This window comes from Photobacterium kasasachensis (assembly GCF_050336885.1).
Taxonomy (GTDB): Bacteria; Pseudomonadota; Gammaproteobacteria; order Enterobacterales; family Vibrionaceae; genus Photobacterium; species Photobacterium kasasachensis.
In genome coordinates this window covers 288,357-346,027 of the sequence record NZ_JAKJSH010000005.1, presented here as the reverse complement: position 1 = coordinate 346,027, position 57,671 = coordinate 288,357, and the positions used below count along the sequence as shown (strand labels likewise).

Here is a 57,671-nt window from a genome sequence, read left to right as displayed (position 1 = left end):
ATGCTTCGCGACATTCGTGATAGCGGCCTGACTATCGCGGAAGCAAAGGAGTTGGGGTTAATTCACTAGCAAACAAAGTACTTAACCGAAGTCAGTTAAAGTGAAGTTAGCCAGTACTTTAACTTGATAGAAACAATCTATCGTATCAATCTATTATTCCGGCTTTTCTAATCTTGGGGTAGTCGTTACATTATTGCAAAAGACCCTTAATGGAACGCAATAATGACCACTATGACTACCCGTTGCCCACACTGCAAGGCACTCAACCGTTTCCCGACCGAACGCGTTAACGACATTGCCTCATGTGGCGCATGCAAAGATAAGTTACTGGACGGTAAGCCCGTTGAAGGCACAACCGACAACTTCCTGTCCCTGATCCAAGGCGAAAAAGCAGTGGTAGTCGATTTTTGGGCACCGTGGTGTAACCCTTGTGTAGGCTTTGCACCCATCTTTGAAGATGTTGCCGCTGAGCGCGATGGGGATATTCGCTTCGTTAAAATTGATACCGAAGCTCAGCAAACACTTGCCGCTCAATACCGGATTCGTTCTATTCCAACGATTATGGTGTTTAAAAACGGCCAGGTTATCGACACAATTAACGGTGCGCTACCTAAAGGCCAATTCGACCAGTGGCTGAACCAGGCGCTGACCAAAGCTTAAGTGAACTAGCTCGGCAATTAAAAAGATGGATACGGCAGTGCGTATCCATCTGGGCTCATCAACCAAGCACTGACGACTTACAGCATCTTTCCCGATACCGGAATCAAGGCTCCCGATAAATTAGTTTTAGATGGCTGTGTAAGGTCTAGCATGATCTCAGCCAATTGAATCGGATCAACCCAAGTCATCGGGTCAACGTCCGGCATGGCCTGTCGATTCACATCGGTATCCACGATAGTCGGCAGCACGGCATTAACTTTAATCCCGTATTGCGCACCTTCAGCCGCAAGGCTTTCAACCAACCCGTTCAGAGCAAGCTTCGATGCCATATACGGCCCGAAACCCGCGGGGATATTGCGAATCGTATCTCTTGCCGATACAAACATAATCGCTCCTTCTCCCCTTAGCTTCATTGCCGAAAAGACCTCTCTGCCAAGCATCCAAGCCGTTGTAAAATTGGCACTGAACAGGCGGTCGACTTCAGCGGGCTCCACATCTTCCCAGCGACTCCAGGAATACACGCCAGTACAGTGATAGTGGACATCTATTGCTCCACCCAAGATAACCTGCGACTGAGAGACGAGTTGACGGCAATCGTCTTCGTCGGTTAAATCCCCCAAGAAAACCGTTAGTTTCCCATCATATTTTCTTTCTAGCTCGGCAGCGCGCTGCTCGTCTCCTTTACGCCCGAAGCCAACAACCTGAGTCCCCGACTCAATCAGCTTCTGGATGAGCTCCTGAGCGGTAACGGAAAAACAGGCGGCGATGGTGGCAGTATTTATCTTCTTGGTTTTCATTATTAATTCCTGTCGAAAAGCTGACATTTTGTTACTTGAGAGAATATTGGCGAGACAACTAATGAACAATCCACCTGTACGCAATTGTGTTTTGCACTTAGAGCAAACAGGTGCAGCACAACGATAAGCGCTAAAGGAGAGAGGATGAAAAATAGACCACCATGCTTGATAGAACCAAGGTGATCATCGCCGGGATCCCATCTTTCCATGTATCAAACCGCAGGTGACAGACAATGGCCCCCATCGATGTTCCGACCAGTGCCAATGCGCCTAGCACTCCCCAAAAACTCCCCTGAAACCAGATAGCAATACCGCCAAATAACTCCGCTAACCCGACCAGAAACATGAACTGGCGGTTAAAACCGTAAGAATGAAAGAAGGCAAGCTGCTTCTCAAAGATCATCTTCTGCCAACCAAGTAGCTTGATAGAACTTGCAAAGATAAAGAAAACCGAAAGCAACCCGGTGGCTGCTGAAGTAAAAAAAGTCATAATGCTCTTATCCTTTTGAAGGGTTGAAAAGAGCTTACACTCGCACCATTATTAGCAGCAGTGATTACGCTTGATAACAATTATGAATAGAAATCATATTTTAAAAGTTGATCTTAACCTCTTGAAGTCATTGCACGCCTTGCTCGAAGAAAAGCATGTCGGACGGGCAGCGGCAAAAATGAATGTAAGCCAGTCTGCCATGAGTCACACATTAACCAGGCTACGAACAACCTTCAGCGATCCGCTTTTCATTCGTAATGCCAAAGGGCTAGAGCCAACCAGTTACGCTCTTGAACTCTCAGGCAAGCTACGGTTCATATTGGATGAAATAGATACCCTCTTAACGCCAAAATCCTTGGATCTTGCAACGGTGCGATGCCAGTTCAGGATCCAAACCCATGACTTTCTCATCGCCACTTACCTTGCAAGCGCCTTCAAAGCCATCAAAGATGAAGCGCCAAACATTGTCTTTGATATACAGATTTTAACAGCCGACAGCGACCAGAAGCTGGATAAAGGTGAGCTGGAGATGATCATTGGTGCCGGCCTGCAAGCCAATCCCCGCTTTATGCAAAAACGCCTTGCTGACGAGGAGCTCGTTTGCTTGCTGGATAAACACCACCCGGTACTGGCGAACTGGAATGGCAACGCTATATTCCACTATCCCCATATCCAGTCCAGTCTTCTCGATAACAAAGATGATCCCGTCACGCGGTATGGGAAAGAAACAGGACTGCCTGAACGACAAATTGGCCTCTATACCGAGACACTCAATTCACAGTTAGCTTTGCTACCAAACTCAAACCTAATTGCTTTCCTGCCGATGTCACTCGCCAGACAAGGTCAGCAATTTTACGGGCTCGAGCTAATGTCATGTCCCTTCCCTCTTCCTGTCGTAACCATCCGCGGAATTTGGCATGAGCGACACCAAAATGACCCTGTTCACCAGTGGATCCGAGATAAAATTGATAATGCATTCAAGCAACTCGAAGGAAATAAGTAAATATATTATACCCAAGCACTTTAACCGTAGAGGGCTTTTTCAGATATCTGATTACATTGGCAATATAAATCTCATGACATTTTATTTAGATACAAATCTCAACCTTTGAGTAATTGTTTTTAATCTTTTTACAAAAAAACATGTAGAAACTCTGAGATTTAAAGTTACAGTATTTAATCCTTATAAGGCATATTACCATCTCGTTTTGAGATATAATTATAAGGCAAACCTAATTTTAAACATCACCACAGTTCTTACAACTAATACAACCTTGCCAAAACCCAACAAGAACAAACCCATAAGTGGTTGATATAAAACAGTAAAAACAATCAACCATGATAAGTGAGAGGTTTAATTAAATAGACAAATGTAAATAAAGTTATAGTGAATATTTGTCATACTATTATTTCATTCCTCAATAAAAATATACTTGAACAAAAATACAGCTAAATTTAATCTCCCGCCGCATTGTTATTTTTCATATTGAGATATCAATCAAAGTTAAGAAGCAACAAAAGTTAATTTTGTTTTTAGTTCAACTTAAAACTAAAAACACGTGTAAGGAATGACTTTTTTGAATTTGTTTTATTCAAAATAATGTAGCGTTTAAATCATTAAGGATATGGAATGCACAAGCCTATATTGATGAGTGTTTCACTCATTGCAATGTTGACTGGTTGTGGCGGTTCAGATTCAGACAATAAAACTGAACTTGAAAAAAAAGCACCACAAAATACGATTACATTCAGCGGTACGGTATATGATGGTCCAATGGCCGATACCACGGTATCTATTTATGCCGGTAACAACCTGCTCGCATCAGGAAAAACAAACAGTAATGGCCAATACTCTGTCAACGCCTCGATCCCTGTTGCTGAGTTCAACAAAATTAAAACACAACCAATCACTTACCATGCTCAGCGTAATGATATTATCCTTTATCAGTTCGCGGGAAAAAGTTTAGCCGAAGCGTTTGAGAGCCAAAAGAATCAAAGCCTCATTACTAACTTTTCTACCGTTGAATATGTACTAGCCGACGTGAACAAAAACAACTTTGTCACCGAGGCAGAATGGAATGCGCTGCAAAAAATCGACCGTAATATCACGGAAAAAATGGTAGTTCGCTACGGCGTAGGCTTAAAGTCAATCATTGATTACTCGGCCACCCTGGCAGGCTTCGACAATAGTACAATTTGGCTGCGAGCCCTGCTAGACGATACATCCTGGGAAGAATGGTACCGACTCAATATCGTGCCTTACGGCGAAGCATGGACTGCATTATTTGCCGATACCTGGTTTTTAGATCAAGAAGCCGGCCGTTTCGTTGATCTCGCGGCCTGGGAATTGAAATACGACAACGTTGTCATCCCGGCCCCGACAGAACCCGTTGAGCCAGTCGTTAACTATCTCCTTATGGAAGGCTTACCGCTAAAGGTTAGTGTCGGTGATACGATCAACCCTTCTGTCAATGCATTGTGGTCTAATGCCCACTCGACCAATGTGACTGCGCTTGCCAACTACGTCGTCACCCCTGAAGGTGCGTTGGTACAAAACGGCACTCAGTGGGAAGTGAAACAAGCTGGGACTATCACGCTCTCGGCTGAATACCAAGGCGCTTCCACAGAAACAACCATTGAGGCCGGCGAGCCGATCGCTGAAGTTGAGCACATCGTCATCAGTGGTGTTGACCAACAGGTCACCGTCGGTGATATTTTACGCCCGCAAGTGTCCGCAATATGGTCAGATGAGCACACAACAGAAGTAACAGGAAATACTGCCTGGGTAGTAAGCCCTGCTGATGCCGTTGTATTCACAAACGGTAACATGCAAGTCGTCAAGCCAGGAAATATTCTCCTGCAAGCACAATATCAAGGTAAAACAGCCACAATCGGTGTTAATGCGGACAATGCTGTCTTGGTTTCATTACGCTTAGATGCCGATAAACGCCAGCAGTACCTGGAAGATGAGTGGCAAGTCTCCGCTCACGGTGTTCACCAGAATGGCTACATTGTGGATTTCAGCCAGGAAGCCGAATGGTTATCAAGCAATCCAGCGATATTGGAGTCATTGGGTAACGGTCGTTTCCTTGGCAAGGCGGTGGGCACCGCAACAGTAACTGCCAAATTTGGCGAGTACAGCGCCACACAGGAATTTGATGTGGAAGCGAAGATGGTTCGCGTTAGCCTGAACTTGCCCAACGGCACCATTTCACGCGCCGAGACCTTGCAATTATCGCTCAATGGCGAATTTAATGACGGTAGCGTCAGTGTGGTCACCGATGGTGTTGTGTGGAGCAGCAGCAACCCAGAGTTCCTGACTATCGATGAAAATGGTGTCGCCACCGGTATCGCAGAAGGCCAGTCAGTCGTTAGCGCAACCTATCAAGACTTTACCCTGGAAGAAACCGTCACTGTCATCCAGCCGAAGATCATTTCCTCTACCCCAGCGTTTGTTGACGGGGTGATGACCTTACATGAAGGCGAAACTCTCGAGTACGGCTTTAAATTTGTCCGCTCAAATGGCGTTGAACATGTCTTTACCGCAGCCGAGAACGGGCTGGATTTTGAATCCTACGGATTTACCGGACAAGTTGATACATCTGGAATCAAAGTAGGAGTCATCGATAAAGATGCCGACCGTATTCGTGCAATTCGTTCAGGCGAAGATAAATTACGAATTGAAAATGTTCCGGTGGAACTACAGCAAATTTTTGTAGAACTGGGCGCCACGACTTCAGCAAATGACTATCCAAGCAGAGTGACTTTAAACGCCAAGATACTGGATAACCAAGATGTATACCAGTGGAACGCGCTGACAGGAAAAGCTCCCGTTGGTGAGACCGTAACCTTAGTGCAAGCAATACAAAGTAACAATTCGTTATATCGTTTCTGGCAAGTACAAGGCGCTGAACAAGACGGCATTTATGCTACTCAACTAACATCGGAAGGCGAGTCTGAAGCCATATTGGTACTTGCTGATTCAGAACTTGTATCAAATCAGATCATTAGCGATAACTATGACTATGTATTATTGGTAACCACTGACGCCACAGGAGCTGAAGTAAACTACCGTTACCAGTTGAGCAACGGGGCACTAACTCAAATTGTCATGGCTGATTTCCCTAATGGGAAGTTTAACTTCACTTATGACAGCTTTGCCTTCACATCAAACGGAGATTTAGTAGTAACCCATAGCGATAATGGTGTTACACCATATGTTTATCTATTTGAAACAGCGGTATGGGAGCAAAAAGCACAAATTCCTGGCGTTCGTATTCAAACTCCGGCCAACACAAAACAGATAGCTGTCTTAGATACAGAACAGATGAACTACAGTCCATTTAGAGCGCCTGTGCTCAGTGTCTTAGACTTAGAAACGCTAGAGGTAACAAGCCAAGAAATTACTTACCCAGGTGATGCTGAGTACTTCTGCCGTAGCAACGAAACATTAAGCTTTGCTGTTTCGGCAACACTTAAGAACTCTGGAGCAGGTTGTCTCGTTTCTAAAACTGGAAGTTATGATGGCGTTGGCTACTGGCTATGGGATTCTATTGCAGAGCTACCTAAGCTACACCTCTTTGCCGATGGTAAAGTTACTGCAACGGTCGAAAGCTATGCAGTAGCCTCTCGCAAACTCGATGGCCACATCGTGTTTAATGCCGGCCGACTCAAAGATGCAGCCAGAAATGAACATGTTGAGGTCGCTGAAATTGCTGATGTCGAGGTTGAAGGCGTCATTGAGCAGCACATACGTCATCAGCGCCTTGGTAAATTTGGCGAAAAAATGAAAGGGCAATACAGCTCTAATGCTCGCTTACAGGATGGAATGCAATTTACTCTCGACAACGTTGATGTGCCCAACGAACTAATTGCTGTATTTAACTATGGTACCGCAGTCCGGAATGAAAGCGGAAACTGGTCAAGCGATCCGCTTATGTATCAGCTACCGGTTGCGATAGACAATCAATGGAAACTATACAACCTCGGTAACACATTAATTCTTAGCAACGAAGAAAGTACGGATCCGAAATACTGGCAGCTTCAGATGCGTAAGCCGGCAGTTGTTGAACAACCAGAAGAGCCTGTCACGCCGGAAGAACCGGTTGTTCCAGAGGAACCTGTACCACCGGTAGAACCTGAGCAGCCTGTAGATCCTGCACAGTAAATACTGTTGATATTCACCAACCATACCGATTAGGGCTACGCGTTTAGCCCTTTTTTATTGGCTCGGCAACTGATCCCAGCGAAACGTCGGCCCATCAGTACAGGCATATTGGCTATCCATATAGCAATGGCCGCAGGTTCCTACTGCACAGTGCATTCGCCGCTCTATCGACAAGTAGATAGCTTGAGCCGAAACACCGTAGGCAACCAGATACTCCGCTATCGAATACATCATCGCCTCTGGCCCAGCCAGCAATACCACTTCGGGCAATTCGCCAAACGTATCCAGTACCGAAGGCAGAATATCACTCGGCGTGCCCGGATATTCATTATCACTGCCGTTTGTTAACCCGTCTTCTATGGTGTTGTACACCGGTATAATATGTTGCCAACGTTCCCGTTCCGGATTCAGCATCTGTGCCTGCCGGGTACGGGCACCATAAACCAATGTCAATTGGGTATAGTTCTGCTGCTCAATAAGCAGATCGACAGCACTGACCAAAGGCGCCAGGCCACAGCCGCCTCCGATAGCCAGTATCCGTTTATTGCTAATTTCATCCATAGGCCAGCCGATACCAAACGGGCCCCGAACGCCCAATACTTGACCAACTTCCAGCTCAAACAACGCAGAGGTCACCGCCCCCATACGGCGGATCAAAGCGCGAAAGTGACCATTCTCGTCGGGTACCTCTGTAAAGCTAAACGGTGCTTCTCCCAAGGACGGTACGGTGAGCATAAAAAACTGTCCGGTCTGAGTTTGCTGCCAGTGAGACAGGTGTTCACGGCTCGTTCCCAAGGGCTCTTCCAACAAGCGAAAGTGAAAATGCCGCGTGTGCTCGCCGTCATCATAGAAATCAACTAATTCAGCAGGCAAAGGCGTTAAGCTATGCATCGTTGACTATCCTCTTCATGATCGAGTGAACACCGATAACACCCGGACACGTTCGCTCGCATCGACCACAACCAACGCAACCATAACGGCCAAACTCGGGAAGAAAATCATCACTAAACTTGTGATACCAAAAACGCTTTACCCGCTCGCCAGCCTGTTCAGCCGGGTTATGAAAACTGGCTTCACGCTGGAAACCTTCGTATAAGCAAGAATCCCAAAACCTTACCTGCTGAGTCACTGAGGTACCTTGTCCAGTCTGGTTATCAGGAACAGGCTGACTACTTTGGACTGAGGCCTCTGATGCCTGAGTAATTTGCCTGCTTTGTGTTCCATAACAAGAGCAGGTCGGGCATAAGGTCGTACAGCCGGAACACCCAAGACACTGCACACCAACGTCCTGCCAGAATGAAGCCGACATATCATCGGCATTAAGCTTGTTAATCCCTGTGCTGATATACGAATGATCTTCAAACTGCTGTTCGCAATGACTCAAATCATCCCAGCGGAGACTTATATCATGAGGGGTGGCCTGAACAAGCGGTAAACCCTTAAGCGATTCTTTCCCCACTGCAGTTATGGCCACCAGCAGCCAGTTGCCATCTGACAGCGGGTGCAAAATCAAATCTGCCGTTTCATCCCGAACACCCGGCCCGGCATTGACCAAGTAGCAAAACCCTTCCTGACAAGGGTGAACACAGTCTATTCCCACCAACAGTGCGCGCTGTCGACGAGCCTGATAATAAGGGTCCTGCTCAAAGAAAATATCCTGATAGTGAATCGCCATCAAATCACAGCTCAATACCCCAAAAAGAACAAAAGGCTCTGGCTCAGGTAATGTTTCGCGAAAAAACTGACCATCGAAAACATACAGCGGCTCTTGCTCGGCAAAGAAGAACTGCTTGGCCGAACTCAATGGCATGTTATGGGTAATTGGATAACACTCACCCTGCTCAACGTGCTGCCAATGCGGATCCCCGTCATCGTTAACTACCTGAAAAAACTGACGGGAGCGGGACAAATGAAGTTGCAGTTCACGAAGCGACTCTAGTAAATACTGCTGCATCCTACTTTTCCTCCCACAATTGCTGAACAGTTTTGGGGACTTGGTTAGGTGGAAGCGGAAATACGGACACGGCACAGGCTTTCAGCTCGGGCATTTTGGTAATAGGATCCTGAGCCGTATTTGTTAACTGATTCGAAGGGGCTTCCTTGAAGTGGTAAGGCATGCTGACTAAGCCCGGTGGCACATCATCCGTTATCATGGCACGTGTCTCCAGATACCCGCGACGGGAGCGAACACCTATTGGAGAATAGCGCTGGAGTCGAAGCGCTTTCGCATCATGCGGGTTAATAAACAACACACCCACAGGCGTTTCTCTCTCCAGCAATGGCGACTTACGTGTCATCGATCCGCAGCCATAATGAAAATGCAGACGGTTGGTGGTCAGCACAAGTGGAAACTGCTCATCGGCAGGCTCGTCAATGTCAATATAGTGAACAGGCAATAACTTGGCCTTTCCAATGGGAAAGCTGTCGCGATGCAGTATCTCCGTCCCCATCGGCGCGTCCTGATTACAAGGCCACTGTAATCCCTGATGCCGATCCAGCCCTGCGTATGTCATCCCCTGATAGGCTGGCGTCAACGTTGCCATCTCATCAAATACCTGCTCGCTTGTCTCCCAGCTCAATTGCTGGCTACCCAGCTGTTCAGCCAGGGCTTTTAACCACTGCCAGTCGCTCTTCGCTGTACCGGGAGGAGTCAGTACTTGCGATATTCGCTGCACACGTCGCTCGCAGTTGGTGAAAGTACCCGCTTTCTCGGCAAACGAGGCCGCAGGCAAAACAAAATCAGCCAGCTTGGCGGTTTCGGTCATGGTCAACTCGGCAACAACCAGCAGGTCCAGTGCCTTTAGCGCCGCTTTAACATGATTCTGATCCGGGTCGGTCACAACCGGATCTTCTCCAAACAACACCAATCCACGAAAATCACCAGACAGCGTCGCCTTAGTCATACCCAGCGAGGTTAGACCCGGCGCTGTTGCAACCTCCTCGCCCCAACTCTTGGCAAACTTACTCTGAATTTCAGCGGCACTGGCATCCTGATAACCGGGATACACATTAGGCAAGCAACCCATATCGCAGGCACCCTGCACATTATTCTGGCCGCGCAACGGATTAATGCCAGTGCCGGGGCGGCCCACCTGCCCACACACCAAGGCCAAATCAGCAAGAGCAATCACGTTTTGGGTTCCACTGACAAACTGGGTGATGCCCATCCCGTACATGATCATCGCATTGTTGGCCTGACTATATGCTTTGGCAACCTGACGGACTAGCTCGGCACCAACACCAGTAACCGATTCAGCAGATTCCGGTGTCGCATGTTCTACATTACTTGCCAAGGACTCGAAACCATCACAGCGTTCATCAATAAAAGGCTGGTTTTGCCATTGCTGCGCAATGATGGTGTGCAGCATGGCATTGATAAGTGCGATATTACTGCCTGGTTTGATCTGCACATGGATATCAGCGACTTTTGCCAACCGCGTTACCCTGGGATCAATGACAATTAGCTGCGCCCCTTTCTGCTGGACATCGATAATGTGACCGCCGAGAATACTATGGTTTTCCGTCGGATCGGCACCGATCACCACGATCAAATCCGCTTTATAAATATCACTTGCACTATTGGTCATTGCCCCGGAGCCCAGTGTCTGTTTCAAACCGGCAACCGTCGGGCTATGGCAGATCCTTGCGCAGTGATCGATATTGTTGGTTTTCAGCACTGCGCGCGCAAACTTTTGCGCTGCATAGTTATCTTCATTGGTTGCGCGGGCACTGGAAATTACCCCGACCGCTTCGGGCCCGGCTTCCCCTAAAATGGCTTTAAGGGAGTCACCTATCGACAACAAAGCTTCATCCCAGCTAATTGGCTGAAATCTATCTTTGATACGCTTCAGAGGCTGAGTAATTCGATTCTCGGGATCAATAGCGTAAGCGGTACTCCAACCTTTATCACACAATTTACCGCGGCTTATTGGATGGCTGATCTGTGGTTCAACACCGATCAGATTTTGTTGTTCATCGACTTTAAGGCATATACCACAGCCCACTCCGCAGAACGGACAAATGGTTTTTACAATCGAGGCAGTCATAGTCATTACACAGTGCATGTCCGGTACTGGTCTGAGTATAGCAACCGCTTACCAATGCGAACTTTTATTACTTATCTTCTGGTTTAGGCAACGACTGCCCTCGCAAGTAGACAATGTGATAGACAAGGCCAACCAATACGCTGCCGCCAACCAGATTACCAAGGATCACAGGGATCAGATTGCCAATAAATCCCAGCAAGGTAACCGAGTCGGCCACAGAAGCTCCCCCTGTATCACCAAAAGCCTTGATTAGCATAGCCAACGGGATGAAATACATATTGGCAATGCTGTGTTCAAACCCCGCAGCAACAAAAGCCGATATTGGAAAAACAATCGCCACCGCCTTGTCTATCACGCTACGCCCGGCAAGTGCCATCCAAACTGCCATGCAAACCAGTACATTGCACAATACGCCACGAAAGAATGCCGTCCAGAATGGCAAGCTGCATTTCGCCTCTGCAATTTTCAGGTATTGCTCGGCAATGGCCCCCTGATTCAGCTCGATATGGCCCGACAAAAAAACCAGCACTGCGAGGCCCGTTGCCCCAATAAAGTTTGCCGCGCAAACAACCCCCCAGTTATTGAGCAGCTCAGCGGTAGTTATTTTTTTATCCGCCCAGGCCATTGCCAGTAAATTATTCCCGGTAAACAACTCCGCGCCAGCCACAACAACCAGCAACAGGCCCAGCGAAAATGACACCCCGCCCAGCACTTGCCCAGTGGCAAAGCCAAAACCGGGCTCAGATTTAACCAAAGTAAAATACAATGCGCCCAGACCAATATAGGCACCAGCGAGAATTCCGAGCATTACCATCGACAGCAATGGTAACCGTGCTTTAGCCACTCCAATATTGTCGACTTTCTCGGCAATCTGCTTCGGGGAAAAAGCATCAAAACCGTATATATCTGCCATGCTGGCTCCTAAGCATCCAAAATGCGTCCACGCACAAATACCCATGCTACCTGTAAGGTAGCTTTATCCAGTTTAGCGGCTATCTGCCTTCACTCATTGCTTAATACTGAGAGACATCCATCGCGGATTTTTGCTTGCAACTTTGGTTCGCGCTATATACTTAACTTTATTCGGCATAGTGGTTACAGGTATCGTTGTATATGCATGTCCGCCAATTTCAGTCCAGTATCCTCAGTCTTATCACAGCTCTTTTTGTTGTTGGCTGTAGTTCAACATCAGAGTCATTTTTCAGCTCCAGTGAATACCGCTTTCATGACTCAACCCAGAGCTTCATCGCGCTTAACGATACTCGCAAAAATGGTGCGGTTGTGGATAAGGGGCTGTTTTACCCCAAGAGTGCGTTCTCATTTACTTATCGGTACTGCGCCAACAGCCCGCAGGAAGCTAACAACGATATCCAGGAATTCCACCAACTGGCCAAGCGTGTTTGTGATGCCAACGTCGGCCAGCTCATCCATCAGGATACTGGAACCTGGTGCGTCTATAATCCCAACACTGTCGATGAGCGTCCAATTTTCTACTCTAAGATATCGAGCACCGCGCTGTGGGCAGATCTATGCCTCGACGGGCCATTTGTAACCTTGAAGGTCATTGAAAATACTGAGGCAAGCCCGGATGAGTGGTATGACGCCGCCAAGATCCTTGGCTACCAACCCTACTCCTCGTACCGAAAACTGATCACCCCGCCTGAAGTCGGGCAAATCCCTCAGCCAATGAAAGAGCCTGTTGCAACTGAGCTTTGGAACGAAGAGAGCGAGTATATCTATACCAACATAGGTTCGGTCGTCTGTCTCTACAACCGGCCTAAAGATTCCGCCATGGGATACACTTACCTGGGTACAGTACATAGCGTCGAGAATGGCTTGGTTAAAGTTGCCGCAACGGCAAAGCTGAAAGGTGACATCAGAACGGCACCGACATTGGAGCAATTGGAGTGGCACCGGATGGCTTATATTACCGCAGCAGCAAACTCATGGTTTGTATGTGGATAGGTTAATTAATATTTCGTTATCTGCAATAAGTATGGCTAAGTCAGCTACGAGCCACGTTAATTCACATACTTAATAGAGAATAAATAATCGTTTAATATAAATAAACAAGTAAAACCTTGATGATATAACCTTGGGATACTTTCTAAGAATTATCTCTTCAAGCCTTCCCTCAAGATCCAACCACTCTACTATTTGATAATAAAAAACAACCTCCAGAAAGTATACCTGAAGGTTGCTTTAGTCATCTTTACTAATAGTAATTACACTTATGATTAGTAATAAGTAATTCCTTCGCCCTGGGTGACTAATGTCCCAGCTTCGTTAGTAATAATCTTATCTAAATCAAAAAGCGAACCAATAGCGGCATTACCAAGTCCGGTTTCGACAAATTTACAAACCGCCTCAATTTTCGGTCCCATAGAACCTGCAGGAAAGTTGAATTCAGCCAATCCAGCAGGCGTTGCCTGTTTCATTTCGGCCTGATCTTCTTTGCCATAATTACGATAAATTGAACCGTCGGTCAGAATAATAAATAAATCCGCCTCAAGTTTCTCAGCCAATAGTTCAGCGGTCAGATCTTTATCGATAACACATTCGACACCGGCACTTTGCCCTTGTTCAAAGCAAACCGGTACCCCGCCACCACCACAAGCCACAACCAAGTTGTCCGCTTTTAGCAAGGTCTCAACTTGCTTGAGCTCTACAATGTCTTTTGGCATCGGAGATGGAACAACACGGCGGAAGTACTCCCCATCGGCTTTAAACACCAAGTCAGAGTCAGCCATCATTTCTTTTGCGCGTTCTTCTGTATAGACAGGGCCAACAAACTTTGTCGGATTAGCAAATGCAGGATCATCTTTGCTAACTTCTGTCTGTGTGATTAACGTTGCGATATCAAGCGAGGAGTCGATATTACGCAACTCCTGCTGCAACATATAACCCACCATTCCGCAAGTTTGCGAGCCTAATACGTCCATAGGGTATGGCGTAGTTTCTGGTGAGTATTCCTGGTAAGCCGCATTCTGCTCCATTAATAAACCCACTTGCGGCCCATTGCCGTGAACAACAACTATTTCATGTTCTTTTGCAATAGCCGCAATACTGGCTGCAGACTTTTTAATATTAATTCTTTGGTTTTCAGCAGTTAATGCCTGACCTCGAGCAAGTAATGCGTTACCACCTAATGCTAATACTATACGCATATGATCGTACCTCCTATGTTATGGAGTGATTATTATTTTTTAATTTTAATAAAGTTAAGTAATTTTTATATATGTATCAAATAATACTTTCAATGAAGACGTGAAAGTGTCGATATAGTATGTGAAAATTTATACGGGTTATGTGATAAGTATCAAAATACTATTTCACTAGATATGGTTTGCTAACTGTTCATTTATTCATTATTCGATTAAATATCCGTACTTTTTCTAATAATCTGCCTGTTAAAGTCATTTTCTTGCGAATGATTCGTCAATAGTGAATATTCTCTCAACAAATAAAACACGCCATAGGCTAGCTTTTATTCAATAATGATAGGCTGATCACAATAAATTCTGTTGAAATAACATTATGCACTGGATGAACACCTAGAGACCTAATCGCCTCAATTTATAGCTAAACACATGAATAAATTAAATAACTGTTGCTAATGCTATAGCTTTTTTATATAAACAAGGGCGTATGAATTAATAAAACTATCAATACATTGGAACCTAACCTCAGTACAACAGAACTCTTCTATGACTTGCTGGATCTCACTGAAGAGGAACAGCAACACTATCTCAGTGAACTCAAGCGCGAAGATCCCGAACTATACCATAAGATTCAGCCTCTGCTCGAAGCTGACTCGCAGGAGAGCGGACAACTTACCGAGCTATTTGGCTTTCATGCCCAGCAAGCCGTCTCAGAGGATGTCTGCTTCTCGCAACTGCTCATTGATAAATACAAGATCCAAGATGAGATAGGCCGTGGTGGAATGGGCATTGTCTATGCCGCTGCGCGCTGCGATGATACCTTCGACCAACAACTGGCCGTCAAGTTTATCCAGCCATCCTTAACCCGGATTCTCGGTAAAGCCTTCTTGTTTCAAGAGGCACAGCTACTCGCGAGGCTGAATCATCCCTATGTAGCTAAAGTGTTTGATGGCGGTGAGCATCAGGGCTATGTCTATATTGTCATGGAAAAGGTCGAGGGCCGGACTTTACGAGAAGTTATTGGATCGCAAACTCTAAGCTATCGTCAATCGCTGCTGCTATTTGTCAAAATATGCCAGGCGATTGCCCATGCCCATCAAAACCAGATCCTGCATGCCGATATCAAGCCTGAAAATGTACTGATTGATGACGAAATAACTCCTAAGGTACTCGACTTCAATATTACCCAGAAACAGCATCTATCAACGTCAGACTCCACGCCTTTCCTGGCTTTCAGCGATGAGTTCGCCAGCCCGGAGCAGAAGAATGGAGACTACCTGACCCATCAGAGTGATATTTTCTCTCTCGGCAAACTACTGCATTTTATGGTTGGCCAGCAACCAGCCCAGACTGACTTGCGGCTTGTGATGGATAAGGCAACTCAGCACCATGCCAACCAACGGTATACCTCAGTCATCGAGCTCATGGCAGATATCGAATGTATTCTCACCAAACGACCGATAAGCCAGAAAACACATATTCCGCTCTATGTTGCCAGAAAACTTATCCAACGGCGGCCACTTTCCTCTGCTCTCAGCTTTAGCCTGCTAGTTTGTGCAATCTCTTTTTCAGCAGCCCTGATCCAGAAAAACCACCAGCTAGAGCAAGAAAAGGCAATCGCAGAGAACATGATGTTCGAAGTCACCAGCCTGCTATTCCACAGCAAAGGAGACGTCAACAAATATATGTCAGTCCAGAACATGCTGGAGCTGACCCGCAGACGAATTTTATCTAATCCCGATTTACCTAAGCATATAAAACAAAAAATGCTGCTAGCAATGATGACCCCGGTTCCGGATAAAACCCGGGTCGCCGAGGACTGCCACCCTAACTGCCCGCAGATAACAACAGAAGGTAAGGTACAGTGATTAAACGGACTTTGATGATAACGGGCCTGGCGATCGCCAATAACGCAGCACTCGCAGCCTCTGAACTCCAGACAGGGTATTTTATTGATGCCCCTGTCACCGGTCTCTACTATAAAACCAGCTCCAACTACCAGGGCTTCACCGAAAAAGGGGCATTCAAGTACAACACTGGTGATGTGATCACTTTCTTTCTCGGTAATGACGACACATCCTTTCCGCTTGCGACCCTGTCGGGCCAGGAGGTGATTACACCGACACTGGCTGCGACGACTCCAAGCCGCAGTGTGAACATGACAAGATTATTGTTATCTCTGGACAGCACCCCCGAAAACCGCGAAGAGATCCATCTAATCAGCAAAGCCCTCTCCGATCCAGACTTTCAGGAGCGGCTCAAACAAGTTAACTTACAGGCCTTAGACACCTCCTATGAGGTGCTTGGGCTGGAGCTGGTCTCCGTCAAAGAAGCCGCTCAACATTTAAATGAAAGCCAGTCCTACATCGAAGAAAACTTCACATCAAAGGATGTGATCCTGCAGCCAATGAACGTGAAATATAAGAATATCATTATTAAAAGGCGCGATTGGCAGGGTAACCTATGCTTCTATGACGTTGCCAGAAAGGCCGCTCCCGGCTATTTCGGCCCTATTGGCAGTATGACCTATATGATCACTCCCAAAGGGATATACGAATACCCGGACGTAGGAGATTACTTTGGCAGTACCGATAATTCAGTGCCAAGCTGCGAGCTCAACTATAGCCGCCGTTACAAAGAGATTATGTTCGAGCCGATCTCGGTATTTGAAGGATGGGACGGGCTGATTGGCTGTGCTGCCAATGGCTGCACTCGCTCAGATCTCAACGGTTTCTCGATTGATGACTATAACGATGAAGGCGACTGGAAATACCGTACTGTCGCGATTAACTATGACCCCCATACCCGGCTGCTGATGCAGAAAAATCAGGGATTGGGCCCGAAAGATACTGTGCCACACACCAACCTGGCCGAGTACATATGGTTCACCTATGATAATAAAAGTAACCAATCTATTGACTTCGAAGGCATCTGGCTGGAAACCCAGTACAGTAATAGCAGTGATGTCTCGAATCAATGCCTTTGGATAACGTCCGACAGGATCCTGTCGACGGACGCCGATGATGCAGAGTGTCCAACAAACCTGAGCGCTTATCGTGACAACGTAACTAAAAAGCATGCCGATATGTGGTGGCTGGCACCGGACAATACTGAGGCAAGCCTTGCCCAACTCAATGCGCCGGTAAAATGGTATGATGAGACATCAAAGGCCCGCTATACCAGTTGGGAGTATCTGCCAAGCGGCCCTAACTGGGATCAGGGAGTGCTTTACCGATTGCAGCAACATATAGTGATCGACAAAGAGGGCAAGCAACAGGCGCAAACCCACCAAATCACCGAGCTGAAAAAATACCACCATCAAGAGTCATAGTTCATGAGTCAACAAATCACTCAAATCATCCAGCAGTGGCATTTAGGTGACAAACAAGCAGAAGCCGAGCTGTACCAATTTGCCTATTTGCAGCTTCGGGCAATAGCCCAACAGGAGCGCGCACGAAGCGCCAAAAAACATGGTGATAGCAATCAGGTACTTAGCGACTGTATCAATAATACCACCGCCCTGATTCATGATGCCTACCTCAAACTGGAAGGTACAGACTTATCACTGATAGAAAACCGCCGCCAGTTTTATCTTATGGCGGCAAAAGTCATGCGCCAAATCCTGATCGATCATGCCCGCACGCTAGCTGCAAAGAAAAGGCAGCAAGTCACCATTGTTCAACAACCGCACGACGACAAATTCGAGCAACTGCTGAGTGTTAACAAAATGCTAGATACCTTCAGTCTGCACTACCCGAGGCAGTCGGAAGCATTGAAGCTAAAATATTTACTGGGATTGAGAAACCAGGAAATCAGCGAGCTTCTCCAATGCAGCAGTAGTTTGATTGAAAAAGACCTCAAATTTTCTCGCAGCTGGCTGCAGGCTAAAATGGTTTAGCGCCCCTACCAACTTTTATTTAAACTTTTTTGGCAAAAAATTGCGGTTTTTTGCCTTTTTTCCGTCCCTTGATAGCCCTTCGCAACAACAGTACTTTTCTCGCATCACAAAATATCACTAGCTATCCGCTATCCGGTGCGGATCCAACAGGGAATAACGTAATGAAGAGAATTGGTTTACTTGCAGCGTCTGTAGCTTTGGCCCTCACAGGTTGCGGTGGCAGCGACAGTAATTCAGGAAACGCTAACACAGCACCTGGTGCAGCTACTGAAGCTGTTATCAAGGCAATCGACGGCTACCTTGTCGACGCTGAAGTATATATCGACCGTAACAAAAATGGCGTCGCTGAGTCGGAAGAAAAGATCTCTGCCCTTACCAATGAAAAAGGTGAAGTCACCATCAGCGCTGCAGATACCCAGTTCCCTGTAATTGTAAGAGCCATCGCCGGTAAAACATACGATACTGACAAGGGCGGACGCCTGACGCAGACTGTCGAAATGACAGCAGCAGCCGGTTCAAATGTTGTGACACCATTCACGACACTGGCAGCAATTGAAAATCTGTCTCTTCCTGAACTAGCTGCCAAATTAAACTTGCCGGAAGCTGTCATTGCCGGTGACTATGTAGCGAGCAAATCAGACACAGATGTAGCCCAAGAAGCCCAAAAAGCCCACGCCGTTGCCCGTTCCCTGACATTGGAGCTGGGCAATACCATTTCAGAGTCTCAAAACGACTCTGAGCTACTAACAAAGTCTAACAAAATCATCACGGTCGTTGATACCGCAGTTAATAACGGTGATGAACTGGATGAAGTTCTAATTAGCTTCGACGACAGTGGTGCAGCAAACAAGATCCCAATGCCACCAACAGTCCAGGAACATTTTTCCGGTAACACCTTCTACTCTATCAGTACCAACGAAGACTATTTTAAGCATGAAGGGCTAAACATCGCGAAGTTCACCGACACTGAAATTCACGACATAGATTTCAACGGAGAGGTTATTGGTAAGTTTCCAATCACCTACACCACAAACGGCTTCAAAGGTGGCGATGGACTAGACGAAGTTATCTATATGAGTGACGCCTTCTCCTTGGCAGTCACTGCTGATAATGACATGATTTTCCACACCCAGACCAATATCGATAACGGCTATACCGCTCAGGCCGCTACCGAAGTCATGTTCAAGGGTAAAACACTCTATCACCTATGGGATGACTCAACGACCAAAAAAGCCAGACCGACGTTCGTTACCCTGGCGTTTGATTCAGAGAAGAAAGTTGTTGATATCATCGAAGACGGTGAGACAACACAGCATGAGTGGTCGATTTCCAGCAAAGGCCAAATGATCGTTCAAGGCGTAATGGAAGGTGATGACTGGGTGATCCAGCCAACTAATCTTGGCAACGATGACTTAACCGTATTCTATGAAGGTGCAGATAATGAGAGCATCCCGTACTTCTTTACTGCCAACAAAGATCTGGCGGTCAGCCTGTACGATGAGTGGTACTCTCTAGCACAATAATAGCGCGTTAAAAAGATACCAACACTATGATAAGCCCTTGATGATACCGCAAGGTTTCAGCAGGGGCTTTTTAGCAAGAACGTTAGCCCATCACCAACCAGACACTGACTCCCATCATCATACTTCCCGCTATCCGGTTCATTAGCATGACATTTCCACGTTGCTGTAACAGCCCCCGCAAAGTACGTCCTCCCGCGGCGTATAACAACATGCAAATCAGCTCAAAGCACAGGATCACACTGATCAGCACAGCAGCCTGCGGTTGCAGCGGCAAACTCGCATCAATAAACGGTGGCAACAGGGAGATCATAAATGCCCATGCTTTCGGATTGGCAATAGCCGTAACGAAGCCCTGAGTGGCCAGGGAAAGCGGCTTGACGCTTACCTGAGTATCCAAATCGGACGGGATAGCCATTTTCCCTCGAGAGCGCCACATCTGGATCCCCAGATAGAGTAAATATGCGCCACCCAGATACTTTAGTGCCAGAAAAAGGTTAGGTCGAGCCAGCAATACTGTTGCTACCCCCACCAAAGCAGACAAAGAAACTAGCCCCACACCCACAAGCTCACCGACCATCATCCACAGGCTTCGACGAACACCGATGGTCATACCCAATGTCATTGCAAGCGTCATACAAAGCCCCGGGGTCGCTGACACTGCAAAAAAGGTGGGGATAAATATTAATAAGACAGAAGGATCCATGAGGCTCGTTACAAAAATGGAAAAAAAACAGTCTACACATTCATCAGACAAATGCCAAAGCAATAATTGGCTACTGGCTAATTAATAGCCCTTGCATATTGATAGCGGAAAAGGCATTTTGAACGAGCATTCAAAAAAATATCTGCTTTAGGGAAAATAAGATGTCATATGAACTGTTAGTCGGCCTTAATGTTATTGATGACCGCCGATATCAAGAATACAGAATCGCAATGAAACCGATCCTGTCACAATTTGGCGGTCGCTTCGGCTATGACTTCAAAGTTTCAGAAGTCCTGCAATCCGAAGTCGAGAACAACGACATCAATCGCGTCTTTACAATCAACTTCCCTAATCAAATGGACATGGAAGCTTTCTTTTCTGATGCAGAGTACCTTAACGTCAAATCCCGTTACTTTAAAAGCTCGGTGAAAAGTACAACAATAATTTCGAGCTATGAAAGGTAAGCTCGAAAAATATTAACGGTAATCCCCCCGCTTGTCGTATCCGTCGGCGGGTTAGCTTAGCACTCTAAATCAATCAGCGTTGAAACCGTTGGAATACACTTCGACGCTGCCTCTTTGTCACCACCGACAAACGCAGAAACTATCGCCCCTTCTTTTAGCAGGCAAATCGTATCAACCAGCAGCATCTCTTTGGCAGGCTCGAGAGTCAGTGCCCTCACCTTCAGCCTTATCAGCTCTCGAAGTTTTTCCTTGTGTTGCAGACAGTATGCTCTGACAGGCGAAGCCGGATCGCTGAATTCAGCTGCTGTGTTAATGAAAAAGCAACCTTTGAATTCATCAAGCTCAGTGACCCGATCATTAAACCAGTCATCCAGCCCAGAGAACAAAGCAATGACGGACTGCTTAGCGGACACCTCACTGTCTAAACACGATTTAACCCAGTGGTAAAAAATATCGTCCCGATATTGCAGCGTTGCCATTACCAACTCTTCTTTGCTGGCAAAGTGATTATAGAGGGTTTTCTTCGCCACTCCCGACTCTTTTAAGACTTCGTTGATACCCACCGAATTAACCCCTGCTGAATAAAAAAGGCGCAGAGCCGTTTTAACCAGCAACAATTTCTTTTCATTCATTTCGCAACTCCTGTTTAGAAACAGATTGACACAGGGAGACAGAGTTGTCTACCCTAGCAAGGAGACAGATCTGTCTCCCAATCAGATTGAGGAACTAACATGAACAAGGTTCAATTTCCGATCGCAGCAGGTATCGCCGCCACACTGGCTATCGGAATCCTATCCTATCTCGATAGCCTGACACATACCGGGCTATGGTTAATGGCACCATTTGGAGCAACCGCCGTATTGGTATTCGGCCTACCCGATAGTCCCCTTGCCAAGGCTAAAAATGTTATTGCTGGTCACTTTCTAACAGCCCTTATCGGTGTATTTTTTGTTGAGTTTATTGGCGTGTATCCGTGGTCACTAGCGTTAGCAACAGGGCTTGCCATCACCACAATGCTGCTAACAAAGACCACTCACCCGCCAGCGGGCGCAAACCCTATGCTTATCATGTTAACCGGGCAAAGCTGGCCTTTTTTGATAACGCCGGTATTAATCGGTGCCAGCTCAATTGTATGCCTAGGGGTGGTTCTGAATAAGATAAGAGTGTTGTATCTAAAAACCATATAGAGCAACATTTAACCCTATTAATCAATACGATAAATGACTCTAACTAATACTAAGCGCCTAAATATTGGTACAATGCAGGGTTAGAGTGAATAGAACGTATACCCAAGCTACCTCAAGAGGCTCACTCCCGAAGGACGAGCTTCTTGAGGTAGTTTGGGTATATAAAGTAGGCGAAAAGCATTATGTTTCAAAATTCAGAACAACATCTTATTCAATTTTGTCTTAACGACCTAGACAGCCTTCGCCACGCATTAGCACAATATCGTGTTCTACTTGACGCCAACGATGTCATGGGGAAAAACACCTTTAACATTGAGTTTGTTGAAGCATCGGTTGAACCGTCACGCCGCTTACAGGTAGCTGACGCTCAACATAACATTGAACTACTAAAATCCTCACTCGATTTGGGACAAGAAGGTGGCCCGCACTATTATCCCGATCATATCGACGACGATGACAAATCCCCGATATCTGAGCCGATATTTTTCGCCATTGCCTTGCAGTACCCCGAATTGAGAACGGAGGTAGTCGAAGCAGTACAGGCAATCGTTCGCTACGCTCGCCGCCATAACAACACCAATAATATGTGGCTAGACAACATGCGCTTGTTTGGTGCCGAAGCGATTTATATGCTGGCACGCAGCGACATACGTTACGCCTACCTGATGGCGCAATTCTACATCCCCTACTGGGACAATGAGCACGCCACCGGATACGAAGGTTATTTCTGCGATTTACTAGCCCGGCACGGTTGGGGCGAAGCTATGATCAAAGCCTTTATTTGGTGCGATAACCCTGCATTTCGCCATGCAATGAATACCTGCCACATAGACCCTAACAAGGTCCACCCTGCACTGGGCGAGCATCTTCTTCTCTACCCTGAAGCGTATGAACATTTTGTTCAAATGTTACAACAACGCTTTACACAGCAGCCTGTTATGCTGGCAACATCAAACGACAAATTAGATAGTCAGAATCCCGTTGTAGATATCTATCTCAGTGCGTTTGCAGAGTGGGAGCCGTACTCAGATATCGAACAAACCGAGTTATTGCAACGCCAGGCCTGGGGCAGCACATTGAAAGAAGTTGCCTACGACATGCAGCATCGTATAGAAGAGCAGCTCAATGTTTCTTTGGTCTGTTACGCAGAATCAACGCTAACTCACATGGCACGCTACGAAGCCTATTGCGAACGCATCGACAACCCGATCTCGGCCATTTCCCTTTTAGATGAGATGGCAAGTCTGATCAAGCATTTGCCCAACGGCACCGCACTATGGCATTACGTAAATTCCGGAGAAGGTTTCCAGCACCTCAAGACCTTTGACCCCCTTGATCTTGAAACCACCTCTGTGTGGCCTATCGCTCAGGCTTTCGCACCCACCTTCTACCTTCATATGTTGGATGAATGTGACGACGAAGAATGTGACTACGAACTACACTACCAGCTCTTGAACGTACTGAAGCCGATATTAGATATTTGGATAACGAACAATAAAGACAAAGACACCTCATCCCGTCTTGAAGGACGAGACCGCTTCATTCGTTTGTTAGATGTGTGGTACCACATCTTAGGCCAGCGAGACCTGACTCAACGCCATTTTCTAGCGGTTGCCGCAACAAACAATCCCCCGAGTATTACACCGAAAGAATTCTATGCGCGATACACTCAAGAAACGTCACACACCGATGAGTCAACCCTGCCACCACGGCTGAAAAAACAAGTTTCGACACTGTTCTCGCAATTTGATGAACCCTCGTCTACGCTCTATCGAGATTCGCTGAGAGCGGTATCGCTTATCATGAGCGAACAGCGCGCCACGCACGATCCAGCCGGTTGGAAACCCACCCTGGCCTGCTGCACCCTCGCTGCACATTTGTGGTATCAGGATCACTTAGAAAAGCGTCAAGATGCGTACACCGAAAATCTCTTTGATTTTATTGATGAACATTTCTTCACCGCCGTTATCAAGCGACTGATTGGAAACGGCACCAAAGCATTACAAAACCATCGAGACAGCCTTACCCAGTTTGTTCATCAAACGAATTCTCAAATAGATTTCGACACCATTGTCAATCTGCTACGTACGCACTTACGTACTGTTAAAGGCACTTGCCAAACCGACGGAGAACATTGCATCAACGATCAACAACCAACGCTCGAGCTGTTCGAAAAAAAGGGCAGCATGCAAAACGTTAGCTTAACCTGTGCGTGGCTTGCCAGTTACGACAACCCGCTGCAAGAACGTGCTCGCCAGCTTTTACTCCTGCTACAAGCCCTCGCACCACAACGAGTAATGGCACACCTAGCCTATTCACGCTCTTGTTCTCGTGTCCGAATTGCCTTTGAAGCCCCCCAATTGGAGCACTATGCGTTTAATTGGCTACACGAAGTTGGCATTGCCAAATGCCATATCGACGCATTCAAAATGGCGCAAGCGTGACAGTATAATCGCGAACAATATCCAGAATGACTGGCATATTTATCAACAATACAAACGGGGGGATGAGTACTTGGAAAATATCGTTAATTCGAGACGTCAAGCGCCAGCGCTTTCTGGACGAGTTAACATAAAAAACACCGTTAAATTAATTGTCAAAATTCACCCCCCATTTACCCGCTGTAGCTGAAGGTATAGGTGTTATTACGCATGGAAGAGGAACATCATGAAACACCTATATTTATTGCCACTGGGTATTGCGTTAAGTGGTACGGTATTTGCCGAATTGGATAAACCGGGACTCAGCGGTGAAGTCAGCCTTTTAGCTGGCTACAGCGGTGGAAAAAGTAACTTCAACATGGACAACGAAACCAAAACAGGAGACCTCAATAGCGCAGGAGAATCAAAGTCCGGGGCAATGTTCGCTCCGCTGGGACAACTTCGCTATACCTTTGGAGAGAATAATGACCACCAGCTGTATTTCGGTACGGCACGCGGAGACATTATCGAAGGCATTTTTGCCATAGAGCTCGGCTATGCCATGGAGCTCGGCAACGAATCTGTTCTTTCATTTGCCTACTTACCTACAATCGCCAATGGTGAAGTTTGGGAAGATCCCTACCTAACAAATACAGCGAGAAAAAAGACCGATATTTCAGGAAATACTTATCGAGTTCAATATGAAAACATTCTAGATACTGGACTATCGGGCGACTTTGCATTCTATGACCAAGATGTTGATAACGAAAAATCTGGAAGCCAACTGACCGGTAACCAGGAGTTACTCAACCGTGATGCCAAAGGCTACTACGCGGGCCTTTCTATGGGGCTTCCTGTCAGCGCAACATCATTTTTGGAGCCATCAATCTCTTATCAGGATCATTCTGCTGATGGTAAAGCCATGTCCTTCAAACGATATGGCATATCACTAACTTATATGCATATGGTCGGTAAACACGCTTTTTCGGTAAATGGTGATTACTCAAATACCCAATATGACGCAAAAAATCCGGTATTCAACGACACTCAGAAAGATAACAGCTACGGCGTTAATCTCGCCTATGAGTACAGCGAGTTTATGGGGTGGGAAAACTGGGGCTTCAATGCACTGCTTGGCTACTCAAACACAGCTTCAAACATCAACTTTTATGATAGTAACGACTACTTCACAGGCGTTGGCTTAACATACAAGTTCTAAATTGAATGGGTTGGCTCTATTTCAAGCCAACCCAAACTAAAACAAATCAACTTACGGGTAATTGCAACGCAGCTTTTACTCCACCGTCACTATAGTTGATGTCCAAATTCCAATTAAGCCTGCTGCACACTTTTTGCGTAAGCTCCAACCCCAGACCAAAACTGACGACCTCTCGGTCATTCACCAAGTCCATATCATAATTTTCAACTATGATAGTGCCACTCTGATAAGTCACTTTTATCCAGCCTTTGTGAGTGTACTGAAAGGCATTACGAATCAAATTATTCAATACGATCATCAACGGTGTGGCCGGTAATATTTCATCAGGAGCAGCCTCGTAATCATGGATAACCTCTACACTCTCTCCCTGAATAAGGTAAGTATGATCATCGATTAGCTGTTTAAGTAAATGCGGAAGATTCACTTGATATTCAGCAGGGGCAGTATCGTTTTTTCTTCCGAGCCACAACAGTGTTTCAGTTATTAGCTGCATATTGGTATTGGCTCGCTCAACACGACTGAGTGAGCCTAGTGCAACCTCGGGTATATCCATTCTTTCCAGAATTTCCATGTTGGCGCGAATAATTGCAATCGGCGTTCTGAGCTCGTGGCTGGCATGAGACAAGAACTTCTTCTCCCTTTCCATCAGCGCAGCATTTCGCTTCAAAGATTGTTCTAAGCAAGTAGCAACACGATTATATTCATTAAAATGAAAATCAGGTCGCTCTGAACTCAGGTTGTCTGTCGATATCTGTTCAGCCCAGTCAACAAGCGCTGCAGATTTTTTTCCTACCCGATAGCTATAAAACCAAAGCGCCATCAATATCAGGACGAGATACCCAACACCGATATAGAGTATGAACAGAAAGTCCTCATCCCACCGTTCAGTTTCGTGCTCAGCCAACAGGTTAAAGTCATATTTTGCAATAGCGTATAAAGATCGCCCGTCATACAGCTTGGTATGATAAAGCGTCAGGACAAAATCACCGCTTGGCAGTTCAGGATCTGCGACAACGTCTTCACTCATGATGAATAAGAAATCACCGGCATTGACACTCACACCTTTCAGTATGTCTGACTGTTGTATGATCACCTCAGGCAGTTCATCAAAATAAAACTTCATCATATACGAGGAAGGAAGCGGGGCGGTTTGGTCTCGCTCATAGGCATTGGCAAACGAGCGGGTCTCAGTCATCAACCGTAATTCCGCTGAACTTTCAATACCATTTTCAAAGTATTGGACGAGAAGCTCGGTATAAACGAGCACTGTAAGTAAGGCGATACCGAAAAAATAGGATGTCAGCCTGCTACTGACAGAAAACCTTCTTAGCAACATCATTTTGAACCAATTATCCTGAACCCGTGACCCGAAACTGTTTCTATTAGCTTGGTTGCAAAGGGCTTGTCGATCTTCTGCCTCAACTGGTATATCTGCACTTTTAGGTTATCGCTATCCGGGGTATCTTCCGGCCACAGGGTCTCTTCGATTTCTCTTTTACTGACGACTGACGGGCTTTTCCGCATCAGTATTTCCAGCAGCAGCAAACCGGTAGGCGTCAATTTAACCTCTTGCCCTGCGCGGCTTACCGTTCGAGCTTCATATTCAAAAACAAGATCGCCAACACAGAGCTTTTTCACTTGCCCACTTTTTCGCTTGGCCAAGGCTTTCACTCTCATCGCAAGCTCTTTCATAGCAAACGGCTTGACCAGATAGTCGTCAGTGCCAGCCTCAAAGCCCACCGCTTTATCATCAAGCGTATCCTTGGCCGTCAGCATTAATATTGGCGTGTCATTACCCTCATCCCTTAGCCTTTGGCAGACCGTTACGCCATCAATTCTCGGCAACATGAGATCCAGTAAAATGACATCGAAGTTATTTTTTGCAGCCAGGTTATACCCGTTATGACCATTAAAAGCATGATCACACCGAATGCCCTCAAAACGTAAATATTCAGCAATAGAGAGAGCCAGATCCCTGTCATCTTCTATCAATAGAACGTCAATAATGTGCTCTTTCATTATGCTATATCCATCGTATGGTCTGCTTTCGTCCCCAAGTGGCTTCTACCTGTCAGGCTGATCAAATCTTCACTGAGCATCACAATAGCAGGGATCAAAACCAATGTAATTACGGTGGCAAACAAGATGCCATAACCCATAGATATTGCCGCCGGAATCAAAAACTGAGCCTGTGGTGAAGTTTCGGCCAACAGTGGTGCCAGTCCCGCATAAGTAGTGGTTGAGGTCAGCAGAATCGCCCGCACTCTTCCGGTTCCCGATGCCAATAGCGCGTTGGATACACTTAACCCTGCCGCCCGTTCTCGGTTGTATCGCGAGATAAGTAATAAGCTGTCATTTACCACGACCCCAGATAACGCCAAGATACCAAACAGAGAAAGCAAACTGATTGGGATACCGTGCAACCAATGCCCCAGCAAGGCACCTACAATGCCAAATGGAATGGCACACATAATGACAAACGGTTGTACATAGGACTTAAGCGGAATGGCCAGCAGCGCATAAATGGCTATCGCCGCTACCATAAAGGCACCTTTAAATGATTGGGTAACTTCTTCCTCTTCCTGTTGCTGCCCGGAAATCACGATCTCAAGTCCCTGATGATTAGCCTTTAGCTGATTAAACAACCCACTTTCTAAACGGCCAATGACTTCTGAGGGCGAAATAACGGATTTGTTTACATCCGCGGTGATCACATTCACCCTGCTTTGATTCATCCGTTCAATCGTTGTCGCCACGTACCGGGTCGATATCTCGGCAACGGTACTGAGGGGTACCACTTTTCCATTGGCAAGGCGGATTCTGGCGTACTGAAGATCATCCAGGCTCTGACGCTTCTGAATTGGGTACTGAAGCTTAACTTTTACCTCATTCTCCCCTTTTTGCAGTCGTTGAATCTCATACCCCTGATAGGCCATTCTGATCTGTTCAAGCAACCCTGAGGTTGTCAGCCCCATAGCCATCCCGGCCGGCTTCAGCGCTAAATCGACCTGAACCTGAGCCGCCTTTAAACCGCTTTTAATACCGAACACGCCGTTATATTGCTCGAGCTCTTTTATCAGTGCCTTTCCAGCGCTATCAATAACATGGTTGTCTTTGCTTCTTAGTTCGATACTGATCGCTTTATCCGTGATCATATCTGCGACAAAGTTTACCCGATCAACCCCTTCCAGTGGCGGCACCATAGATTGCCATCGTTCGGCCAGTTCACTGGCAGTGAAAGGCCTCTGGTTATTGGCAGACAGCCCGGCGGTGATCGTGACTGAACTGTCAGACGTAACAACCAGCAGGTGCTGAATAGGTGCCTTTGCCAATGCATATTCTTCGGTCATCTGCTGGTTCAATTCGCCTGATAACTTCTCAACGGTTAACGCCTCCCGCTGCACCAACCCATAGCCCGCATCATCTTCAAACACGATCTCAACGGTAACGAAATCAGCAGAAATTTCTGGGAAAAAGACCGACTTGATCTTGCCTGATAACAGCAGGCCTACAACAAAAATAAACACCGAAACGAAGATCGCCAATACCGCATAACGGTACTTAAGCACGACGGACAAAAAAGGCTTATACACCTTGAATGTAAAGCGATTCAGACCGGAGGTAACGCTACTCTGAATTCGATTCCACAGTGAGGCCTGATCACCCTCCCCCATGGCAGGCGACATTTTCATATGCGCAAGGTGAGATGGCAGGATCAGCTTCGACTCGATCAATGAAAACAGCAAACAAAACGCAGCAGCATAAGCAAACTGAGCAAATATCTTACCCAAGTCTCCCTCTATCAGGGCCATCGCCAAAAAAGCCACCATGGTTGTCAGAACACCAAATGTCGTCGGCGTCGCTACCTTATTGGCGCCCGATATGGTCGCCTGCAATGTGGCTCCGTGTTTTTCACGCTCATCATAAATACTCTCACCGATAACAACAGCATCATCAACCACAATACCCAAGGCAATGATAAATCCGAACGTTGTCAGCTCATTTAACGTCAACCCAAACAGCGAGTCTCCCATCAGGGTCACGGCGCCAGCAAAAATGACGGGCAGTCCGAGGCCAACCCAGAAAGCCACACGTACATTGAGGAACAGAGCCAGTAAGGCGATAACCATCGCAATCCCCTGGACACTGTTATTAAGCAGCAACGACAGCCTATCCTTGATTGGCTCACTCCTATCATTCCATAACTCAAGATTAACCCCGGCCGGCAATGTTCTCTGGTAATCGCTCACAGTACGCTTAACGGCTTCGGCGACACGTGTAATATTCGACTTGCCATACATCTTGATATCAAGGCCGACAGAGCTTTGGCCGTTATACCGGGTTAGATCATTCTTATTGCTAAAATCATCTTTGATCGTGGCAATATCTGCCAGACGTATCCGCTGTCCGTCGCGGGTTTGCCTGATCAGAATGCTAGAGAACTCCTTGGCACTGTATCTCTGTTGCTCCGTTTTGAGGATCAGCTTTCCGTCCGGTCCCAATAGCTCTCCCCCGGTATCAGTGACAGAGGCAGCATTGATCTTGTTGGCAATTTCGGCCATCGACAGGCCGAGTGCCTGTAGTTGGGCCTCATCCACTTCAATCGTGATCTCCGGCGTTTTTCTTCCTATATAATCAACCCGCTGAATTTCAGCACTCTTTAATAGTTTCCCTCTTAAATCTTCGGCATATTCCTGCAAAACCCCACCGGTAACATCGCCAAAAAGGTTGATTGTCATCACGCCTTCCAGCTCTATTTCTCTGCTGATAACAGGCCGCTCAGCGCGTTTGGGCAGTGTACTAATCGCATCAACCTTTGCCTTGATATCCCGATAGAGGATATCCAAATCATATCCGCTGGACTTAGTAACAGTAACCGTAACACCGTCGCCATTAGAGGTGCTTTGTATTGTTTTTATCCCTTCAACACCTTGAAGAGACTCTTCAATTTTGACAGCAATACCTTCTTCGGCAGATTTAGCCGATCCACTGGAATAATCAACACTAATCGTGACATTGTTTGGCGGTATTTGCGGAAAACCCTCAACCCGGATGTTCCACAAGGTACTGATCCCTGCAACAAGGATAAGGATCATCAACAAGTTCGCAGCCACTGAATTATGGGCAAACCAGGCAATAATGCCTCGTGAGGTATTATTCTGCATACAGGTCCTCCACCATCACGGCGGCAACCTTCATTCCTTCGACATAACTCGAAAGCGGCTTTCGCACCAGGTTCACAAGATCAGGTAAATTATCCCTTGCCACGCCTACATACGTGTTGCTGTTAAACAAGGCTGACACTTTGTGCTTAACCAGTTTCTGATCCTGTTCGAGCCAGATGAAACCGTCTGCCGTGACAGATGAAGCAGGAATATTAAACGTATCTTTTTGCTCTTTACCCAGCAGCTGAACCTTTACAAAACTCCCCAACAACAGTGGTGTTTCTTGCTCTAATGGCTTGGCAACCTTAATCGTCAGGTTGCGCGTCCGGTTGTTTTCGTCAATAACCAAGGCAAGGCTGTCAATCTTTCCGCTCCACTGCTGCTGAGGATTATAAGTCGACCGTATAGACACGTTTGTATTGTGCAAACTGTCAGGCAATTGCTGCCACTCCCTTTCTGACAAGGCAACCTTAATTTCTGCCGTGTCGATAGATTTCATCTGGGCAACATTGCTTCCCGGAGACAAATAAGTCCCGAGAGTTGCTGTTCGAGCAGTGATCACGGCATCAAACGGCGCATAGATAAGGGTATTGGAAAGGTTGCTCTGTGCGTAGGCAACTTGCTCTTTTGCTGCTTTATATTGGGTTTGTGCAATCTCCAGCTGTGGCCTTCTCAAGGCAAGATCACTTGGCTGCTCGCCTATTTCGGATCGCTTCCAGTCTTTTTGGGCGCGTTTATGCTTTCTTTGCTCCTGCTGCAAGGTAAGGTTGGCATCCGCCAGTGCTTTCTTCGCATTTGCCAACGCGACCCGGTAATTTGAATCTTCGAGACGAAGAAGCAAGTCCCCTTTTCTTACCTTGCTCCCCACGACAAATTGTTCGGATTTCCACACTACCTGACCGGATGCCTGACTCAGCAAAGTCAGATCTTCCGTCGCTTTAACTTCACCAAAAGCCTCTATCAATCCGGAATAATTACCGACACTGACTTGCTGAACCGTCACTCTTGGCAACGGTAGCTGCTCTTTGCGCGTCACAACCTCCGGCTGGTTGCTTATTGCGTAGTCGGTATAAAACAGTGTGAGCGGAATAGATAAAACCGCCAGCAGGCTTACGGTGACTAGGTTTAAGTTTGGCTTTTTCACTGGTGTTATACCCCCATTCCCAACGCAAGGCCCAACGTGATTCGGTTAGAAAGCCGTGCTTGTTCTGTCTCTAGCAATTGAATGTGTGCCTGAAAGGCAGCCTGTTTGGCGGCAAGTAGAGATAGGATCCCGCTTACGCCATCCTGATAGCGAACCTGGTAGTTTCGCATGCTGGACTGAGAGAAGTCGTACGCTTGCTGCAGGTATTCTTGCTGTCTGAGCAAAGAGGCTTCATTGTCCATGGCGTTTTCAACTTCGGTTATCGCAGTAAGCAAGCTGTTTTGATAGGCAAGGTAGCTACTTTCGGCTTTTAGCTCGGCAATTTCTGCATTGCTTTTTAATCTCCCCCTGTCGAACAGCGGCGCGGTGATCCCGCCAATCAAGTTCCAGACCGAAGAGTTTTCCAGCAACTGATTCATGCTCGTACCGGAGCGACTTATCGATGCCGTAAGGGTAAATTTCGGCAGCAGTTCTTTATAAGCTACTGCAGCATTCTTATCTGCAGCAACAATTCTCTGATAGGCGGCAATCAAGTCTGGTCGCGAACCAATGAGATCGCCTGAAAGCTGTTTCGGAGGTGACGATATCTGTGGCAAGTCTGCCGGAACTCCCTCTACCTCGGTACCAGTTTGGCTGCGTAGCACATTCAGGTTTCGCAACGCCTGGCTCTGGCTGTGGATCCGTGCCTCTTGTGTAGCCCTGACTCTGGCGGTCGCCGCCCGCGCCGCATCAAGATCGGCCAACTCCTTGGTACCATCAACAACCTGCTCCTTGATGATTTCCTCGGTGCTGACCAGATTGGCAATCCACTGTTTTTCAACCTCAATGATCTTTGCCCGGTAACTGATATCGAGCCAGGCCTGGATAACTCTTGCAGCCAGTGAGTTTCTCGCATATTGATAGTCAAGCTCGCTGGCTTGCGTATTGGCCATAGCCGCATCACTGACATCCGCTAACCTTCCCCACACATCCAGCTCCCAGCTCATATCCAGTGTGAGCGTCTGCTGCGAGGTGGTTTGCCCCTGCTTGGAACGCTGACCTTCAAACTTGGCGTTCACCGTGGGACGATCATTAATATCAGCCTGATATTGCAGCAACCGGGCTTCTTCAAGACGAATGGCGGTACGTCGCAAGTCATAGTTTACAGCCAACGTCTGCTCGACGAGTCGCACCACGGATTCTTGCTCGATCAGGGCCAGCAACTGGCTCGGGAATTCAGCATTTACATACTCATCAGCAGCCTGCCAGTTGGCCGGAATATCTACCTCAGCTTCTCGCTCAGAAAACGGTTGATTTGAATTGATAGTGCTACAACCGCCTAATAGCACCACAAGAGACAAAGACATCACTGCCTTCGTAAGATTAAACCCTTTCATCATGATCCCTGAAGCTAACGATAGAGGGTTTATATAGGGTTAAGAGTAAATGATGGGTGAATACAGATGTCTGTGCACAGGTCTAGATGGGTAATGAAGAATAACCGAACAGGGAGGCTCGACCTTCTCCCTGCTCTATTCAGTATCAGTGTGCAGTTGTAAGAAGGGAGATCAGTTCCTGCCTGCCATCACCCCACCGTCAACATCCCAGATAGCACCAGTCACCCACAGCGCTTGCTCAGACAGTAAAAAAGCGATGGTTTGGGCAACCTCATCGGCTTTACCAACCCGGCCAATAGGATGAAAATCGTTAAAGCCTTCCAATGCCTCGTCAACGTCTGCCGGGTCAATAAACGCCTCATAAATAGGTGTTTTAACGACTGCCGGCGACACTGCATTCACCCTGATACCGACATCGGCCAGCTCCATGGCCATATGCTGTGTTAAGGCATGCAGGCCAGCCTTGGCCATAGAGTAAGCGGAAGATGGCGTGGCCTTGATCGCCTGCTGTGCCCACATCGAACCAATATTGACGATATTACCGCCACCATGACGTGACATATTCGTTGCCACGGCCTGTGAGATAACAAACATCGCTTTGTTCAATCCCATGTAGGTCTCATAGTCATCCTCACTGTGCTCAATAAAAGGCTTAGGGCTGAAATACCCGGCTGCATTGACCAAATAGCCGACCTTGGTCTCTGGCTTGTTAATGTACGCAAGTAGCTTTTTCAGGCTTTCTTTATCATAAAGGTTCACCTGAATGGCTGAAGCCTGTCCGATAGCCTTAAGTTCTTCAAGCGCCTGCTCTAATTTGGCTTCATTATTACCAATAATCACTACCTCTACACTATGCTTTGCCAATACTTTTGCGGTCTCGAAGCCCATTCCGCTTGACCCGCCAACAATTAACGCAACACCTGTCTTATTAAAATCCATAGCCTTTTCTCCGCTCTTGATTCACTTTGTCTCGATTAGATGGTTTAATCTTATGCCTGCCCATAGCTTGCTGAAAAGTGGGCACAAATTGGTTAGGTAGGCACTTTTTGGTACATCTTTATGAATACAAATGAAAAAAAATTCTCGAGAAAATCATCCCCGGCGAAGTCGGCCCGGATGGTCGAGACTATTTACGGTTGCAAGTGGTCGCTTACCGTTTACCAACTTCTAGCTAACGGTATTAACCGCCCGGGAGAAATGGTACGCAGTGCGGAAGGACTCAGTACGAAAGTACTCAATGACTGCCTGAAGAGAAATGTGGAGTTTGGCATTCTCGAACGTATTGCCTATAACGAACTTCCGCCAAGGGTAGAATACAAGGTGACCCCATTTGGTATGAAGTTCATCCGAATACTGGATGAGTTAGAAAAGCTGCAAGATGAGATCGATGCAAACAGCCAGCCTTAAATACCCTTCGAGCCTTCGAAAGGATGAACCAGCGCTCTTCAACTAGAAAATATCCCATACCTAGTTGTAATGAGCGTTTCTAGTGATGCCATTCTGAAATCGTTACTATAAAAGAAATACAGAGTTTCATCTATCAACAACAATTTTCAGCTTGTACTATATTTTCTCAGTAATACTTCATAGAAGTTTTATGATTAACTGCTATTAGATAACCTTTAATCCATCACAACATAAATGGTTTTATTACAGGCAAAAAAAAGCTGGGCATCCGGCCCAGCAAAGAAAGAAATAACAATAACAATTAGCAGTGGCTCCTATGAAGCCTTGAAAATAAATATAGCATCGTAATATTGAATCTTAGCTGAACATAAACATGCTTATTGCAACATCCATCAACAATAACAACAGAAAATAAGATCCCTTTAAATTTAACAACTTAAAAACAAAGGCACTTAATGATAGATATTTTTAGTATAAAAAACATCCATCATCGAACAGATATCAAACAAGCATTCAAATACGATATTAAACAAATTTTATAGATGGATTTTGGGTGGTTCAACTACTACCTGAACCTGAGGAATATCTCTTGCAAAATATGTTTCCAAATACCCTGACAAACAAAAGCCAATAATAGAAGGTACTATGACAACAAAAGCAAAGACTATAACGCGAAATGCAATGGGCATAATTACTTGCTTCATTTTTTCTTCCTAGTTAATAAAGAGGGGAGTTACCCCTCTTATTAATTACTGAACGGAAGCCATTTCCAAATTTTCATCAATCGATGGCTGCTGATTTGGTATATGGAAGATCATTGCGTAACTTACTGGAAGTACCACCAATGTCAGTATGGTTGCAAAACCCAACCCGAACACAATGGTTACTGCCATTGCGGTAAAGAACGGGTCAAAAAACAATGGAATCATCCCTAGCATTGTCGTACTTGCTGCCATACAAACAGGACGAACACGACTTACCGATGAATCAAAAACAGCCTCATACATACTCTTGCCTTCGGCAAGCTCAACATTGATCTGATCAACCAATACAATACCGTTTTTGATAATCATCCCGCTCAAGCTCAACATACCTAAAATTGCCATAAAGCTAAGCGGAGCGTTAAACAGTAACAAGCCGGATGTAATACCAATCATTGCCAGCGGTACATTGAACCAAATCACCAATGGCTTTCTCACTGAGTTAAACAGCACCACGGTGATCAAGAACATGGCTAGATATCCCATAGGTAACGAACTGAAAATACTCGCCTGAGCATCTCGGGAGGTTTCATATTCTCCCCCCCACTCCAACTCGTAACCTTCTGGCAAAGCAATCGCCTCTACCTTATCGCGAATTTTACGCAGCGATGAGTCAGACGTCTCGCCACTGTCCAACCCTGGATCAGCCAGCACCGATATCATTCGCTTACGATCACGGCGCATGATCAGCGGGTTTTCCCATTCAGTCTCGAAATCACTGACTACCTGAGTCACTGGGACAAAAGCAGTGTTTTCTGTACTCCATACCTGAAGTTTCAACAAACTATCAGCGTCCAAACGCTCCTGTTCGGGCGCACGAGCAACAATCGGCATCAGATGACTCTGCTCACGATATGTGCCGACCGATTTACCACTGAAGTTAATCAATAACGCATTGTCGAGATCTTGCTTGCTGATCCCCACTTCCCTTGCCTGAGCAGGGTTTAATTGTGGTCGAACAACGGATACCTGATTGCGCCAGTCATGACGAATATTGGTAATAGATGGCTCATCCCTCATGATTTTTTCTGCCTGCGCAGCTAACTGGCGAAGCACAATCGGATCTTCTCCGTAAAAACGGGCTTCGATTTTCGCCGCAGGTGTCGGACCGTTTTCCAACATCTTGACCCGGAAATGGGCTTTAGGGTAATTATCATTCAGATACGCCGTCAATCCAGGCATTGCAGCCACCTGTGATTCCCGGTCATTCATTTCAATAATTAACTGCGCATAAGCCGCATACCCTTTTTCAGGCGTATAAGGTAATACGAATCGCTGCGAGCCCTGGCCTATCACAGAGGTCAGATTCTTCAATCCCATATGATGCTGCTGATCATATGCCATCAACTCTTTTTCTAATTCACTGACAAACGCTTCTGTACCGCGAGTATCTGTTCCTTCCTGCATCCAGACATCCACAAAGAAAATCGGGGTATTGGACGGTGGGAAGAACACATTTTTGACATATCCCATCCCGAACAAGGCAGCAACCAGCATCGCAATCACAGTCGAGATAGTCAGTACGCGAAAACGCATGGCAAAGGTCAAAATTCCGCGGTAGGCATTAAAGAACCAGCCTTTATACAGCTCCTGAGGCTCATCGCCGCTGGTGTTGCCATCCTTAAACAGCAAATAGCAGAAGAACGGCGTAATCGTAATCGCAGTGATCCAGCTGATAAATAGCGAAATCAACAGTACTTTGAACAATGATGCACAAAACTCACCGGTTGCATCTTGAGACAAGCCTATCGGTGCAAACGCCAGGATGGCAATTACGGTCGCGCCAAGCAATGGCCACTGGGTTTGCTTTACCACATCACCTGCGGCTTCCAATCGTGTCTGGCCCCGCTGTATGCCAATCAGAATACCTTCGGTTACCACGATGGCATTATCAACCAGCATCCCGAGCGCAATGATCAATGCCCCCAGAGAGATAATTTGAAGCTGTATCCCCAGTACATTCATCACGATGAAGGTACCAAAGATGGTCAACAACAATACCGCTCCCATTAGCAGCCCGGAACGGAGCCCCATAAACACCAGCAGAATAACAATAACAATAGCAACTGACTGGCCAAGGTTCACCAAAAATCCAGTGACCGAGACATCCACCACGGCCCCTTGGTCATAGACAGTATTCAATACCATCCCCATTGGCAGACGGCTCTCAAGCTGCTCGATTTTATCGGCTATCGCCTTGGAGACATCAACGACATTTACTCCGGTGCTGAACGAAATGCCCAGCGACAGTGCACGCTCTCCCATGTTGCGGTACAACAAGTCTGGCGTTTCTGTCACCGTTTTATAGACTTTGGCAATATCACCCAGATAAACCAGATCGCCTTTACCCGGAGGGCTGACCAACAGGCGCTCCATCTCTTCCACGCCTGAAAACTCACCCGTAGGATGAATCCGGATCCGGCCGTCACCAATTCGAATCTTACCGGCGTTAGAAACGACATTCTGTGTCTGGATCAAGCTGTATATATAATTCTGATCCAGCCCCATTGCGGCAAGCTTCTGCTGGCTGATTTCAACAACAACCTGCTCCTGCGGTCCGCCAACCACAGAGACTTTCTTTACGCCATCGATCAATACCAGCTCACGGCGCAGGAAATCGGCATAGTTCTCAAGCTCGCGATAGGTATACCCTTCACCTTTGATGTTCATCAGAATACCAAATACATCGGAGTAATCATCAATGACCATAGGCGGTACGACACCCGGCGGCAGTTTTACAACAGCATCATTCACCTTGCGGCGTAACTCATCCCAAATCTGCGGCAGCATGGTCACGTCATAACGCTCCTGCATTTCCACTTCAATCTGGGACAGCCCGGCACTGTTTATCGATGTGATGTGTTTTACCTGCTGCATCTGCTGAATGGCATCTTCCAGCGGCAGCGTCACTTCTTCTTCTACCTGTTCCGGCGAGGCGCCGGGGTACGGCGTAACAACCAGCGCACTTTTAAGGGTAAACTCCGGAAATTCCAGCTGGCCAAGCCCCGTAAATGAAACAGCCCCGCCAATTAACATCAGCAAGACAAACATCCAGCTGATCACTTTGTTCTTAATACTGTAATGAGCAACATTCATGGATTAAACGCCCCGCTCCCAACGAAGTGGTTTCACATCCATATCCTGCTTTAACACACTGGCCCCGACAGCGACGATCTGATCGCCTTTATTGATGCCAGACAGTACTTCAATTCCCTTCGCACGTACCTGTCCGAGTGTTACTTCTACTGATTCCAGCTTCTGGTTTTCCGCATTGTAGCGCCATACGCTAGTTTTCTGTTTTTCGTCACTTCGAAATATGGCGCTCTGGGGCAACACGGCTATAACTGAGCTCGTCTCCTGGTTCATTACCGCCATATCAAGTAACAGCTCGGCACTCATGCCCGGTAAGACATTGAGGCTTTCCGGACGAACAAGGTTAAATACCACCTCGTAAGTCTGGGTACCTGGGCTAACCTTGCTGGCATGTTCTTTATAGTTAACCGGGTAAAGGCTGTTCTGTGATCCGAAACGAACCAGAGGCTGATACTCTTCGCTAAGACCGTTGTCGTTCAGCGTCAGTAACAAGGATTCCGGCACCTGAATTTGCACATCTAACTGCTTGTCTCCCTGAAGTGAGACAACCACCTGCGTCGGCTGGATCATCTGATGGTTATCCAGAGCGACCTTCGCGACAATACCGGAAAATGGTGCGGTCAGGCGTGTATAGTCAAGCTGGTCACGAGCCGCTGCCAATGCCGCCTTTGCTGACTTTAGTGTGGCTTTGGCTGTATCGTATTCCGCCTTGGAGATCAGCTTGCGTTTATAGATCTCTTCTTTACGCTTAAAGTCGACGGCTGCCAGTTCATAATTGGCTTCCGCATCCATTAAGGCATTCTTGGCATCACGATCATCCAACAGCGCCAATAGCTGGCCCTTTTTCACTTTTTGCCCTTCAATCAGGTCAAGGTTGACTAACTCACCACCGATTCGAAATGCTAAATCAGCCTGCTGGCTGGCCGCTACTCTGGCCGGGAAAATTCGAGTCTGTTGGCTAGATGCATCTCCGATAGTCATGAGCTTTACCGGACGCGTTTTATCTTCTTGTGGGGCTGCACTTTCAGCAAAGCCACACCCTGTAAGAAGAGTGCTTGATATCAGTAAAGCGAGAGCGCTCAAAGAGGCTGATTTCATAAAAGTCTTTCCATTTTTGTGATTTCTCTAACGATTCTATCGTGCTAGAGTGTTCATAAATACAAGACGATTAAGGACTCTCGGTTCCGATATTCGGGACGATGGTCAATTTAATACGAATTAGGAATACAAAGTGAAGACGGAAGACCTCAAACTATTCCATCAAATAGTAGAAACCGGCAGTATGAGCCAGGCTGCAAAAATCCTTAATTTGCCAAAATCAAGTATCAGCCGACGCTTAAAAGGGCTTGAAGATGAGCTAAATTTACAGCTGTTTCACCGACAGAACCGTTCGATATTGCTAACCGAGGCCGGTAACATTCTTTATGAAAACTCCAAATCCGCTCTTAACCAGCTCGAACTCAGTATAGAAAAAGCCACAGCACCTAAGCAGGAAATCACTGGTCATCTGCGTATTCAGGTACTACCTCTTCCTAACCTGCTCAACATTGGCAGCACGATTTTCAAGTTTATGGATCGTCACCCGAAACTCACTGTCGAGGTTATCAGCAGCACTGAGGATAAAAACTTAGTGAACAATCACATTGATGTGGCGTTTCGCATCGGTGAAAAGATAGATGAGCCAAACCTCATCGCCCGCCCTTTTATCTCCGCTCACCTGGGACTATATGCAAGCCCAGACTACATTGAGACACACGGGTTACCGACAAGTTTTGCTGATCTTGATAATCATAACGTTATCCGCTTTCGCTTTCCCGACGGCCATATCCTTGAACGCCTACCTATTGGCAAAGAACCTGAATTACTGGAAGTTTCCGGTGATCTGATCATGAACAGCATGCCGTTAATCATTGAAGCCTGTATCCTTGGCAGAGGCATTAGTTATGTGCCAGAGCAACTCGCCAACCGTTATGTTGAGCATGGGGAGTTAATCCGATTATTCGACCATATTGAGCCTTTTGTCGGCCATGGCTGGATGGTTTATCAGCCACTAGCCAATCTCTCACTCGCAGCCAGAACATTTATCGACTTCGCACTAGCGGAAATGGAAACCAGCGCTGACTTCTGCAGCTCGGATTCTGAAGTACTGGACAAGCTGTTGATTTAAGAACTCAACTAGGATGCGTACTACCGGGGGACTTCCAGAGCTCATTCAACTGCAGGGCAAGCCTCAACAGATGCCTTGTCCTACACAAGTTCAACGACCTCCAAAACACATCTGCTCCAATGCGCTACGAAAATAACGCACTTAACGTTCAAACAATCATCCAAAAAAATCACATTCTTAACACTTCATCACAAAACCGTTAGTGGTTATGCACCTGGTTTTGTACTATGCAACACTGTTAGCTATAACTCAGTCAAAGCTATCCAATTAGAGATTAACGAATCAGTGGCTTTCAAGAGCGATATCATGAATCAAGCGCAAGGAACATTTAATACTATAGAAGATCGCTTTTGTTCTACTAACTACACCATCTTAGAGAAAATTGGTGAAGGCGGTTTCGGACAAGTTTATAAGGCAAGGCAAATACGCACTCAAAAACTTGTCGCGATCAAGTTTCTAAGATTGAATGAAGCTGAGTCTCAGCAGAAGAAGCAAAGGAGCATCGCACGCTTTAATAGAGAGTGTGATCTGGTGCGTCGCCTTAATCATCCGAATATTGTTTCTCTCATTGATAAAGGCCAGCAGGGTGATGGACTGCTATACGCCGTTTACGAATATGTCGATGGTGAAACACTAAAGGATCATTTGGACTCTCAAGGTCCGCTACTACCTACAGATGCTGCGGAAATCATGGCCTGCGTCCTTGATGCATTAGCTCATGCCCATGAACTAGGTATTGTTCACAGAGACATTAAGCCAGCCAACATTATGCTATTTAAAGTTGGGGCTAAGCTGCATGTTAAAATCCTCGACTTTGGTATCAGTACACTTAAAAGCGATGCCAAGCAAACTGACTTTCAAACGCTGACCTTAAATGATGAAGTGCTCGGTACCCCCAAATATAGTGCTCCAGAACAGCTAAGAGGAGAACCATCGCTACCTCAAACTGACATATATGTTTGGGGACTCGTATTTATCGAGTGCTTAACTGGCGTCTCAACGATTAAAGGCACTAGCGCTGCAACGGTATTTTACCATCAACTCAGTTCTACCAATGTTCCCTTAGGCATCTTAGCTGGGCATCATTCAGCATCATTTTTTAGACGTGTACTGCATAAAAAAGCCCTTGAACGCCCGGGAAATACTGTCGACTTATATAACGAGTTTCAAAAACTCAATTTCTCCGACCTAGTACCTTCCTCTGCCAAGCTAAACAATGAGGCGGGCGCTCATGCAACAGAAATTCTCGCGACTCAAACGGGAACCTACTCATCAACTTATTCTCGGTTTATTGAACGAAAACAAATCTCTGCACTGTGTGTCATTTTGTCAGAGCCAGAAGGTACACCTGATTACATTACCTATGAAAAGCAAGACATCATTGAAATGCTTTTAGCTGACCAACATCACCAATGTGTAGACATTGCATTGCGTTATGGAGCAAGCCAAGTGGGTACAATTGGCGACACCACTCTATTCTATTTTGGCTACCCTGTCGTGAGTGACAATGACAGCCGCCTCTGTGCGAGAGCTGCGCTCGACATCTGGAATAACTTAAACAGTAAACAAGAACAGCTGTTTGAAAAGCACGGCGTGAATCTAGAGCTAAGAATTGGGCTCACAAAAGGAATGATGCGAAGCATTGGCGGAAATATTCCAGAAGGAAGAGTAGCAACAGATGCCATGTCTTTAGCTAGAAATGCAAAGCCAGATGAGATCGTTTGCTCTGCCCAGTTTCAAGGCATGCTCAGCGAGCAACTTATATTCGAACCACAAGAAGGTGTATCAGTACCTTCATCATTGCAAAAATATTTTCTCAAAGGCGAACGATTCTCCGAATCTTTCGGCTTTTTGCGCACTGTCAAATCCCACGGGGCAATGTTTGGTCGGCAAGATGTCTTCGATAAACTGTCATTACTAGATAGCCCTAGCAGCACCACGCCTCTCTTCCACTTACACGGAGATGCTGGTATCGGTAAATCTCGTCTCCTGTTGGGACTCAAAGAGAGCTACAAAAATACAAGCGTGGTGACACTCCAGTGCTTACCTGAGTATAAAACAAACGCCTTATACCCGATTTTAAACCTCATCACCGCGTATTTTGATCTCAACAGTCCCGAAGCGGATCGCCACTTAACTCAGGCAATGAGCTCTCTATCAGCACCTTTGGTTGAAAGAGAAAACTGCACAGCTATTTTGTGGGCATGGCTTCAGCCATACTCCCGTCTCAGTACCTACAGTGCACAGCTGATAAATCACTCTCTTGATAATCTCTCTCTTAATGAACAAAAAAAGCTGTTGTTTATTGCTGTTTCGCATCTTCTCTGTTTAATCAGTAGAGAGAAGCAAAGTGGCGGTCATAGAACATCGACACTCTTTGTGTGTGAAGATCTGCACTGGGCTGATGCGACAACAGTCGAGTTTATTCATTATTTTGTGGCCTCCGACTGGTTAGCAGAACATCATATTCACTGGCTAAATAGTTCGCGTAATCCACTTCCTGGCGCGCTCGTCGAGTCAAACTGCTCAATAGTTGAACTAACTGCACTTACAGAATCCGACTGCCACAGCTTCATTCGGTATTTGCTTGATAACCAACCCGTGAGTAAAAAAGTCGAAGACTTACTTACCGAACGAAGCGATGGTAACCCTCTCTTCCTTGAAGAATTAGTTACTTACTCCCAAAGAAATGCGCTCATAAAAAAAGTAAATGGTCAGCTGGACTTTGTAGTCTCTGAACCTGAGTCGCGGGTACCCGAAAACCTAAGAGAGTCATTACAGCAAAAGCTGGATGGGCTTGTGTTCGCTAAAGACACGGCTCAACTCGCTGCAGCGATTGGTAGAACGTTTAGTGAGCGGTTGATTCATGCAGCGTCTGACAAAGATGCAATCCAACTACAATCTGATTTAGAAGAACTTCAGAGAGCTCAATTAATCTACATTCAGCGCAATATAGACGGTAACCAATATCAATTTAAGCACGCACTCGTTCGTGATGCCGTTTATGAAAGCACGACCATACAACCAACAATCCATAGCCACATTGCAAGTGCCATGGAACAAGATTTCAATACTGGGGAATACTCTTCGGCCATAGTTGCAGAGCAATGGGCAAAAGCCCAGCGCCCTAGCCTTGCGGTACCGTACTACTTACAAGCGGGAGAACAATCTTCCCACTCGTCTATCGTGGAAGATGCAATTATCTATTATGAAAAAGCGCTCGCTCTCTCTAGCGAGGAGATTTCTGAACACGTTTCAAAGAAGACAAAAATACAAGCGCTTATTGGTTTAAGTGATAATTTGGTTCGACTGGCCAAACATACCCAAGCTCGTCAGCATTACCTTGCTGCTATTGAAGAAAGCTGTGATGAAGACAACTTACTAAAAGCAAGTTTGTTCCTAAATTATGGCAAGTCTCTGGAAACTCACCACTTGCATGAACAAGCTATAGAAGCCTACTTGACTGCAGAGTCGTTATTAAATGCTGACATGTTAGCCGATAAATACTGGCATCAAATGTGGTTGTCTGTGCAAATGGCAAAGCTCTATGTCTTTTATTGGCGCAACCAGTTACAGGATATGCTCAGCGTCATCAACCTCATTGAAGAAAACGTAGTCGACTTCGACAACCCTACAGCTAAAGCAAAGTTCTATGATGCCAAATTACAGTATGAATTTCGTCACACTCGCTATGCCTTAACGAGACAACATGTGGAATTGGCAAAACATGCCTTTATCGCATCTCAGGAAACAGAGGACTATCCGCTACAAAATAACTGCCTGTTTACTTTTGGCTTTACCTGCTTATTTAGCCAGCAATATACAGACGCTCAAAAGTACTTAATACAAGCACTGAATAATGCAACTGAATATGCGGATACTACGCTGAAGACTCGCTGTTTAGCTTATCTAACCGTACTGTTTCGACTCCAAGGGAATAGAATAGAAACTCGCCAATACTTAAGTCAGGCGAAAGAGTTTGCTCAAAACTCGGGTATGGATGACTATATTGCGATAGCAAATGCCAACGAAGCGTGGCTCGCTTACAAGGATGGTGACTATAAACACAGTCAGACACTAATAAAACAATGCAACCATATTTGGAAAGCATTATCGAATGAATTTCCATTTCCTCTGCAATGGTTGGCTTTACTTATTGAGCTCGAACTTATCGCCAGTTCAGTGTCTTTTATTTCCCAAGATATCACCCACCATCGTGTCATTAATATAATCAAAACCCTACTTGATTCGAGCCAACACGCACTACCGGAATCAGTTATTAGCCCATTAAAGGAGGCCATTAATAGTAGAAACATCATAGGCAAACAAAAGTACTGCCAGCAGTCTGTATTATTGGCATTAAATCATGCAAAAACGCTAGGTTATCTATAAACAAGGATAAATTATGGAAAAACTATCTTTAGAAGAGCTGCAAAATGAGTTAAGCCCATACATTGATGAGAATGGAAACCTTACTCTCCGCTCGCAAGATATCTATGTGATAAGAAAAGATGGGAAACGAGCAACTCTTATCAATCACAAAGACTATACCGCCAAAGAGATTAAGCGAATTGAATGGTGCTATAGTGAAACGGATTACCATTTTTTCTTTGGCTCTCAGAATCAGGGACAGAAGTTACAGCAGATTAACATCATTGGCCCTGCACTTACCAAAATCGTTCCTTGGAACCTAGAGAAGGCTCAGTGCCCGGCAGGAATTAATCGCGACGACTTAAAGCCGGGCTATTTGCTCGATTTGCGCGTTTTGCAACTAAACAGACTACGTGCTCCGCTACGTGAAAGTTCTCAACCTTCATTTGTTCCGGATACTCCAATCAGTCATTTAGAGCCTAAATCAGACCAGCCAATAGTGAGCTTTGCCAATGACCACATACCCACTTCAGCTTTAGAGCAACTCAAAGAGGCTGTTGGCGAGAACCTCTACATCGTATCCTACGTCAATCCTTTGATGGTAAGAGACGATAACGAATTTTACCCTTACCATATTCACTATCTCAGTACTGATGACCTTGATCGCTTAGATGCTTTAAATCTTGAGGCTGGAAATCAACAGGATCTAAACGAATTGCAACAGGCCATCTCAGAGATGAAGGCCACGATTCACAATCACCGCGATGATATCATCCCCTACATGGAGTCGATAAAAGAGCAGAGTAACACGCTCACGGCACAGTCTTTGGCTCGCTATTATCGCGATGCCGGCGTCCAGGTCGGTGCCGTTAATCCTAAAGATGTTCAAGAAGAGAGCCTTCTTGTTGGAACCGTCTGTACGGTAGCTAACCTCCAAAGCTTCCTTAAATAGCAAGTAGCAATAGAACAAATAGCCAAGCTTTTTGCTTGGCTATTACTGCTTAAATCCAAGGATATTTGATGATCTCAAAAAAACATCAGAGAGGAACCCATCGCTCGCGGTCTCCACAATCTACCTTCGATAAAATTTCCCCGTTCTTAAAGGAGATGGGGATCACCCGTATTGCGAATATTACGGGGCTAGACCATATCGGGATCCCTGTCGTCACGGTTTGTCGTCCAGCGTCTTGCGCGATATCTGTTGCTCAAGGAAAGGGGCTGGATCTCATATCTGCAAAAGTCTCGGGGGCAATGGAAGCGATAGAAACCTACCACGCAGAGCACATTGATTTACCTCTGAAGTTAGCAAGCTATAACCAAATGTCGTCAAAGCATCATGTTGTCGATGTCACTGGCTTGCCTAGATTGGCTTTCGGTACTTTTTCTGAGCACAGTCAGCGCCTCTGGATCGAGGGTGAAGAACTCTTTACCAATACACCTATCTACATTCCATATGATGTCACTCACTGTAATTACACACTTCCACTCCCAACGGGAAGCGGAACATTTGTCATGAGTTCCAATGGTCTTGCATCAGGAAACAGCACCGAGGAAGCAATCGTGCATGGGCTGTGTGAAGTCATAGAACGAGACGCCCTGGCCTTGTGGCGGGTAGAAAAGGATCACTTAAGCCAACAAGACACTCGCCTCCTCAAGCTTGATACTGTCGATGACTTAGATTGCCTTTCGGTAATAAAAAAATACCAGGCAGCTGATATTGATATCCAAATTTGGGATATCACATCGGATATAGGGTTACCAAGCTTCTACTGCAAAATTGCACCGAAAAGCAAAACAACCGGCCCTCACTACCCGTCTGCAGGCTCAGGCACTCACCCTTGCAAAAGTATTGCGCTATTAAGGGCACTCACCGAAGCGGCTCAAACCCGGTTAACCATGATATCAGGCTCAAGAGATGACATTGAAGCTAACAACTACCAGACTTCGACCTCATCAATTAGATGTATCGACTCAACCTCAACTCACGGCGCAAGAAGCTTTCAGGATATCCTTAGCTGGAACTTTGAACACTTTGAGCACGACATTGAACTTATTCTGCACAAACTTAATAACGTAGGGTTAAAACAAGTCGGGGTTGTTAACCTGACAAAAGATGACTATCAGATTCCTGTTGTCAGAGTTGTGGTTCCTGGCTTGGAGGGGATTGACGAGTCACCCGGATATGTTGGGGGCCAACGTGCACTTAAGCTTAATAATTCACTGACTCAAGGAGGGGAAAAATGAGGACTATCATATTCTCAGGGCCAACCCTTACCGCAGATAAGATTTCAACCATAATTCAAGCGGATTGCCGCCCACCAGCGAAGCAAGGTGACCTATATTTAGCTACGCATGATAAGCCTGATAGCATTGTTTTGATTGATGGTTATTTTGAAAGTGTGCCAGCTGTTTGGCACAAAGAAATACTGTACGCCATTTCTCTGGGAATAAACGTATACGGCTGTTCCAGTATGGGCGCGTTACGAGCCGCGGAATTATCAAGCCTTGGTATGAAAGGCTTTGGCTTTGTCTTCGAACAGTTTCACTCTGGACATTTAGAAGATGACGACGAAGTTGCGTTAGTTCATGGCCCTGCAGAACTCGGCTACCCTAGCCTATCGACCCCCATGATTAATATTAGAGCGACGCTAGATGCGGCTGTTGCTCAGCACATTATTGGCGCTAATGAGTCAGCTCAGCTTGTACTTGCCTTGAAAGAGCTCCACTACCCCAAACGCTCCTTTGACATTCTCAAACAGTACGCTAAAAAGCTAATGGATAAAGCAAAATCACAACCTCTGTGTGACTTTATCGACTGCCACCCTATTGATATAAAGCAACAAGATGCGTTATCACTACTTCAATCTTTAGCAAGTTCAAACGCAGATGAAAAAGCTCCTAATAAAGATAGAAGCCACTTTGCCAAAACAGACGCTTGGGAAAGGCTCGTGTCGAAATTAGATCAGCAACGCAAGCTTGAAATGAACTCAGTTACAGCAGAAGAGTTAGACAGAGAGCTCAAACTCGAAGGTCGCTACCACGAATATAAACAACAGGCTATAGCCAGAAAAGCCGCATTGCGTTCTGCCGTATCTCATCTGCCTGATACAAATAACCTGAAGAAGAGTACACTTTTAGAGCTTGCTTTCCATCAATCTGCGCTCGAAAAACAAGAATTAGACTTTCCCAAACTCGCTCACTGGGCTAATTCCCAACAAATCAGTTCCAATGAATTCGATCGCTTAGTGGAAACCCAATCTCTATTGGCTTGGTTAGATCACTGTGATCACCAAACAGCCAGTGAGATGCTAGATATATTGAAGCTGACAAACCAGTTCGCTGAATACCAGAAGAAAATTGAGTTCAAACGTGCTCATCAACCACAGCCTCTTTCCGACTTAGCGCTAACTGAGCAGGAATTGTGGGATTGGTATATAGATCGAAAACAAAACACAATCACAACAAAAGATCCAAACGATTTATATCTAATACTGGGATTTACGTCCCGAGAAGAACTGGCAGAAGCCGTAGCGCAAGATTATCACTACTACCTACAGAAAGGAGCAAAATAATGAATGAGAACCTAGCACTCAACCTAATCGCAGCATTGGAAATCAAGCGTGAAGATGAGCAGAAATTCAAAGAACTATCAAATCTTATTTTCCCTCCTCTCGCTCGTGAAACAGGCTGGACATTAACCTCTTTATGGGTAACACCTGAAGAAAATTCCTCATCATTGAAAGTTCAAAACCAATGGCAGACAAATTCTGAGTCAACAGCTGTTGTCGAGTCCGAACTAAATAGAGCAATGGAGAAGCTTATTCAAACGCTTCCAAACTACCAACAAAATCTCGAAATGTTGGATACACTTATAGACCAAGAATCCATTTGCTATGCAACTAGCTACACAGTTTGATATCAGCGACATTTGGCAATTAATAGAGTGAGAAAAAACATGGCTTTTCTAACTAATCAAAAATACTCAAGCCCGGTTTACCTCAAAGCTTTCCACCAGTTCGGGCGCCTATCCTCTACCGTAGATACAACAATTGCACTTCCGGATGTGTCGAGAATTCATGCTGTTATTGAATTCCAAAAGCATTGGTATATCAGAGATCTAAGTAAAAACGGGCTACGAGTAAATGGTAAGTTGATTAAGGCAAACCACCCACAATTGCTTCATATCAACGATCAAATTACCTTCTCCAGTGCGCAATGTACTCCGTTCATTGTTAAAAGCTTAGAGCCGCCAAAAGACATCTTGCTGCCTAGCTCCCAAGAACGTGGCGATGATCATGGCATTCAGCCGATTTATCTGGAGCACTATCACTTTCTACCCAATGAATCCTCACCTGAGCTTGTGGTCTTTTATGATCAAGAGTCCCAGCAATGGCAATGTGAACATTTTGAAAACAGTATACTTAGCCCCTTACATGACGGGGAGCAACTTAAGTTCTCAAAGCAGACATGGCAGTTATTTAAGTGTGAATCCCCTGAAAATATGGACACCTTGTGCCTGTCAGCACAAGAAAAAAATGACCTTTGCTATGTCTTTAATATTAGCCAAGATGAGGAACTGACCGAGTTAATGATTCAAAGTGCCAGTGAGTCTATCGATTGCCAGGCTCGAAGCCACCATTACTTAACCGCAATTCTCGCACGCTACAAGGCAGAAGATATAAAACAGAATGTGCCCGAGCCTTCCCAAGGCTGGCGTTCAATTGAACAGCTGACGAAAGACTTAGGATTACCCGAAACCCACATTAATATACAGGTACATCGTGCCCGTAAGCAGCTTTCAGAGTTACGACAAACAACAGGAATTATGATTCCAGATCTTATAGAAAGAAAGCGCGGTCGCATCAGGCTTGCTATTAATGACTATCAGATAATCAAAGGAAGTCACTTAGAGATAGATACCAGAGGCTTAGCGGCTTAACGGCTTCGCTCAGGTGAAGACTGGCCGCCCACCTATCTAGGCTTCTTCACCCTATCTCATTCGTTGCCAAGCTACAGATGTAAAAAAGCCAGCAATTAAGCTGGCTTTTTTGAATATGGCGGAGAGATAGGGATTTACTGCTCGCAAGCTCGCGCCCTTCGGGCTATCGGCGGAGCCGATGTGCTTTCGCTTCGCTCAGGTGAACCCCCATCTAGGCTTCTTCACCCTATCTCATTTGTTGCCAAGCCACAGATGTAAAAAAGCCAGCAATTAAGCTGGCTTTTTTGAATGTGGCGGAGAGATAGGGATTTGAACCCTAGATACGCTACAAACGTATGCCGGTTTTCAAGACCGGTGCTTTCAACCACTCAGCCATCTCTCCGTAAGTGCGGCGAATGATACGGAGCTAACTTAAGCTTGTAAAGATCTAATTTGGCATATATTTTCCAACTGTCTAACCTTCAAACAGTTATCGCAAATTTAGACAATCATTAACCACTCTATGCGCCAACCGTGAAGGCCGGAGCAAGCGAAACAATCGTCAGTAACCCAATGCCAAGGTTGAAAACACGTTGTTTTCCAGGGGTATCTAAGTGAGTTTTTATCCAACGCCCGAGCAATGTCCAACAGCTGTTGGCAAAAAAACCAAATACCGTGAACACAATAATAATCATAAAAACAGACAGCCAATAGTTACCGGGTAAACTGTAACTGGTAACCAGTGCCAGACAAGCCATCCACGCTTTAATGTTGCCAAGCTGAAAGAACATAGCCTGCAGGAAAGACAAGGGGCGCCCTCCTTCCTGACTATTCGCCACGCTATTAAGCACTATCAATTTTGCTACCAACCACAACATATACCCCAACCCCAGGTAACGTAATGTGCGATATAACGTCGGGTGCTGCTCTAGTGCAATTGCGACTCCACCCGCACACAGTAGCAATAAACAAACAATGCCAAACCGGATCCCGACAAGGTGTTTCATTGACTGACGGATACCAAATTGCGCCCCTGAGCTTGCCAGCAAAAAATTATTCGGCCCCGGTGTCATCGCGGTAACAAACGCAAACAAACTCATTGCTGGCAGCAACTCCCATACAGAATCCATCTTACTTTCCTTCACACTGTGTCACTCAATGAACTCAGCGTAACGAGAGAATCGCGTTAATACCTATTGTTTATGCGTCACCATGACAATTCTTTTATTTCCTTCTCTTTCTCCCTTATCTATTCTGTATTCAACAAGTAAATGTACCCCTTGAGAAGGTGACAATGTTCATTCCCGATCTCTCAGGCCGTCTCGGCCCCAAGTTCATTGCACTGGCCGATGCATTTGCCGAAGCGATAGAAAGCAATGAGATAAAGGCAAACACCAAGCTTCCGCCTCAGCGAATTCTGTCATATCGACTGGGTGTTACAGTAGGGACAATCACTCGTGCCTATCAAGAACTTGAGCGACGAGGGCTGATAGAGCCCAAGGTTGGCAGCGGTACCTATGTCAAAGACCGGCAAGCAGAACAGGATACCTTCTACCATCCGATCACAACCCGGGAAGGCATTGATCTCGCTATTTGCCGACCACTGCTGTTAAGCCAGCAACAGCATCTTTCCGCTATTTTACAAGATTTGTCCGATGAACCGACGGCACAAAAAGCCGTTCTGGATTATTACAGTACCGAAGGATTGCAGGGGCATAACCACACCTTGCAGCAATGGCTCACAAAGCGCCTACAATGTGATATTGATAATCGTCGTCTGATCTGGACATACGGCGGGCAACATAGCTTAGCGATTATTGTTCACGCATTAACGCGCCCAAAAGAAACCATATTGGTCGAAGGGTTGTGTTACGCCGAATTCGTCCATACCTGCCAGCAATCCGAGCGCAAGCTCGTGCCGGTACAGTTTGATGAAATGGGGATCATTCCTGAAGATTTGGAACTTCACTGCAAACGCCACAAGCCTCGGCTGCTCTACCTGACCCCCGCGGTTCAAAACCCGACAGGGATACAGACGAGTGACAGCCGTCGCTTGAAAATCATTGAAATCTGTCGCCGCCACCATGTTCTGATCATCGAAGATGATGTCCTTTACTGCCCGCCAAGCCACCGTAAAACACCACTTGTAGCCATCGCTCCTGATATCACGTTATATGTCGGGAGTTTCTCCAAGTATTTCGCAGGCGGTTTGCGGGTCGGCTACCTTATCGTGCCACTCTCTTTACGAGGCGAAATGCAAAAAGCACTGCGGGCAAATTGTATGCATATCAGTCCGCTCATGATAGATCTGGTATGCCGATGGCTAACCAATGGCGCTATGGAGCACGTCGACAAGGAAATCGCCCTCGAACTCAATGCCCGGCACCGATTGCTGAACCAGTACTTCCCTCAGCACAGTAACAATGTCGTACCGGGCTTCAACAGCTGGATTCCCCTGCCCGAGCCTCTAACCGGCTACCGTTTCAGCCAACGGCTTCAGGACAAAGGCGTTCACGTGCGCGAGGCCGAAATGTTTACAGTCGGTCGATACCCGCCCCCAGCGGCGATACGGATTTCGCTGACCGGGCCTACCAGCCGGAACCAGCTAAAAACTGGACTGGAGATTATCAGGCGTGAAATTGATTTGAGAACAGAGGACTAAACTGGAAGGAAACAGAAAAGGCCGCCAATGGCGACCTTTTATTGTCTTTGCTTTCAGACTTATAGCGCTACAACATTTGCAGCTTGAAGACCTTTCTGGCCTTGCTCAATGTCAAAAGAAACTTTCTGGCCTTCAGCCAGTGTTTTAAAACCTTCTGAAGCGATTGCTCGGAAGTGAACAAAAACATCGGCACCACCATTATCTTGCGTGATGAAACCAAAACCTTTCTCTTCGTTGAACCATTTTACGATACCAGTAGCTGAATTAGACATATGATGCCCCTTATATATTCATGAATTAATCGCGAAAAGCGATATGCTAATCTATTGAATTATCTAATGTTACGAGAAATATAAGGAAACACATAGGTACTATACGCTAGCGTATAAGTAGCTGAAGGTTTAACTTGTACTTGATGTTGCATTCAATAACTCTCTGTAGAACTGGCCAAGATAATACCAGCTGTTTATTTTTTGTACAGCGATATTTTGATCTTACTCCCAAAAACTATCGTTGAGATTCAATGCAGCAACAGCAAATAACCTTAAAATCAACGCACTAACTAGTTCCGATTGATCGTAATATCCGAAACAAAGCCATGCTCCGTACCCACCAGCGCTTGTTTAAGCATTTTTGCGGCTTCTTTCGCCGTCATAAATGAGGATGTATCAAGCGCTTTGCCACTGGTTTTCCAAAAATCTGTCGCCATACCACCGGGATATACCGCAACCAACTTCATCGGGCTTCCCTTCAGCTCAAGGCGTACCGATTCAACGAGCCCGCGTACCGCCCACTTAGCCGCGCAATAGGTGGACTCTCCTGCCTTGGCAAGCTGCGCTGCCGTCGACATCACCACCACCACATTAACCTTATGGTCACGATAGCGTGCAACCAATTCACGCAGCAAGAAAATCGAAGACGTGACGTTATTCTCAATCAATTTGTTGATTTCACTTGGGTTCTGCTCTTCAATCGGGCCAAAATACCCGCTGCCTGCGCAGTGAATAACGGTATCTGGCACTTGATCCAGTGAGTCGAATAACTCAGCCACTTTTTCCGAAGCTGTAAGATCAACCGGTGTCGCCTGCACTGGCCCCGGCAAATTGTCAGCCACGGAGGAGAGTCGCTGCTCATTACGGCCAGTCAGTACCAGCGGGGTTCCTTCAGCACTATACAGCTGAGCCAATGCCGCTCCCAAGCCGCTACTTGCACCTGTAATTAAAATCATAGAATGCCTTTTAGAAAGGAATGAAACCACATAATAATACACCTTCTCTATCTCCTATACAGGAAGGAAGTTGCCATATGTGGTTTCATTAAAGAACTGTTCGAGACAGATATTTCTCGAAGTTATCGCTCTGCCGAATACGGGTCTTCTGCCAATATATAGGCTCTTAGATCGGCCTTGTTTGGTTGCTCACTGAGCCATTGGCGGATCTCTTTGGCTTTCGCGTAGGACTCATCACCAAATTTTTCAGCATACAACTCGGCAAAATTATCCTTGGCAGTATTAGTTCGGATATTTTTCTGCCATTGGGCGGTAAGCACGGCATTCAATGAGCCCGCTAACCCGCTCTTTTTCATCAGATCCCATTCACCTTTATCCAGCCATACACCGCCGACACTGGCGCTGTAGTCTAGGCGATGAGCACTATCCGATGTGATACGGAACTTACGCATAATTTTACCCGACTGCGGGCAAAGCAGCGCAGACTCGGTATCCTCGGCTTCACAAGTTACGCTGTCAGAGAATTGAAACTCAGGATTGTTTTCCTTCCAAGATACGTAGTCTTCAACAAGTACCCAGTTACCGCCACAATGCGTGCATGTATGGGCACGGAATAAATCATCAATAAAGCTTGGAGATAAAACACCGACTTTGCAGCTTGTACATTTCATTATAAATAACGCCTAACCTTAATAAACAAATCAAAAATACTATATTTTCAAGTTCTTATATAACAAATCCGAGGAAAATTCAGCGCGTTTTATCACGTTTTCATGAGAGTTGGATGGAAATGGCACTGCATTCACCATTACACATTCAATACACGTTATCGCTAAATCCCAAGTCTACAACTGGATTTATCTTCGCTAACTGGATTTTTAATCCCTAAATCATTCTGATATTTATATCCAGCCTACCACACTGTGATCCCCTTCAAACTCAGCATGAGAGCTGTATCACATCTGCTATTGCTAGATACAAATGTCCAGTTAATGCCCTATTTCTCCAATATATTCCCACTCAGTTCAGCACCATAATTACAGCCAACAAAACAGCGAACATTCGCAATGCTTACCTCAACCCAATGTGTTTGGTGCTCGCACCAACTGAAAAATAAACTATAAATGGAAATGGAGTGATTCTGATGAAAACCAAAATTTCGGAGTTAAAACGACATCTCTTGACTGGTACCAGTCATATGTTGCCGTTTATCGTCGCCGGTGGTGTATTACTTGCTTTATCAGTCATGCTAAACGGTAAAGGTGCTCAGCCAGAAGGGGCCTTCCTAACCGGTATCTGGGACATGGGTATCGCAGGCTTTACTCTGTTTGTACCAGTATTAGGCGGCTACATTGCGTACTCCATCGCTGACCGTCCAGCACTGGCTCCGGGTATGATTGGCGCCTACCTTGCCAACCAGGTCAACGCCGGATTCCTTGGCGCCATTATTGTCGGCTTTATCGCTGGCTATGTCGTCCTTCAACTGAAGCGCATTCCACTGTCTAATAAGCTGAAGGCGATCTCGACTTATTTCATCCTGCCTATCGGCGGTACCTTTATTGTCTCAGGTTTGGTTATCTGGGTTATTGGCTCACCTATCGCCATGGCAATGGAAAGCCTGAACCTCTGGCTACAAGGGATGGCAGGCGCATCGAAAGCCTTCCTGGGCGCCATTCTCGGTGGTATGACAGCCTTCGATATGGGCGGTCCAGTTAACAAAGTCGCCACACTCTTTGCTCAAACCCAAGTCGGTACTCAGCCATGGCTGATGGGCGGTGTCGGTGTGGCAATCTGCGTTCCACCTCTAGGCATGTTCCTGGCTACCCTGTTATCACCAAAACGCTATACACCAGAAGAGCGTGAAGCAGGTAAAGCAGCAGGTATCATGGGTTGTATCGGTATTACAGAAGGTGCAATTCCTTTCGCGGCTGCCGATCCTCTACGTGTCATTCCATCCATAGTGCTTGGTGGTATTGTCGGTAACGTTACCGCCTTTATGCTGGGAGTTCTCAACCATGCCCCTTGGGGTGGCTTGATTGTGCTACCTGTCGTTGATGGCCGTCTGTATTACCTATTAGCTACAGTTGCAGGTGCGTTAACAACAGCCCTTGTTGTCAACGCACTTAAAAAACCAATCACTGGACGCGAAGAGAAAACCCAAGATGCTGAAGAAGACAGCCTTGAGTTAGAGTTTGATTAATATAATTTGTTGGGAGACATCACATGAAAGTACTAGGCGTAACATCTTGCCCATCTGGCGTTGCACACACCTACATGGCAGCAGAAGCACTGGAAACCGCAGCAAAAGACAAAGGCTGGGAAGTAAAAATTGAAACTCAGGGCTCTATTGGTATCGAAAACGAAATTACAGCAAACGAAGTCGCCAGCGCCGACATCATTATTCTAACCAAAGATATCGCAATCAAAAACGAAGAACGTTTTAAAGGAAAGAAAATCGTTCGTGTCGGCGTGGCTGATGCTGTTAAGAAAGCACCACAAATCATGGATAAAATTGCTGCGCATCTTGCACAGGCTCAAGCCTAGGATGCGCCCCTAAAACATTGCCACCCTGAACATCACGAGGCTGATTTATCAGCCTCGTGATTAATGTGAAACTTGATACACATTTCGTAAAATGGCACTAATGTGACACTTTACAGAACAGTATATCGCTATAATACAAGTCTAATGATGATAATCACAATAAGCAGAGTAATGATTAAATTACCGAAAGAAAGAGAACCAAATATCTAACATGAAATAAAAAATGCCGTTAAAGCGGCTTTATCAAAGACAAAAGACACTAATGAAGAATACCTTCTCTGACCTACTCGACAATGCAATCTCTGACAGTGATTCCTTCAACCAAATCTGGTTTGCGGGCGACACAACACCGCCGCCAGAAGCCAGTTACCAAGTTAACTTTCCACGCCTAGAGCTTGTATTCAATGGGCGCTATGAAAACCAGCTCGAAAACCACCAGCAGAAGCTCGACAATATTTTTCTGGAAAATGGTGATGCTTTGTTCATTCCGGCCAACGCCTGGAACAAGCCAAGCTGGAATCATGAGTGTTCTGTGCTCAGCTTATTGTTTGGTAAAAGTCAGCTCGGACTGAGCTTGGTTAGTAAACATAAAAACGAAGAAGGGTTCTATGATGTAGTGAAATACAGTGTGCCGCAACGCACTGGGCACGCCATCGATCACATCCTGACGGCATTGACCACCTTGGCACATGAGAAACAAAAGCAGCCTGTCGATAAATTCTTATTGCTAGCCCTGCTTAGTTACTGCAAAGAGATGATTGAAAAGCCATCTGAAGATACCAGCCGACGAAGTGAAGATTTGTTCAAAGGGATTTGTATCTACGTGCAAGAGAACTTTCACCGTAACATTAACCGCAATACGGTCGCAGCGCGGTTTAATATTTCTCCCAATCACTTATCACGCCTGTTTCGCCAAGAAGGTCACATGCGCTTTGCCGATTACATTTCATGGGTCAGACTCGAACGAGCAAAATTTATGCTTAAGCGTTACAACTTCAGGCTTGAAGACGTTGCACAGCGCTGTGGCTACCATGATGCCAACTATTTTTGTCGAGTATTCAAACGCAAAACAGGCAAAACACCGACGGAGTACCGAAGCT

General features: G+C 46.0%; 47 protein-coding genes and 1 tRNA gene (2 of these 48 cut by a window edge). 25 read left to right on the top strand and 23 right to left on the bottom strand.

The features are described from left to right. Positions 1–69, top strand: partial view of a hypothetical protein gene (locus L4D19_RS05885; RefSeq protein WP_160648977.1) — the 3' end only. The gene continues 129 nt to the left of window position 1, outside the view; only the last 69 of its 198 coding nucleotides appear in the window; the start codon falls outside the window, past its left edge; the stop codon is at positions 67–69. A gap of 153 nt (positions 70–222) precedes the next feature. Continuing rightward, the gene (gene trxC / locus L4D19_RS05880) at positions 223–660 is read left to right on the top strand and encodes a thioredoxin TrxC (protein WP_428451651.1); all 438 of its coding nucleotides are present in this window, start codon (positions 223–225) and stop codon (positions 658–660) included. Between the two features lie 77 nt (positions 661–737). Here trxC and L4D19_RS05875 read toward each other — a convergent pair whose 3' ends face one another. Then, positions 738–1,457: an SDR family oxidoreductase gene (locus L4D19_RS05875; RefSeq protein WP_428451650.1), complete on the bottom strand. Its 720-nt coding sequence runs from the start codon at positions 1,455–1,457 to the stop codon at positions 738–740. Positions 1,458–1,587: 130 nt separating this feature from the next. Further along, complete coding sequence (locus L4D19_RS05870; protein WP_428451649.1) at positions 1,588–1,947, bottom strand: DoxX family protein; 360 nt, start codon at positions 1,945–1,947, stop codon at positions 1,588–1,590. 82 nt (positions 1,948–2,029) lie between these two features. Here L4D19_RS05870 and L4D19_RS05865 point away from each other — a divergent pair, with 82 nt between their 5' ends. Both L4D19_RS05865 and L4D19_RS05860 read left to right on the top strand, forming a co-directional pair. Further along, positions 2,030–2,950 carry a LysR family transcriptional regulator gene (locus L4D19_RS05865; RefSeq protein WP_428451648.1) on the top strand — a complete coding sequence of 307 codons (921 nt, stop codon included), beginning with the start codon at positions 2,030–2,032 and terminating at the stop codon, positions 2,948–2,950. Between the two features lie 627 nt (positions 2,951–3,577). Further along, on the top strand, positions 3,578–7,114 hold the full coding sequence (locus tag L4D19_RS05860; protein WP_428451647.1) for an Ig-like domain-containing protein: 3,537 nt from the start codon (positions 3,578–3,580) through the stop codon (positions 7,112–7,114). Between the two features lie 54 nt (positions 7,115–7,168). On the opposite strand, the gene L4D19_RS05855 is transcribed toward L4D19_RS05860, so the two are convergent. The 4 genes from L4D19_RS05855 to L4D19_RS05840 form a co-directional block, all read right to left on the bottom strand. After that, entirely contained in the window at positions 7,169–8,005 is an 837-nt protein-coding gene (locus L4D19_RS05855) for an FAD/NAD(P)-binding protein (protein WP_428451646.1), read from the bottom strand. Next, positions 7,998–9,068: a 4Fe-4S dicluster domain-containing protein gene (locus L4D19_RS05850; RefSeq protein WP_428451645.1), complete on the bottom strand. Its 1,071-nt coding sequence runs from the start codon at positions 9,066–9,068 to the stop codon at positions 7,998–8,000. The genes L4D19_RS05855 and L4D19_RS05850 overlap by 8 nt, the downstream gene beginning before the upstream one ends. 1 nt (position 9,069) lies before the next feature. Continuing rightward, positions 9,070–11,166 (bottom strand): formate dehydrogenase subunit alpha, encoded by a 2,097-nt coding sequence (fdhF, locus tag L4D19_RS05845; protein ID WP_428451644.1) that lies wholly within the window; start codon positions 11,164–11,166, stop codon positions 9,070–9,072. A gap of 61 nt (positions 11,167–11,227) precedes the next feature. Beyond that, on the bottom strand, positions 11,228–12,073 hold the full coding sequence (locus L4D19_RS05840) for a formate/nitrite transporter family protein (protein WP_428451643.1): 846 nt from the start codon (positions 12,071–12,073) through the stop codon (positions 11,228–11,230). A 200-nt stretch (positions 12,074–12,273) separates the two neighbouring features. Here L4D19_RS05840 and L4D19_RS05835 point away from each other — a divergent pair, with 200 nt between their 5' ends. Further along, complete coding sequence (locus L4D19_RS05835) at positions 12,274–13,125, top strand: hypothetical protein (protein WP_428451642.1); 852 nt, start codon at positions 12,274–12,276, stop codon at positions 13,123–13,125. Between the two features lie 272 nt (positions 13,126–13,397). Here the strand turns inward: L4D19_RS05835 and L4D19_RS05830 are convergent, their stop codons facing one another. Then, positions 13,398–14,327 carry a carbamate kinase gene (locus tag L4D19_RS05830; RefSeq protein ID WP_428451641.1) on the bottom strand — a complete coding sequence of 310 codons (930 nt, stop codon included), beginning with the start codon at positions 14,325–14,327 and terminating at the stop codon, positions 13,398–13,400. 506 nt (positions 14,328–14,833) lie between these two features. On the opposite strand from L4D19_RS05830, the gene L4D19_RS05825 reads away from it, so the two are divergent. The 4 genes from L4D19_RS05825 (at position 14,834) to L4D19_RS05810 (ending at position 19,742) form a co-directional block, all read left to right on the top strand. Continuing rightward, positions 14,834–16,189: a serine/threonine protein kinase gene (locus L4D19_RS05825; RefSeq protein ID WP_428451640.1), complete on the top strand. Its 1,356-nt coding sequence runs from the start codon at positions 14,834–14,836 to the stop codon at positions 16,187–16,189. After that, the gene (locus L4D19_RS05820; RefSeq protein ID WP_428451639.1) at positions 16,186–17,652 is read left to right on the top strand and encodes a chromosome partitioning protein ParA; all 1,467 of its coding nucleotides are present in this window, start codon (positions 16,186–16,188) and stop codon (positions 17,650–17,652) included. Before L4D19_RS05825 ends, L4D19_RS05820 begins: the two co-directional genes overlap by 4 nt. Positions 17,653–17,655: 3 nt before the next feature. Beyond that, positions 17,656–18,219, top strand: coding sequence for an ECF-type sigma factor (locus L4D19_RS05815; RefSeq protein ID WP_428451638.1), 564 nt, complete (start codon positions 17,656–17,658; stop codon positions 18,217–18,219). Between the two features lie 161 nt (positions 18,220–18,380). Further along, positions 18,381–19,742 carry a hypothetical protein gene (locus tag L4D19_RS05810; protein ID WP_428451637.1) on the top strand — a complete coding sequence of 454 codons (1,362 nt, stop codon included), beginning with the start codon at positions 18,381–18,383 and terminating at the stop codon, positions 19,740–19,742. An 82-nt stretch (positions 19,743–19,824) separates the two neighbouring features. Here the strand turns inward: L4D19_RS05810 and L4D19_RS05805 are convergent, their stop codons facing one another. Next, positions 19,825–20,445, bottom strand: coding sequence for a LysE family translocator (locus tag L4D19_RS05805; protein ID WP_428451636.1), 621 nt, complete (start codon positions 20,443–20,445; stop codon positions 19,825–19,827). 161 nt (positions 20,446–20,606) lie between these two features. On the opposite strand from L4D19_RS05805, the gene L4D19_RS05800 reads away from it, so the two are divergent. Beyond that, the gene (locus tag L4D19_RS05800; RefSeq protein ID WP_428451635.1) at positions 20,607–20,909 is read left to right on the top strand and encodes a DUF1330 domain-containing protein; all 303 of its coding nucleotides are present in this window, start codon (positions 20,607–20,609) and stop codon (positions 20,907–20,909) included. 56 nt (positions 20,910–20,965) lie between these two features. Here the strand turns inward: L4D19_RS05800 and L4D19_RS05795 are convergent, their stop codons facing one another. After that, entirely contained in the window at positions 20,966–21,541 is a 576-nt protein-coding gene (locus tag L4D19_RS05795; protein WP_428451634.1) for a TetR/AcrR family transcriptional regulator, read from the bottom strand. Between the two features lie 99 nt (positions 21,542–21,640). On the opposite strand from L4D19_RS05795, the gene L4D19_RS05790 reads away from it, so the two are divergent. From L4D19_RS05790 to L4D19_RS05780, 3 genes are all read left to right on the top strand, one after another. Beyond that, the gene (locus L4D19_RS05790) at positions 21,641–22,096 is read left to right on the top strand and encodes an HPP family protein (RefSeq protein WP_428451633.1); all 456 of its coding nucleotides are present in this window, start codon (positions 21,641–21,643) and stop codon (positions 22,094–22,096) included. A 182-nt stretch (positions 22,097–22,278) separates the two neighbouring features. Further along, on the top strand, positions 22,279–24,540 hold the full coding sequence (locus tag L4D19_RS05785; protein ID WP_428451632.1) for a hypothetical protein: 2,262 nt from the start codon (positions 22,279–22,281) through the stop codon (positions 24,538–24,540). A gap of 223 nt (positions 24,541–24,763) precedes the next feature. Then, on the top strand, positions 24,764–25,735 hold the full coding sequence (locus L4D19_RS05780) for a DUF2860 domain-containing protein (RefSeq protein WP_428451631.1): 972 nt from the start codon (positions 24,764–24,766) through the stop codon (positions 25,733–25,735). A 46-nt stretch (positions 25,736–25,781) separates the two neighbouring features. On the opposite strand, the gene L4D19_RS05775 is transcribed toward L4D19_RS05780, so the two are convergent. The 6 genes from L4D19_RS05775 to L4D19_RS05750 all read right to left on the bottom strand — a co-directional run bounded on the left by L4D19_RS05775 (position 25,782) and on the right by L4D19_RS05750 (position 34,359). Continuing rightward, on the bottom strand, positions 25,782–26,930 hold the full coding sequence (locus L4D19_RS05775; protein ID WP_428451630.1) for a sensor histidine kinase: 1,149 nt from the start codon (positions 26,928–26,930) through the stop codon (positions 25,782–25,784). A 140-nt stretch (positions 26,931–27,070) separates the two neighbouring features. Beyond that, positions 27,071–27,754 carry a response regulator transcription factor gene (locus L4D19_RS05770; RefSeq protein ID WP_428451629.1) on the bottom strand — a complete coding sequence of 228 codons (684 nt, stop codon included), beginning with the start codon at positions 27,752–27,754 and terminating at the stop codon, positions 27,071–27,073. Beyond that, on the bottom strand, positions 27,754–30,900 hold the full coding sequence (locus tag L4D19_RS05765) for an efflux RND transporter permease subunit (protein ID WP_428451628.1): 3,147 nt from the start codon (positions 30,898–30,900) through the stop codon (positions 27,754–27,756). The genes L4D19_RS05770 and L4D19_RS05765 overlap by 1 nt, the downstream gene beginning before the upstream one ends. Further along, positions 30,890–32,044: an efflux RND transporter periplasmic adaptor subunit gene (locus L4D19_RS05760; protein ID WP_428451627.1), complete on the bottom strand. Its 1,155-nt coding sequence runs from the start codon at positions 32,042–32,044 to the stop codon at positions 30,890–30,892. Before L4D19_RS05760 ends, L4D19_RS05765 begins: the two co-directional genes overlap by 11 nt. Positions 32,045–32,049: 5 nt before the next feature. Next, positions 32,050–33,390: a TolC family protein gene (locus tag L4D19_RS05755; RefSeq protein WP_428451626.1), complete on the bottom strand. Its 1,341-nt coding sequence runs from the start codon at positions 33,388–33,390 to the stop codon at positions 32,050–32,052. Positions 33,391–33,591: 201 nt separating this feature from the next. Continuing rightward, positions 33,592–34,359 carry an SDR family NAD(P)-dependent oxidoreductase gene (locus L4D19_RS05750; protein WP_428451625.1) on the bottom strand — a complete coding sequence of 256 codons (768 nt, stop codon included), beginning with the start codon at positions 34,357–34,359 and terminating at the stop codon, positions 33,592–33,594. Between the two features lie 120 nt (positions 34,360–34,479). On the opposite strand from L4D19_RS05750, the gene L4D19_RS05745 reads away from it, so the two are divergent. Next, positions 34,480–34,827 carry a winged helix-turn-helix transcriptional regulator gene (locus L4D19_RS05745; RefSeq protein ID WP_428451624.1) on the top strand — a complete coding sequence of 116 codons (348 nt, stop codon included), beginning with the start codon at positions 34,480–34,482 and terminating at the stop codon, positions 34,825–34,827. A 536-nt stretch (positions 34,828–35,363) separates the two neighbouring features. On the opposite strand, the gene L4D19_RS05740 is transcribed toward L4D19_RS05745, so the two are convergent. From L4D19_RS05740 to L4D19_RS05730, 3 genes are read right to left on the bottom strand one after another with little or no spacing between them, the layout of a single operon-like run. Next, the gene (locus tag L4D19_RS05740; protein WP_428451623.1) at positions 35,364–35,531 is read right to left on the bottom strand and encodes a hypothetical protein; all 168 of its coding nucleotides are present in this window, start codon (positions 35,529–35,531) and stop codon (positions 35,364–35,366) included. A gap of 45 nt (positions 35,532–35,576) precedes the next feature. Continuing rightward, entirely contained in the window at positions 35,577–38,684 is a 3,108-nt protein-coding gene (locus L4D19_RS05735) for an efflux RND transporter permease subunit (protein WP_428451622.1), read from the bottom strand. 3 nt (positions 38,685–38,687) lie between these two features. Next, positions 38,688–39,779 (bottom strand): efflux RND transporter periplasmic adaptor subunit, encoded by a 1,092-nt coding sequence (locus L4D19_RS05730; RefSeq protein ID WP_428451621.1) that lies wholly within the window; start codon positions 39,777–39,779, stop codon positions 38,688–38,690. A gap of 133 nt (positions 39,780–39,912) precedes the next feature. On the opposite strand from L4D19_RS05730, the gene L4D19_RS05725 reads away from it, so the two are divergent. From L4D19_RS05725 to L4D19_RS05695, 7 genes are all read left to right on the top strand, one after another. Then, complete coding sequence (locus L4D19_RS05725) at positions 39,913–40,848, top strand: LysR family transcriptional regulator (RefSeq protein WP_428451620.1); 936 nt, start codon at positions 39,913–39,915, stop codon at positions 40,846–40,848. Between the two features lie 306 nt (positions 40,849–41,154). Then, a complete protein-coding gene (locus tag L4D19_RS05720; protein ID WP_428451619.1) occupies positions 41,155–45,240 on the top strand; it encodes a protein kinase domain-containing protein in 4,086 nt (1,361 codons plus the stop codon). Between the two features lie 13 nt (positions 45,241–45,253). Next, positions 45,254–46,171, top strand: a complete 918-nt coding sequence (locus tag L4D19_RS05715) for a hypothetical protein (RefSeq protein ID WP_428451618.1) — start codon at positions 45,254–45,256, stop codon at positions 46,169–46,171. 68 nt (positions 46,172–46,239) lie between these two features. Further along, positions 46,240–47,463, top strand: coding sequence for a YcaO-like family protein (locus L4D19_RS05710; RefSeq protein ID WP_428451617.1), 1,224 nt, complete (start codon positions 46,240–46,242; stop codon positions 47,461–47,463). Beyond that, positions 47,460–48,791: a TfuA-like protein gene (locus L4D19_RS05705; protein ID WP_428451616.1), complete on the top strand. Its 1,332-nt coding sequence runs from the start codon at positions 47,460–47,462 to the stop codon at positions 48,789–48,791. The genes L4D19_RS05710 and L4D19_RS05705 overlap by 4 nt, the downstream gene beginning before the upstream one ends. Continuing rightward, complete coding sequence (locus tag L4D19_RS05700; RefSeq protein ID WP_428451615.1) at positions 48,791–49,135, top strand: hypothetical protein; 345 nt, start codon at positions 48,791–48,793, stop codon at positions 49,133–49,135. The genes L4D19_RS05705 and L4D19_RS05700 overlap by 1 nt, the downstream gene beginning before the upstream one ends. A 39-nt stretch (positions 49,136–49,174) precedes the next feature. Continuing rightward, positions 49,175–50,158, top strand: coding sequence for an FHA domain-containing protein (locus tag L4D19_RS05695; protein WP_428451614.1), 984 nt, complete (start codon positions 49,175–49,177; stop codon positions 50,156–50,158). Between the two features lie 291 nt (positions 50,159–50,449). Here L4D19_RS05695 and L4D19_RS05690 read toward each other — a convergent pair. Together L4D19_RS05690 and L4D19_RS05685 are read right to left on the bottom strand one after the other, a co-directional pair. Beyond that, positions 50,450–50,540: transfer RNA gene (locus L4D19_RS05690), tRNA-Ser, on the bottom strand. Between the two features lie 118 nt (positions 50,541–50,658). Further along, positions 50,659–51,267 (bottom strand): LysE family translocator, encoded by a 609-nt coding sequence (locus L4D19_RS05685; protein WP_428451613.1) that lies wholly within the window; start codon positions 51,265–51,267, stop codon positions 50,659–50,661. Between the two features lie 164 nt (positions 51,268–51,431). Between L4D19_RS05685 and L4D19_RS05680 the strand changes: the two genes are divergently transcribed. Beyond that, complete coding sequence (locus tag L4D19_RS05680; protein WP_428451612.1) at positions 51,432–52,799, top strand: aminotransferase-like domain-containing protein; 1,368 nt, start codon at positions 51,432–51,434, stop codon at positions 52,797–52,799. 59 nt (positions 52,800–52,858) lie between these two features. Here the strand turns inward: L4D19_RS05680 and cspE are convergent, their stop codons facing one another. The 3 genes from cspE to L4D19_RS05665 form a co-directional block, all read right to left on the bottom strand. Next, entirely contained in the window at positions 52,859–53,071 is a 213-nt protein-coding gene (gene cspE, locus L4D19_RS05675; RefSeq protein WP_075766705.1) for a transcription antiterminator/RNA stability regulator CspE, read from the bottom strand. A gap of 290 nt (positions 53,072–53,361) precedes the next feature. Continuing rightward, positions 53,362–54,027, bottom strand: a complete 666-nt coding sequence (locus L4D19_RS05670; RefSeq protein ID WP_428451611.1) for an SDR family NAD(P)-dependent oxidoreductase — start codon at positions 54,025–54,027, stop codon at positions 53,362–53,364. A gap of 122 nt (positions 54,028–54,149) precedes the next feature. Next, positions 54,150–54,698, bottom strand: a complete 549-nt coding sequence (locus tag L4D19_RS05665) for a zf-TFIIB domain-containing protein (RefSeq protein WP_428451610.1) — start codon at positions 54,696–54,698, stop codon at positions 54,150–54,152. Between the two features lie 473 nt (positions 54,699–55,171). Here L4D19_RS05665 and L4D19_RS05660 point away from each other — a divergent pair, with 473 nt between their 5' ends. The 3 genes from L4D19_RS05660 to L4D19_RS05650 form a co-directional block, all read left to right on the top strand. Then, positions 55,172–56,227 carry a PTS fructose transporter subunit EIIC gene (locus L4D19_RS05660; RefSeq protein ID WP_428451609.1) on the top strand — a complete coding sequence of 352 codons (1,056 nt, stop codon included), beginning with the start codon at positions 55,172–55,174 and terminating at the stop codon, positions 56,225–56,227. Positions 56,228–56,250: 23 nt separating this feature from the next. Next, positions 56,251–56,571, top strand: a complete 321-nt coding sequence (locus tag L4D19_RS05655; RefSeq protein ID WP_428451608.1) for a PTS fructose-like transporter subunit IIB — start codon at positions 56,251–56,253, stop codon at positions 56,569–56,571. 262 nt (positions 56,572–56,833) lie between these two features. After that, positions 56,834–57,671 carry the 5' portion of a helix-turn-helix transcriptional regulator gene (locus L4D19_RS05650; protein WP_428451607.1) on the top strand. It continues 5 nt past the right edge of the window, so 838 of the gene's 843 nt are visible here — the first part of the coding sequence; it begins with the start codon at positions 56,834–56,836; its stop codon lies beyond the right edge, outside the window.

Coding starts and splice junctions, on each gene's coding strand:
- trxC (WP_428451651.1), top strand. CDS start 223: ATGACCACTATGACTACCCGTTGCCCACACTGCAAGGCACTCAACCGT.
- L4D19_RS05875 (WP_428451650.1), bottom strand. CDS start 1,457: ATGAAAACCAAGAAGATAAATACTGCCACCATCGCCGCCTGTTTTTCC.
- L4D19_RS05870 (WP_428451649.1), bottom strand. CDS start 1,947: ATGACTTTTTTTACTTCAGCAGCCACCGGGTTGCTTTCGGTTTTCTTT.
- L4D19_RS05865 (WP_428451648.1), top strand. CDS start 2,030: ATGAATAGAAATCATATTTTAAAAGTTGATCTTAACCTCTTGAAGTCA.
- L4D19_RS05860 (WP_428451647.1), top strand. CDS start 3,578: ATGCACAAGCCTATATTGATGAGTGTTTCACTCATTGCAATGTTGACT.
- L4D19_RS05855 (WP_428451646.1), bottom strand. CDS start 8,005: ATGCATAGCTTAACGCCTTTGCCTGCTGAATTAGTTGATTTCTATGAT.
- L4D19_RS05850 (WP_428451645.1), bottom strand. CDS start 9,068: ATGCAGCAGTATTTACTAGAGTCGCTTCGTGAACTGCAACTTCATTTG.
- fdhF (WP_428451644.1), bottom strand. CDS start 11,166: ATGACTATGACTGCCTCGATTGTAAAAACCATTTGTCCGTTCTGCGGA.
- L4D19_RS05840 (WP_428451643.1), bottom strand. CDS start 12,073: ATGGCAGATATATACGGTTTTGATGCTTTTTCCCCGAAGCAGATTGCC.
- L4D19_RS05835 (WP_428451642.1), top strand. CDS start 12,274: ATGCATGTCCGCCAATTTCAGTCCAGTATCCTCAGTCTTATCACAGCT.
- L4D19_RS05830 (WP_428451641.1), bottom strand. CDS start 14,327: ATGCGTATAGTATTAGCATTAGGTGGTAACGCATTACTTGCTCGAGGT.
- L4D19_RS05815 (WP_428451638.1), top strand. CDS start 17,656: ATGAGTCAACAAATCACTCAAATCATCCAGCAGTGGCATTTAGGTGAC.
- L4D19_RS05810 (WP_428451637.1), top strand. CDS start 18,381: ATGAAGAGAATTGGTTTACTTGCAGCGTCTGTAGCTTTGGCCCTCACA.
- L4D19_RS05805 (WP_428451636.1), bottom strand. CDS start 20,445: ATGGATCCTTCTGTCTTATTAATATTTATCCCCACCTTTTTTGCAGTG.
- L4D19_RS05800 (WP_428451635.1), top strand. CDS start 20,607: ATGTCATATGAACTGTTAGTCGGCCTTAATGTTATTGATGACCGCCGA.
- L4D19_RS05795 (WP_428451634.1), bottom strand. CDS start 21,541: ATGAATGAAAAGAAATTGTTGCTGGTTAAAACGGCTCTGCGCCTTTTT.
- L4D19_RS05790 (WP_428451633.1), top strand. CDS start 21,641: ATGAACAAGGTTCAATTTCCGATCGCAGCAGGTATCGCCGCCACACTG.
- L4D19_RS05785 (WP_428451632.1), top strand. CDS start 22,279: ATGTTTCAAAATTCAGAACAACATCTTATTCAATTTTGTCTTAACGAC.
- L4D19_RS05780 (WP_428451631.1), top strand. CDS start 24,764: ATGAAACACCTATATTTATTGCCACTGGGTATTGCGTTAAGTGGTACG.
- L4D19_RS05775 (WP_428451630.1), bottom strand. CDS start 26,930: ATGACTGAGACCCGCTCGTTTGCCAATGCCTATGAGCGAGACCAAACC.
- L4D19_RS05770 (WP_428451629.1), bottom strand. CDS start 27,754: ATGAAAGAGCACATTATTGACGTTCTATTGATAGAAGATGACAGGGAT.
- L4D19_RS05765 (WP_428451628.1), bottom strand. CDS start 30,900: ATGCAGAATAATACCTCACGAGGCATTATTGCCTGGTTTGCCCATAAT.
- L4D19_RS05755 (WP_428451626.1), bottom strand. CDS start 33,390: ATGTCTTTGTCTCTTGTGGTGCTATTAGGCGGTTGTAGCACTATCAAT.
- L4D19_RS05750 (WP_428451625.1), bottom strand. CDS start 34,359: ATGGATTTTAATAAGACAGGTGTTGCGTTAATTGTTGGCGGGTCAAGC.
- L4D19_RS05745 (WP_428451624.1), top strand. CDS start 34,480: ATGAATACAAATGAAAAAAAATTCTCGAGAAAATCATCCCCGGCGAAG.
- L4D19_RS05740 (WP_428451623.1), bottom strand. CDS start 35,531: ATGAAGCAAGTAATTATGCCCATTGCATTTCGCGTTATAGTCTTTGCT.
- L4D19_RS05735 (WP_428451622.1), bottom strand. CDS start 38,684: ATGAATGTTGCTCATTACAGTATTAAGAACAAAGTGATCAGCTGGATG.
- L4D19_RS05730 (WP_428451621.1), bottom strand. CDS start 39,779: ATGAAATCAGCCTCTTTGAGCGCTCTCGCTTTACTGATATCAAGCACT.
- L4D19_RS05720 (WP_428451619.1), top strand. CDS start 41,155: ATGAATCAAGCGCAAGGAACATTTAATACTATAGAAGATCGCTTTTGT.
- L4D19_RS05715 (WP_428451618.1), top strand. CDS start 45,254: ATGGAAAAACTATCTTTAGAAGAGCTGCAAAATGAGTTAAGCCCATAC.
- L4D19_RS05710 (WP_428451617.1), top strand. CDS start 46,240: ATGATCTCAAAAAAACATCAGAGAGGAACCCATCGCTCGCGGTCTCCA.
- L4D19_RS05705 (WP_428451616.1), top strand. CDS start 47,460: ATGAGGACTATCATATTCTCAGGGCCAACCCTTACCGCAGATAAGATT.
- L4D19_RS05700 (WP_428451615.1), top strand. CDS start 48,791: ATGAATGAGAACCTAGCACTCAACCTAATCGCAGCATTGGAAATCAAG.
- L4D19_RS05695 (WP_428451614.1), top strand. CDS start 49,175: ATGGCTTTTCTAACTAATCAAAAATACTCAAGCCCGGTTTACCTCAAA.
- L4D19_RS05685 (WP_428451613.1), bottom strand. CDS start 51,267: ATGGATTCTGTATGGGAGTTGCTGCCAGCAATGAGTTTGTTTGCGTTT.
- L4D19_RS05680 (WP_428451612.1), top strand. CDS start 51,432: ATGTTCATTCCCGATCTCTCAGGCCGTCTCGGCCCCAAGTTCATTGCA.
- cspE (WP_075766705.1), bottom strand. CDS start 53,071: ATGTCTAATTCAGCTACTGGTATCGTAAAATGGTTCAACGAAGAGAAA.
- L4D19_RS05670 (WP_428451611.1), bottom strand. CDS start 54,027: ATGATTTTAATTACAGGTGCAAGTAGCGGCTTGGGAGCGGCATTGGCT.
- L4D19_RS05665 (WP_428451610.1), bottom strand. CDS start 54,698: ATGAAATGTACAAGCTGCAAAGTCGGTGTTTTATCTCCAAGCTTTATT.
- L4D19_RS05660 (WP_428451609.1), top strand. CDS start 55,172: ATGAAAACCAAAATTTCGGAGTTAAAACGACATCTCTTGACTGGTACC.
- L4D19_RS05655 (WP_428451608.1), top strand. CDS start 56,251: ATGAAAGTACTAGGCGTAACATCTTGCCCATCTGGCGTTGCACACACC.